The following is a 57671-nucleotide window of genomic DNA, read 5'->3' as shown; positions in this document are numbered from 1 at the left end:
TAACTTATACTTTTTCAAATTTGGCAGCAATACCTTAGCTAAAGATATAGTATCTATATAATTATTGTTAAAATCTATTCCTAGAGATTTTGTATTTTCTCTTATAAAACCAATATCAAATTCTGCATTATGCGCAACTAAAACACTATCTCCTACAAAATCAATAAATTTAGGTAAAATTTCATGTATTTTTTCTTTGTCTGTTACCATTTCATCTGTTATTCCTGTTAATTCTTGAACAGTTTTAGGAATTGGGATTTCTGGATTTATCAAAGCAGAAAAAGTATCTACTATTTGAAAGTTTCTTATTTTAACAGCACCTATTTCTGTTATTTTATCATTTTGATTTGACAAGCCTGTTGTTTCTATATCAAACACAACAAATGTCTGATCTAACGGTAAACTATTAGGCTTTTTGATTACAGGAGTAGTATCATTTACTATATAACCTTCAACTCCATAAATGACTTTTATTCCATACTTCTTAGATGCACTCATAGCCTCTGGAAAGGCTTGTACTACACCATGATCTGTTATTGCTATAGCTTTATGTCCCCACTTTGCTGCTCTTTCTATCAATTTAGAAGCAGAAACAACAGCATCCATAGCAGACATTTGAGTATGGGCATGAAGCTCTACCCTTTTTTCAATCTCTTTATCCATCTTTTCGTCTTTTATATCTATTTCTATGTCAGAAATATTTATTATCATCTCTTTCGAATAAGTATCAAATATAACATCTCCTCTTGTTTTTACAAATACCCCCTTTTTAATATTATTTATTATTTTTTCTTTATTGTTATCTCTCAGGAAAAGTTTACAGTTTATAGAACTTGTGTAATCTGTCATAGAAAATATTAAAAGATTTTTTCCACCCTTTATTTCTCTAATTTCAAAATCAAAGATCTCACCTTTCACACATACTTTTCCTATATCTGGGTGAAGATTGTTTATTTTTTCTATGTCATCTTTTATCTCTTTACCATAAATTACAGTATCAGAATCATCTTTGTTTTTGTCTTCGTTTTGTACTTTTTTATCTATTTCTTCATTATTTACATCTTCATTTTTAATTGATAATTTGTCTAGCATAATTTCTATCTCTTCTTGCTGCTTTTTTATATATTCATCTATGTTTATTTCTTCTTTTTTATCTAGTATAAATTTTACACTTATATCTATTCCTAATTCTTCATTAATAGCGTTTTTTATACAATACATAGCATTCTTATGTATAAGTCTTTCATATAACATCTTATCTTCTATATGGATATATAAAATATCGTTATAAATATTCCAAGTTATATCTTCACATGCAAAACAACTTGATGGAACTAAAGTAGTAATTATATATAAAATGTTATCCCAATATTTTTTTAGACTTTCATGATTACTTTCATTTTCTTCAATAACATATCTCATTTTTATTTTTATTTTGTTGAAATATCTCAAGCTTTCCGTAATTTCTTTTTCTAATTGTGTTATAGTTTTATAACTTAATATATGTTTTGAGTTGAGATATATATTGATATCCTTATTTTCTTTAAAATATACTATCCTTTCTATAAAAATATTGTTTGAATCAATATTTGTGTTTTTTATACCAAGTTTTTGTAAGTATTCTGCTAAACTTTTCATAAACTTAGCCCCCAAAAGATATATTTTAATATCAAATTATAAAATTCTAGGTAATTACCTAGAATTTTATAATTTCATCTATTAATTCTTTTACCATATTTTCGGCTTTTATTTTTCTAACAATTGCTCCCTTTCTAAAAAATAAGCCTTCGTTCTTACCGCCTGCAATTCCTATATCAGCTTCTCTAGCTTCTCCAGGGCCATTAACTGAACATCCCATTATTGCAACAGTCATATTTTTATCTATATTTTCTACACGCTCCTCAACTTTAGATACAATATCAATTAAATCTATATTACATCTTCCACAAGTTGGACATGATATTATTTGTATACCTTGTTTCTTAATGCCTAGACATTTGAGAATTTCTCTTGCTATTAATATCTCTTCTTTAGGATCCCCTGTCAAAGAAACTCGTATAGTATCTCCTATACCATTTATAAGTAAATACCCAATACCTATTGATGATTTAACTGTACCCTTTTTAACACTACCAGCCTCAGTTATTCCTATATGAAGAGGATAGTTTACTTTTTGTGACATGATTTCATATGCTTTTATAGTTGTGTATATATCACTCGATTTCAATGATATAACTATATTATCAAAGTCCATACTTTCTAATAAGTTTACATGTCTTAATGCGCTCTCTACTAATGCCTGTGGTGTAGGTCTTCCATATTTTTGAATAAGATCCTTCTCTAAAGATCCTCCATTTACTCCAACTCTAATTTTTATTTTTCTGTTCTTCGCTTTTTTTACTATCTCTCTTACCCTATCTAAACTCCCTATATTTCCAGGGTTTATTCTTAGTCCATCTATTCCCTGATTTATTGCTTCTAAAGCTAACCTGTAATCATAATGTATATCTGCAATTAATGGTATATTTATACTTCTTTTTATTTCTCCTAATTTCTGTGCTGCTTCCATATCTGGAACTGCAACTCTTATTATGTCACATCCTATTTCTTCTAATTCCTTTATTTGTTTTACGGTACTATATACATCTTTTGTATCTGTATTTGTCATAGATTGTATAGTTATAGGGTTGTTACCCCCAATTTTTATATTTCCACAGATAACTTCTTTAGTTAACTTCTTCAAAATATCACCTTCTATTTGATTATTCTTAAGATATCTTTGTATGTTATAAATATAGTTAAGGCCATTAATAAAGCAAATCCTATTAAATGAACAGTATTTTCCCTCTCAGGACTTATTTTTTTACCTCTTATTCCTTCTACAATCAAAAACAAAATTCTACTTCCATCTAAAGCTGGAATTGGAAGCAAGTTTAAAAGTCCTAGATTAATACTTATTATTGAAGCTAAGTAGATTACATTTAACATTCCTACTTGAGCAGCTTGCCCTACCAAATTCAATATACCTACAGGTCCAGTTACTTCTGTAGCCGATGCTTTTCCTGTTATAGTTCTAAATAAGAAATTTAACATATCACTTAATATATAATAAACCCTATATACTGAATATTTGAATGATAATAAAATATTTCTTTCTTGTTTAGGAAGTATTCCTATAATTATTCTTCCTTCTTCCTGTACAGGTTTAACAATATATGTGTATAAACTCTTATCTCTTTCAACTTTTATATTTATTTGTTTGCCTTCAGAAAAGTTAATTTCTTTAACAACATCATCCCAAGTTTTAACTTTACTATTATTTATTTCAACTATTCTATCTCCAGGCATTATGCCAGCCTGTTGAGCAGGAAGATTTTGTATTGTATCTTTTACAATAGTGGTTGGTATACCAGTATTTATAAAAATAATCATAAATAAAATCACTGCTAATACAAAATTCATGACAGGTCCTGCTAAAATTATACTTATTCGTTCAAGCACTGATTTATTGCTAAAACTCTTAGGGTCATCGGATGATTCCTCTTCTCCTTCCATCCTTACGTATCCCCCTAAAGGTAATGCTCTTATAGTGTACTCCGTTTCATAACCTCTATAACTAAATAATTTCGGTCCCATTCCTATAGCAAATTCGTATACTTTTACACCAACCATCTTAGCAATAGCAAAGTGTCCTAACTCATGAAAAAAAACTATCACTCCAAAAACTAAAAAAGATACAAGTATATTCATTTCTTCACCTTCCTATTTTATACTTTTTGTAACAAAATCTCTAGTCCATTCATCTATTTGTAGAATTTCTTCAAGTGTTGGTTCTTTAATAAATTCATGTTTTTCCATTGCTACTTCTATGTATTTAGGTATGTCGTAAAAACCTATACTTTCCCTTAGAAATTCACTCACTAAAACCTCATTAGCTGCATTCAATACTGTTGGATAAGTTCCATCTAAATGTATAGCTTCATATGCTAATCTTAAACACGGGAAAGTATCCATATCTGGCTCTTCGAATGTAAGTGTAGCTACTTTAGCTAAGTTTAATCTTTCAAAATTATTAGATATTCTACACGGATATCCCAAAGCATATTGTATAGGAAGCTTCATATCTGGGTTCCCTAGTTGAGCTATAACTGACCCATCAATGAATTCAACCATAGAGTGTATTATGCTCTGTGGATGTACCAAAACTTTTATATTTTCTACATTTATATCAAACAGCCATTTAGCCTCTATAATTTCTAATCCCTTGTTCATTAAAGTTGATGAGTCTATAGTTATCTTGCTGCCCATGTTCCAATTTGGATGTTTTAGTGCCTCAGATTTTGTTACATTTATAAGTTCATTTTTTTTCTTTCCTCTAAATGGCCCTCCTGAAGCTGTAAGAATTATATTTTCTACATTTTTTATATCTTCTCCATTTAAACACTGAAATATAGCTGAATGTTCGCTGTCAACTGGTATTATTTTAGAATTGTATTTTTTCGATTCTGACATTACTAGTTTACCACCAGTAACTAAAGTTTCTTTATTTGCTAAAGCTATCGTTTTTCTAGATTTAATAGCTTCAATTGTAGGTATTAACCCTATCATTCCTACTAATGCTGTTAACACAATATCTACTTCTTCCATTGAACTTATATATTTTAATCCATCCATACCATGAAGAACTTCAATTTGAGTATTTTGTAACATATTCTTCAATTTTATTGCTTCGTTTTCTTCATAAACCACTACTACTTTAGGCCTGAACTCTTGAATTTGCTCTAAAAGCATATTAATATTGGACTTTACAGCTAACGCAGTAACATTAAACTTATCCTTATTCTCTCTTATTACATCTAAAGTTTGTATTCCTATAGATCCTGTAGAACCTAGTATAGATATATTTTTCATATTTTCACCCTTTCTCACTAATACTAATAGCTTCAGATATATCTGAAGCTATTTTATAAATATTGAAACATAATGATATACAACAGGTGCTGTGAATATAATGCTATCAAATCTATCTAATATACCTCCGTGACCAGGTATTAATTTTCCATAATCTTTAATGTTTACGAATCTTTTCACACTTGAAGCGAATAGATCTCCTACTTGAGCGAATATACTTCCCATAAATCCTATTATAACCATATCTAAAACATTTTGATTAGTTAAATAACCAAATATAACACATGAAATTATGCTTCCTATTATCCCGCCTATGCTTCCTTCTACTGTTTTTTTAGGACTTACTTTTGGTATCAATTTGTGTTTTCCGAAAAAATACCCACTAAAATAAGCAAAAGTATCCGTCATCCATGCTATTATAAATATCAACCATATAAAATCCCCTTGTATCCCATCTTTAATAAGTACTATATGACTCATAAAATAGGGGATATATATTATACCTAAAAGTGTGATTGCTATATCTATAACATTATATTTTTCAGAAAATAATAATATACTAGATATAAAAAACAACAAAAGAATAAGTGCATTTATGTAGTTTATGCCAACTCTAAATACAAAAAATAAAAAAAATACAGCTGAGGTTATATACCCAAGACATGTTACTACATTTATTCCCTTTAATCTAAATGCTAGATAAAACTCTCTAAACCCTATTACCGAAACAACGAAAACTCCTATATAAAGGGGGAGTCCTCCATTAATCAATACGTAAAATAGAATTGGAAGTAATGCTAGTGATGATAATATTCTTTTAACCATACAAAATATACCCCCTATTAAACGGATCCAAATCTTCTTTCTCTATTCTGATAGTCTAATATAGCTTCGTGTAAATGATTCTTCTTAAAGTCAGGCCAGAACACATTTGTAAAATATAATTCTGTATATGCAATTTCCCATAATAGAAAATTACTTATTCTGTACTCACCACTAGTTCTTATAAGAATATCTGGATCTGGTAAATCTTTTGTAGTTAAGTATTTTTTTAAAAAATCTTGATCTATATCATTAATGGTAAACTTTTTCTCATCATAATCTCTCAAAATATCAATAATAGCATGCTTTATATCATTTCTGCTTCCATAATTTAAAGCCAATGAAAGAACTAATCCCGTATTATTTTTGGTAATTTCTATTGATTCATTCAATTTTTCTAATGCTACTTTAGGTAAATAAGATATATCCCCAATAGCATTTAATCTTACATTGTTTTCATGTAACTGCTTTACTTCTTTTTTTAAGTATTCTACTAGCAACGTCATTAATGCATTGACTTCTTCAGTAGGTCTTTTCCAATTTTCTGTAGAGAAAGCGTATAAAGTTAAATATTTAACTCCTAATCTACTACACTCTTGAACAATTTCTCTTATTGTTTCTACTCCTGCCTTATGCCCAAAAGTTCTAGGCATAAATCTTTTTTTAGCCCATCTTCCATTACCATCCATTATAATAGCTATATGTCTAGGAATATTACTAATATCAATTTGAATATTTGTATTATTCATACCAATCCTCCGTATATAATTATATTTTTCCATCCCTTATGATAGAGGGATGGAAAAATATGTAACAGTCAAGTATGCCTTATTATTATTAATTTCTATATTTACTACTCTAGGTACTTTTAAAATATCTGTATCTTTATATCCTACTGTTTCTATAATTTCAAATTCAATATTATTATCTTTTAATATTTTTTTAGCTTGACTAAGCTCAGTGCCTAAAATTTTTTCTAGGTCCACACTAAACCTCCATAATTTCTTTACTTTTCTTTTCCAACATTTCATCTACAAGTTTAATGTGTTTATCTGTTATTTTTTGTACTTCATCTTGAGCTTTCTTTAAATCGTCTTCAGTTAACTCTCCATCTTTTTGCATTTTTTTTAGTTTATCATTAGCATCTCTTCTTTCGTTTCTTAGTGCTACTTTTGCACTTTCGCCTGTTTTATTTACTACTTTTAGAAGGTCTTTTCTTCTTTCTTCTGTAAGCTGAGGTATTACTATTCTTATAACTTTACCATCATTTGTAGGATTGAAACCTAAATCTGCATTTTGTATAGCCTTTTCTATATTATTTAAGGCTGACATATCCCATGGTTGAACAATTAATGTTCTAGGTTCCGGAGCAGATACCGTAGCTAACTGTTTTAATGGAGTTGCTGATCCATAGTAATCTACAACTACTCTATCTAACATAGTAGGATTAGCTCTTCCAGCTCTTATTACACTTAATTCTTCTTTAAGTACTGATATAGTCTTTTGCATTTTTTCTTCTAAAGCTTTGTGTACTTCCAATTTCATATCTTATTCCTCCTCCACACAGGTTCCTATATTTTCTCCAAGAACTATATCTACTATATTTCTTGGATTATCTAATCCAAATACTCTTATAGGTATTTTATTATCCATGCATAAAGATGTTGCTGTAGAATCCATAACTTTCAATCCTCTTTTTAAAACTTCCATATATGAAAGTTTATCAAATTTTATAGCATTTGGATTTACTTTTGGATCACTATCATAAACCCCATCTACCTTTTTAGCAAGCAATATAACTTGCGCTTCTATCTCTGCAGCTCTTAAAGCAGCTGCAGTATCTGTAGAAAAATATGGATTTCCTGTTCCAGAAGCAAATATAACTACTCTTCCTTTATCTAAGTGACGTATAGCTTTTCTTCTTATGTAAGGTTCTGCAATTTGTCTCATTTCAATAGCTGTCTGAACTCTAGTTAAAACACCTAAATTTTCTAATGCATCTTGCATAGCAAGAGAATTTATAACTGTTGCAAGCATACCCATATAATCTGCTGTACTTCTATCCATTCCCTCGCTAGATCTTCCTCTCCAGAAATTTCCTCCACCTACTACTATTGCTACTTCTACTCCTAAATTATGTAACTCCTTTATAGATAATGCTATCTGATTTACAATATCATTATCTATTCCAAATCCTTTTTCTCCTGCTAAAGCCTCTCCACTTAATTTTAACAACACGCGCTTATATACTGGTTGTCTCATAAAAAAGGTCCTCCATTCATATTTTCAAAAAAGAGAACACTACAGTGTTCTCTTTTTTCTTTTAACTAGTTCTTAAGTTGCTTAGCAACTTCCTCTGCAAAGTTTTCTTCTTTCTTTTCTATTCCTTCTCCAACCTCGAATCTTACAACGTCAGATATATTTATAGAAACACCTAATTTGTTTTCATATTCTTTAACAAGTTGTCCTACAGTAATGTCTGGATTTTTAACAAAAGACTGATCTAGTAAGCATACTTCTTTTAGTTGCTTATTTAATCTTCCCATAACCATTTTCTCAACTATATCAGCAGGTTTTCCTTCATTTAATGCTTGTTGCATTAGTATTTCTTTTTCATGAGCTATGTATTCTTGATCAACATCTTTTTGAGATATATACTTAGGATTCATAGCAGCTACTTGCATAGCTATATCTTTTCCTAAAGATATAACTTCTTGTGATTCACTTGAAGTTTCTAATTTAACAAGAACCCCAATTTTTCCTCCACCATGAACATAACCTGCTACCTGTCCATCGTTTATTTCAAATTTCTCAAATCTTCTTATATTCATGTTTTCTCCAATTGTTGCTATCTTAGAATTTAAAACTTCTTTTACTGTAGAATCAGTATCTAAATATTTTTCTTCTAATAATTGCTCAACATCTTGAGCTTGAGAGTTTAAAACTATTTGAGTAACATCTTGAACAAAAGATTTGAATTCATCATTTTTAGCAACGAAGTCAGTTTCAGAATTTATCTCTGTTATAGCAGCAACTTTATTGTCATTTGATATAGCTATAGAAACTAGTCCTTCTGCAGCTATTCTATCAGATTTTTTAGCAGCTTTAGCTAGTCCTTTTTCTCTTAATATGTCAACAGCTCTATTTAAGTCACCTCCTGCTTCTTCTAGTGCTTTTTTACAATCCATCATTCCTGCACCTGTTTTTTCTCTTAGTTCTTTTACCATTGCAGCTGTAATTGCCATACCATCGCCTCCATACATATTATTAAAGGTAAGGGACTATCCCTTACCATATATTATTCTTCTACTACTACTTCTTCTTGTTCGTCTTGAACTCCTTGCTTTCCTTCTAATATTGCATTACCAATAGTAGAAGTAATAAGCTTAACAGCTCTTATCGCGTCATCATTTCCTGGAATTGGATAGTCAACTTCTTCTGGATCGCAATTCGTATCAACTATTGCTATAACTGGTATACCTAACTTGTGAGCTTCCTTTATAGCTATTCTTTCTTTTCTTGGATCTACAACAAATAAAGCTCCTGGTAATTCTTCCATTTCTTTTATACCATTTAGGTATTTTTCTAATTTCTCTTTTTCATGTCTTAGTTTGATTACTTCTTTTTTAGGAAGAACATCAAAAGTACCATCTTCTTCCATTCTCTCTAATTCTCTTAATCTAGCAATTCTATTTTTTATAGTTTTGTGGTTAGTTAACATTCCTCCTAACCATCTTTCATTTACATAGAACATATTTGTTCTTTCAGCTTCTTCTTTTATAGCTTCTTGTGCTTGCTTTTTAGTTCCTACAAAAAGTATAGGTTTTCCGCTTTCAACTACTTCCTTAGTAAACTTGTAAGCTTCTTCAATTTTTTTAACAGTTTTTTGTAGATCGATGATGTAAATCCCATTTCTTTCAGTAAATATATACTGACTCATCTTAGGATTCCATCTTCTTGTTTGATGTCCAAAATGAACACCTGCTTCTAATAATTGTTTCATAGCTATTACTGACATTAAAAACACCTCCATGGTTTTTTCCTCCGCCCTGGTCATCTTCTTAAAATACCCTAAGGCACCATTTTAAGAATTCCAAAGCGTGTGTAATAATTTCACCTTTGATAGTATAGCACATGAAAATTCTATTTACAATATTTTTTAACTAATTAGTTAATATATGTATTATAGATTTCATACTCGAACCTTTTTTAATTTGTTTTTCGCCCACTTTTATTTTTCCATTTAACTGAAGTAAATTAAGCATAAGCTTAAAATCTTCTTTGTTGCTAATAAGTTCATTTTCGTATAAAATATCCACTACCCTATCAGAAGTATATCCAGTTTCAATTTTTATATTCACATATTCTTGATCATTATTTTGTTGTTCTTCTTTTTTAGAAATTTTATCTTTGTTTTCTTCTAAATTTTCATCTAGTTTTATTTCTTGTCTATTTACATCTTTATCATCTAGCTCGTTGCTTAAATTACCGTTATTAATAACTATATTTAACGTAGAACAAATCATCAGTCCCAAAGAAAAGCCCAATAAAAACAGAGAAAGTATAGCTTTTTTCAAGATTTTCCTCCTTTTTTTAGCTTTAACATTAAATCTATCTCTCTTATACTTTTATTTGTCCTTTTTGCTATTTCATGTTTTGAATAACCATTGTTTATTAAAGCTTGTATCCCATTATCATAATCAATCTTAGAAATCTCTTTTTGAGTTAAATTGTTTATTTTAGATTCAAATTCATCCATCTTTTTTATTAAAATTTTTATATGATCACCCGTTAAATCATTTTGACTAACTTTAGTATACTCTAGATACCTTATTAATACAAATATGCTTATTGTAAACATAATTAGTGATATAATTACAATGATGTAATTAATACTCATACAATCCTCCTAATTTAAGCTTTAGTGGTTATGCATGCATTATCTATATAGAACTGAGCAGCGCCTACATCTTCATATATATATTTAACATAAATTCCTATCTTTATCTTTGACCCAGAATATATCTTATCTTGAACTATGACTTTTCCTTGATTTAAGTTATTAATTTTTTCTTCTACAGCCTTTATTTCTTTATTTATTAGTTCTAAATTCTCTGAAAGCTGTTTATATAAAGATAAGCTTTTTACTAGAATTTGTTTTCTCTCCTCAGATATAAAGCTATTACCCATATTTTTCTTAAATAGATTAATTTTCTGTAACAAATCTTCCATATTTTTTTGTATATTTTGTTTTTCTTGAATATATGTATCTAATTTTAGTTTTAACTTAGGATCTGTTCCAACTTCGATGCTAGTTGCTGTTCCCATAGGTGATCCTATAACTTTAGCTAAAACTTCATTCTTAGCTTGTATTGATCCTCCTGCTATCATTCCCTTTTTTCCACTTACAGTTACATTATTTCCACTGGATATAACAGAATGTAAAATAAAATCTGTAACTATATCTCCTTCACATATTACCTTTGCATTTTCTATATATTTGCAAGTTAAATCTTTACCACAATAAATATTTGCTTTTTCGTTTCCCCTTATTCCACCTTTTACTATAAGATTTCCTTTTGATTTAATAATAGCTCCCTCAACAACTCCATTTATTTCTATATTTCCATCTGCTTGTACTAAAAAATTAGATTTAACATCACCATTTATTACTATATCTCCATTAAATCTAATATTACCTGTTGCTGCATCTACATTTGATGGTATATTTAAAACTGTATTTATTTCTATTTTACCATCTTTAAAATCAATTCTTCCATCTTCTGTACTTATAAGTTTAAATCCATCCTCGCTTATCTGTACATTTTTTCCTATCTTAAAATCAACATATTTTCCTACAGGAGCTTTAACTGTTTCTCCTAGCACATTTACACCGTCTATGCCGTTTTTAGGTGGAAACTTTTCTGCAAGGACAGTTCCCTTTTTTATGTTTTCTACATATCCCAATTCTTTAAAATCGATCGTTCCATCTTCTAGTGTTTTAGCTGTAGGTTTCGTATTTATATTAAAATAATATTTTATAAATCCATCTTCTCCTTTTATAGGATCTAAACCTTGTGCTATTTTTACAGGTGAATTGTACATCCTATGAGAAATCATTGTTTCTAGTAAATCTTCGTTTACTCCATATACTACATTATTTCTTTTTAAAAAATCAATTAACTGTTGCTTGTTTATTTGGATATCTTTACATTTTGTCTTTATTGTAAGATATGCTTGCATCATGTTGCCAAATAAACTTAGAACCAGCTCAAAATCTCCGTAATTTTCTTTTATTGTGTTACTTCCCCCTGATTTCATAAAAATCCCCCTTAAAAATTATATAATTTCAAGTTTAGATTTCAGTTTTAAAATGGTTTTACTTATTATCTGTGATATTCTAGATTCTGATATTTTAAGAATACTAGATATTTCTTTATAAGTTAATCCTTCATAATAATATAAATTTATTATTAGTTTTTCTCTATCAGTTAATTTTTCTAAGGCTTTTTTCAGTCTATCAATATCATCTTTTTTTAAGGTCGCTTCTTCTGGACTAGCAAAAATAGATTCATCTTTTATTTGTATTTTGAAATTTTCTTTTAATTCATCTTCTAAAGATACTATATTATATAAACTTGTTTCCTCTAATAGTTTTAAAACCTCTTCTTCTGTTTTGTTCATATCGTTTGCTATTTCTGAAATAGTTGGCTCTCTTCCTAGAGTCATTTCTAATTTGCTATATGTATCTTTTAGTATTTTTGATTTTTGTCTTATACTTCTTGGAACCCAATCTAGATTTCTTATTTCATCTATTATTGTTCCTCTTATTCTTACAGATGCATAAGTTTCGAATTTTATATTTTTATTTGGATCATATTTTTCTATAGCATCTATAAGACCTATTATTCCATAACCTATCAAATCATCGTATTCAATATTTGCACCATAATAATTATAAAGTCTTCCGCATATTACCTTGACCAACTCCAAGTACTTTAAAATTATCTCTTTTTTTATATCTGACTTTAAGTTTTCATCTTTTGTGTTTTTGTACTTATCCCATAACTCCTTGTAATCCATCTATTTCCTCCAAATCTCTATTCTTGCTCTTTGTTAAGATCTGCTAATTTTATTTCTTTAAACTCCTCATCTATCTGCTTTTCGTTATAACTTTCTTTTAAAATATCATTTATATCATCTTTAGTTGGAGGCAACGTAATATTTATTCTACTAGTTTTTACATAGTATTTAAAAATCATATTCAATAAATACATAAATGTGTTCACACAAAGAATTACTATAAAGGTTCTTTTAATAAACTCACTAAAACTTATTTTATTTATAAAAGAAACTATAAAAACTACTAAGAGTATAAAATAGTTAATTATTATTAATAAAGAAGTTTTCATATTTAAACACCTAAACTATATAACTTTCTTTTCTTTTCCTATAGCTTTTATCGTTAAGTCTCCAGTACTACAATCAAACTCTATTGTCCTACCATAGTTTCCTAATACATCCTCTGCAATTATTGGTATTCTAAGCTCTGATAGTACTTGTTTAACAGCCATAACGTTTCTTTTTCCTATGTTTAAGCTTTCATTAGCTGATGCAATTTTAAACATTTGGGCCCCACCAGCTATTTTAGCTATAAGTGAGCTTTTTGACCCTCCTGCATTTATAATATCATTTAACATATATTCTATAGCTGTATCTGCAAATTTAGCTTTATTAAGATTATTCCTTATTTCTTTACTAGATGGCAACATAATATGAGCCATACCCGCTATTTTTTTGAATTTATCGTAAATCACTATTCCTACACAAGAGCCTAAGCCTAGTGTTACAAGTATATCTCCATCTTTTCCTAATTTATAATCTGCCATTCCTACTTTAATACTATTCTTCATCAGTCAACACTCCTAGGCTCTTGAATAATATTTTGAAAGAATCTATATCAGGCATAAGGAAGAACTTAGCAGTTATCTCACTTCCTCCTTCACTTAATTTATTTTCTATTAGAATAATCTTGTCACTTATTGTTCCGTATTCTATTGCTGGCACACTCAATATAGAGCCTGCCATATCTATACTAACTGAAGGTACAGATATATTTATTTTTAAATTAGATAGAGAAGATACAGAGTTTATATAAGAACTCGATAATATATTTCCTATCTCTTGAAGAGCTGAAATTTCTAAATCATTATATTCAAAGTTTTCAACTGGTCTTTGAAATAAAATAGATAATAAATTATTACTCGATGTTATATCTAGTATTAGTAATATTGTTCCATTTATATCTCCATGAAAATTTAGGTATACTCCACAAACCACTAAATCTTCTCCACCTAAAATTTTAACAATTTGTTCTGTATCTAAAATTTCAACTGAAGGAACTTCCATTTCGATTTTTCTATTTATAAGTTCTGAAAGAGATGTAGCAGCATTGCCTGCACCTATGTTGCCTATTTCTTTAATTATATCTAAGTATAAACCCTTTATGTTTTCAACAGAAAATTTCATATTTAAAAGCTCTGAAGAATCTAAAAACTTCTTCTCATACACATTTAAGTGTACATTATGCAGAAGCTCTGCATAGCCTGAGCTTAGGCTGCGTATTCACCCCTTTCAAGTCCTATTTAACATCTAATATTTTATGTTCATCGATAAGTATAACTATTCTATCTTCTAGTTTTCCTATACCTTTTACAAATCCATCATTAAAATTATCATCAACAATATTGTAATCTATATTTTCTTCAGTTATTTCTTTAACTTCTGAAGCTGAGTCAACTATAAATCCAATAAGAATATCGTCTATTCTGTTTACAATTATTCTAGTATCATTAGTATACTCTCCTGATAAGAGGTTAAACCTGTCTTTTAAGTCTATAACAGGCACTATTTCTCCTCTTAAATTTATAACCCCTTTTACATATTTTTCTGTCTTTGGAACTCTAGTTATATTCATCATTCTTTCAATTGTTTGTACATATTCAATATTTATTCCGTAATATTCTTCTCCTAACCTAAAAACTACATATTGAGATTCATTATTTTTCAACTATACCACTCCCTTTGAAATAGAGAATTTGTATCTATTATTAATGCAACGCTTCCATTTCCTAATATAGTAGCTCCAGCTATAAAACTAAGTCCACTTAGATACTTACCTAACGATTTTATAACTATTTCTTGTTGTCCTATTAAGTTATCTACTATTAAGCCTAAATCCTTATCTCCCTTTTTCACTATTACTACTATTATTTCTTTAGAGTTATTTTCACTTTTTCTTTCAACATCTAGCACATTCCCTAGATTTATTAAAGGAAGTGTTTTTCCTCTATATAACACAATTTCCTTGCCTTCTACAATTCTTATATTATCTGTGCTTATGCTTGTTATTTCTTTTATATTATTTAAAGGTATAGCATACTTTTCATCTTCAACTGTTACAAGAAGGGCTTGAATTATAGCTAATGTCAACGGAAGTCTTATTATAAATTTGCTCCCTTTATTTTTTTCGCTTTCTATCTCTACTGTACCACCTAAGGCTTCTATCTTTGTTTTAACTACATCTAGCCCTACTCCTCTTCCTGATATATCTGAAATTTTATCTGCTGTACTAAAACCTGGCGCAAATATTAATTTTGCCGCCTCCTTATCATCCATTATTTCTGCTTGTTCCTTTGTTATTATATTTTTTTCTAAAGCTTTTTTCTTTATTTTTTCTATGTTAAGACCTGAACCATCATCACAAACTTCTATAACTACGTTATTTCCATCTGGATATGCTATAAGCTTTGTAGTTCCAACCTCACTTTTGCCAAGAGATTTTCTTACTTCAGGAGTTTCTATACCATGATCTATAGAGTTTCTAAGTAAATGTATTAAAGGATCGCCTATCTCATCTATAACAGTTCTGTCTACTTCTGTTTCTTCACCTTCCATTATTAGGTTTATTTCCTTGTTTAACTCTTTAGAAAGGTCTCTTACCATTCTAGGAAATCTATTAAATACTCTTTCAATCGGAACCATTCTTACCTTTGTTACTGCATCATGTAAACTTGTTGTTATTCTCTCTAAATATTCTATGGCCTCATTCATATTTTGGCCTTTAAGATCAGTATCTATGTCTTCTAGCCTTGTTTTAACTATTATAAGTTCGCTAACTAAATTCATTAAATTATCTAGCCTATCTATATCAACTCTTACAGTTTTTGAGGTTTTTCCTTTGCGCTGTTTAGACTCTGATTGATCATTCTTGCTTTCTATATTTTGCTCATTATTTTGTTGAATTTTATTTCCTGTGTTTACAGTTAGATTTTTTACTTGATCTAAATTTATACTGTCCTTATCAAAATCTTTTATAGTAACGTCTTTTATCTCTGATATTGCCAAAATCTTTTCCTTAAAATCTTCTTTTTTAAGCTTAGTTAAAGCTATTATATTAAAGTTATCACTGAAATTTTCATCTTCTATGTCTTCCGTAGACGGATTTGAATATATTATTTCTCCATTTTGTTCTACAGCTTTAAATACTAAAAACGCCCTTGCTGCTTTTAATATACAACTTTCTTCAAGTTTTACATTTATCTCGTAACAATTTATTCCCTGATCTTTAGCTTTTTGTGCTATAGATGTTACGTACTGAAAATCGTCTTGAAGTTGTGAAGAACTATCTTTTTCACTATCTGTAGTTTCTACATCATTTAGATTACACAAATTGTTTATTATGTTATCGATTGATCTATCACTTTCTTTTCCTTCAGCTTCTATGTTTTTAACAAACTCATCTAGTATATCTAATCCCTCAAACAATAAGTCTATTATAGCTGTCGTTATTTTTAGCTTTCCTGCTCTTATATCATCTAATACATTTTCCATTTTATGAGTAAGAGTTGCTATTTTTTCAAAACCCATAGTCGATGACATGCCTTTTAAGGTATGAGCTATTCTAAATATTTCATTTACAGTCTCTATTGAATGGTCTTCTTCAAGTTTTAATAAATTTCTATTTAAATTTTCAAGATGTTCTTTAGACTCATCTAAAAACATATCTAAGTATTGCTCTAAATCAAACACTATTTACACCCCCATTAAAGTATTGATTTCTTCACCTATGCTATCAAGTTTTAATACTTTATCTACAACTCCTAAATTAATAGCAACTTTAGGCATTCCAAAGACTACGCAAGTAGATTCATCTTCTGCGATAGTAATTACATTTTCTTTTTTCTTTATCTCTTTCATACCTAAAGCTCCATCTGACCCCATACCTGTCATTAAGACGCATATAGCCTTTTTAAAACTTATTTTTGATAACGAATATAACATAGAATCAACCGAAGGCTTATGGCCTGATACTTTTTCTCCATCATTTAGCTGAATTTTTATACATTTTCCACTTTGTACAAAATTTATATGTCTATCTCCTGGGGCTATATATGCAACTCCATTTCTTACTGTTTCACCATCTTGGGCTTCTTTTACTTGTATATTAGAAATTTGATTTAATCTGTTTGCTAACGATTTTGTAAATCCAGGTGGCATATGTTGAACTATAAATATAGGAGCATTTATATCCTTATTTATTTTAGGAATTACTTGTTGAAGAGCTCTTGGTCCTCCTGTTGATGTTCCTATAGCTACTATATTTTCAATTTTATCACAGCTATTAGAATTTATTTTTATTAAACTTTCCTTAGTCTTATAATCAAAACTAGTTTGATTTGAATTATATGGTCTAACTTTAACTTTAGCTGCTGTTTTTACCTTATCAATAATTAACTTTTTAATTTCATTACTGTTTATCTTGAATATATTAGAAGGTTTAGTTATAAAATCTACAGCCCCTATATCTAAAGCCTGTATAGTTAAGTCTGCTCCATCTTTTGTTAAACTACTCAGCATAACAACTGGCATTGGATTATTTTTCATTATTGATTTTAAAGCATCTATTCCATTCATTACAGGCATCTCTACATCTAAAGTAACTACATCTATATCTTTATTATTTGATATTTTGTCTAGAGCTTCTTTTCCATTTTTAGCTGTGTCTATAATATTTATTTCAGCATCTAAAGACAATATATCTATTATCATCTTACGAATAAATGCTGAATCGTCTACAACTAAAACATTTATTTTTCTCATTTACATCAACCCTTTTTTCATAAGTTTCCTCTGTTCTTTAAATATAAAACCTACTATCTCATTCCTTTCTTTATCTGTTATTTCTATAAAACTTAGTCCTATTTCAAACATATCAGGATTTTTCTCCCATATGCCACTTCTAACTACCTTGCTTTTAATATTGTAAATGTTATTTTCTATATTAATCTTACAAAATATAATGCTATTTTTAGATATAGTTTTGTTAGATAATAAGCTTATTCCTCCACCACTAATATCTTTTGTATATCCCCTTAGAATTAATTGTTTTTCCAAGTCATAAATATCTACAGGAAGCGAAATGTCTAGCCTAAAATAATTTCTTCTTTGTATTTTTTTTATATCAGATACTCTTTTTACGATAAGATATGGAACTGCTGATTTTCTTCTATCTTCAACTACAGCTTGAAATTTAAATACCCCCTTTGATTCTATTGTATAATACATCTCTATCTTTGCCCCTATACGTATGGGTACTAGTGTTGTATTTAGTATAGGAACAGAAATTATATATCTATTTTCCGGTAGTATCTCTAATACTTGACTCATTAAATTTTTATATGTATATTCTTCTGGTACCTCTATTTGAATTTTATGTCCTATTACTGGTTCCATAAAAATTACCCCCTACCACTTAAAAAAAAGTTAGATAGTTTCTTTATAAAAGAATTAAAAATTCCTTCACTTTTTTCAGTTCCCAAAATTTTATTACTTATTTCATCTATGTTGTTAGTTGCTGTGCTATTTGGAGCATTTATATAAAAAGGGATTTGGCTTTTAACTGACATTTGTACGTTTTTATCATTACATATATACCCAAGGTAACCTACATCAAAATTTAGAAATTTTTTGCTAGCTATTTTTATTTTCTCATACGCAAACAATGCTTCATTTTCATCTTCACATTTGTTTACAACTAAATTTATCTTTTTATTGCTATCTTCTCTTATAGCAACTTTTATAAGAGCATATCCATCTGTTACTGCTGTTGGTTCAGGAGTTATAACTACTATCACTTCATCAGATGCTGATAAGAATGACATAACGGATTTTGATATTCCAGCTCCTGTATCTATTAGTATAAAATCGGTTTTTTCTTTCAACAGATATATACTATTTAATATCTTATTTAACTCATTTAATGGTAAATCCACTACTTCACTTATTCCGGCTCCACCCGAAATAATTTGTATTCCTAATGGACCATCTACTATTACATCTTCTATATTTATATTATTTTTAGTTAGATCTAAAAGTCCTAATTTAGGAGTTATTCCTAATAGAATTTCTATATTAGCTAATCCTAAATCTGCATCTATTATTGTAACTTTATGACCTTTTTTTCTTAATGATAAAGCTAAGTTCAAAGTAAAATTAGATTTACCTACTCCTCCTTTACCACTACTTACACATATAACTCTTGGCTCTTTATCTTGTATATCACTTCGGAGTTGTTCAGCTTTATATGAATTCTTTTTTATTATAGCACTTCTAAGTTTTGAAGCTTGATCCATAAGCACTACCCTTTCAATAATTCATTAATATATTTTGATATGTCAAAGTGTTCTATATCATCAGGAACATTTTGACCAAATGTTGTATAAGCTATAGATTTGTTTGTTACAGATAAAATATCTAAAATAATCCCAAATCTAGATGTTTCATCAAGCTTTGTAACAATTATTTTATAATCTTCAACAAACGAATACTCTTTTATTATATCTTTTATATCGTCTATATTCCAATTAGCGTTTATAACTAGATATATATCTTTATTGTTAATTTCATTTAACATGTCTTTTAATTCTTGCATTTGCCTTTTATTTTTATGGCTTCTTCCTGCTGTATCTACGAATATCAAGTCTCTATTTTTGAGTCTTTCTAAAGATACTTTTATATCCTGTATATCATATACAACCTCTATTGGACAATTTAGTATTTCAGCGTAGACTTTTAATTGATCTACAGCTCCAATTCTATATGTATCAAGTGTTAAAAAAGCTATTTTTTTATCATTAATTAATACTGACTCTGAAGCAAGCTTTGCTAATGTAGTAGTTTTCCCTACTCCAGTAGGTCCTATAAAAATATTTATTTTATTTTGAAATTTGTGTGTATATGAACTAAATTTATTTATCACATACTTCTCAATTTTAGATTCTAAGCTAGTGTTTTTATTATCTGATATGTCTATTTCTGATAACATGCTTTCTATAAAGTGAGACGATACTCCTTTAGATCTTAATTTGTTATATACATCTTTTAGTTCTTCTTTTATATTTGTTTCATCATCAAAATTTATAGTCACTTTGTTACTTATTGTTCTAAGGTATGATTTTAATTCATTTATTTCTTTTTTTAGACTCGTTATATCATCTTTCGCAAAATGTTGTTTTGGCTCATAATGTTCCTCTATTTGTATATTTGCCTTAGGTTTTATAGCATAATCATTTGAAGTTTCGTTTTCTAAAGCAGCTAATACTTCTATCTGTTCTTTTTTAATAATTCCAAATAATTTACCTTTTTTTACTTTTTTTGTGTGAAGTATTACTGCTTTGTCTCCTAACTCTTTTTTTATAGTATTCATTACTTCTTGTATATTATCGCCGTAAAATTTTTTTATTTGCATTATTAAACGCTCACCATCCCTGCAGATTGTATTTTAACTTTAGGGTCTATTTCATTATACGACAAAACAACTATATCTTCGCTTATTTGATCTATAAATCTTTTTAAATATATTCTTACAACAGGAGATGTAAGAATTATTGGTTGATGTCCTATTGAAACAAGCTTTTCAACCTGCTTTAATATCTCATTTGCTAGTGTTTGAGATATATGTGGATCTAATGCTAGATATGTTCCTGTTTCAGTATTTTGTAAAGAATCTACAATTGTCTGTTCAAGTCCTTGATCTAAAGTTATAACTTTAGCTTCTTGTGTCGGTATAAATACTTTAGTTATTGTTCTAAATAAAGCTTGTCTTACATATTCTGTTAACATGTCAGTATCTTTAGTTAAAGCTGCATAGTCTGCTAGTGTCTCTATTATTGTAGGTAAATTCCTTATAGGTACTCCTTCTTTGAGTAAATTACATAATACCTTTTGAAGTTCTCCTAAAGATAATAAATTAGGTATAACTTCTTCTACTAATGCCGGATAATTTTCTTTTAAGTTATCAACTAGCATCTTAACTTCTTGTCTTCCTAAAAGTTCATGTGAAAATCTCTTTATTATTTCTGTTAAATGGGTTGATATTATCGATGGAGGGTCTACTACAGTATATCCTAATATTTCAGCTTTTTCTCTTTCTTTATCATCTATCCATTTTGCAGGTAATCCAAAAGCTGGTTCTATAGTATCAATTCCGCTAATTTCTCCTTCTGCATTTCCAGGATTCATTGCTAAGTAATGATCAAATAATATTTCTCCTCTTGCTATTTCTATACCCTTTATCTTTATTATATATTCATTTGCATCAAGCTGAATATTGTCTCTTAATCTTATCATAGGAACAATTATCCCCATTTCAAGAGCACATTGTCTTCTAATCATTACAAGCCTGTCAAACAAGTCTCCTCCTTGAGCCTTATCTGCAAGAGGAATTATCCCATATCCAAATTCTAATTCGATAGGATCAACCTGCAAAAGTGGTAAAACATTCTCAGGCTTTCTGATTTCCTCAATATCCACTTCTTTTTCTTGTGCTTCTTTTTCTTGTTCAGAAATATCTTTTTTAGATGCACTAATCATGTTATAGCCTAATACAGCGAATATTATAGACAGCATAAAATATGGAATGAATGGAAGTGGAGTTAAACCTAGAAAAAATAAAACTCCCGATACTATAAACATTGTTTTTGGCTGATTAAATAATTGCTTTATTACATCGCTACTTAAATTAGATTCAGAAGCAGCTCTTGTTACTACAATACCTGTTCCTGTAGAAATTAACAAAGCAGGAATTTGTGATACTAGACCATCACCTACTGTAAGCAATGTATATCTTGATATAGCTTCTTGAAGTGGCATTCCTTGAAATACCATTCCAACTACTAATCCTGCTGCTATATTTATAAGTGCAATTATTATACCTGCGATAGCATCTCCCTTTACAAACTTAGAAGCTCCATCCATAGCCCCATAAAAATCTGCTTCCATCTGTATTTTTTTTCTTCTTTCTCTAGCTTCTTTTTCATCTATTATTCCAGAATTTAAGTCAGCATCTATAGCCATTTGCTTACCTGGCATAGCATCAAGCGTAAATCTTGCTCCTACTTCTGAAACTCTCTCTGCACCTTTAGTAATAACCATAAACTGAATAATTACTATAATTATAAACACTATAAATCCAACTAATGCGTTTCCTCCCATTACGAAATTTCCAAACGCTTCAATAACATCTCCAGCACTTCCTTGACTTAATATATATCTAGTAGTTGTTATATTTAAAGCTAATCTAAACAAAGTTGTTACTAATAATAAAGAAGGAAACACTGAAAATTCTAAAGCCTCTTTAGTATATATAGAAATCAACAGTATTAAAAGAGAAATAGATATATTAAGGCTTAATAATAAATCTAACATAAAAAGAGGAACAGGTATAATTATCATCAAAATAATACCTATTATTCCAAGTGTAACTACAATATCTCGTGATCTCATCATTTCCTCCTATTTATTTCTTTTCAAAGAGTATACATAAGCGAGTATTTCTGCAATAGTTTCGTAAAGTTGTGGAGGTATCAAATCACCTATATCAATACTATTATATAGTTCTCTTGCTAAAGGTTTATTTTCTATTACAACTATTTCGTTTTCTTTAGCTATTTCCTTGATTTTTAAAGCTACTAAGTTTTTTCCTTTAGCTACAACATAAGGAGCATCATACATAGTTTCGTCATACCTTATAGCTACTGCATAATGAGTAGGATTTGTTATTATAACATCCGCCTTTGGAACATCTTGCATCATTCTGCTCATAGCCATCTGTCTTTGTTTTTGCTTAATCTTAGATTTTATCTGAGGATCTCCCTCTGTTTGTTTGAATTCTTCTTTTATTTCTTTTTTAGACATTTTTAAGTTTTTTTCATATTCATACCACTGATATAGATAATCAAAAAAAGACATCAATATTAATATGCATGCTAGTATAATACCAAGATTTATTGATAGACTATACAAGGTATATGAAAATTGAAACTTATTAAGATTTATTTGATTTAATATTATATTTAGGTTCCTTTTTAAATAAATATACGAAACAAATCCTAGTACAACTAATTTTAGAAAAGATTTTAAAAATTCAACTAAAGATCTTATAGAAAATAGCCTTTTGAAACCTTCAATAGGATTTAATCTGTTAAATTTAAATTTTAGATTTTCAGTTGTGAATAAGTTTCCAACTTGAATATATGCACCTAAAAATGATCCTATAAAATTTATAAAAATTATTATAAAAACTCCTTTTAAAATATAATATAGTATATATACTCCTATCCTATATCCTTGAGCTGTATCGAAATTAGAATACATAAAATTTTTTTGAAAAAATATTAAACTTTCATATATAGAAACAAATACATATTTTCCAAACAACTTAAGCCCTACAAGAGATAAAAGTAAAGTAAACGATGTTGTTACTTCCCTACTTTGAAGAACTTGTCCTTTTTTCCTAGCCTCTTGTCTTTTTCGTGGTGTTGCTTTTTCTGTTTTCTCTTCTGAGAAAAGTTGTAGATTTATTTTTATATTCATAAAATCATCCCTAAAGTATTCTTATAATTTTATAAATAAATTCATACATATTTGTAAATATCCTATCTCCCATAGCTACCATGTATGGAAATGAAACAGACATTATAGATAATCCTATAACTATCTTTAAAGGCATCCCTACTATAAATACATTCATTTGTGGCATAGTTCTTGCAAGTATTCCCAATATTAAATTAACTAAAAATATAGATATCATAACAATTATAGAAATCTTAATAGCTGATACAAACATATAATCCAGCAATTGTACAATAAATACAAATAAATTATTGTTTATATTTATTAAGCTATTTACAGGAAAAATATAAAAGCTATCTACCAGAGCTTTTATTAAATAATGATGTCCATTTAGTAACATAAACACTACTGTTAATATTGTATATATAAAATTTCCTGTGATAGGAACCTGAGAACCATACTGAGGATCTATAACATTTGCCATGCTAAATCCTAAATCTAAATCTAAAAAAGCTCCTGCTATGTAAAATATTGAAAATATCATATATGCTATAAATCCTATAACAAAACCTATTAATATTTCTTTTATACCTAGGAACATTATATTGAAAAAAGAATATTCCGAAACATTCCCCATATTAACATATGGCAATATGATATATGAAACTATTAAACAAAATCCTAATTTAAAAATATTCGGAAGGTTATTCCTTCCGAATATAGGGGAGACTACAAATAATCCTATGCATCGCGCAAAAATTAGCATATATAAATTCAAATAGCTTAGTATATCAACAAGTACCTTACTCATTTATATCATCCTATTTAATAAATTTATCTATATTTAAGAATAGATTTTTAGTAAAATTTGTTGCTGTTGATATCATCCAATGTCCAAATATTACAAGAGATAAAAACACTACTATTATCTTAGGAACAAATGCAAGCGTAGCTTCTTGTATTTGAGTAGTAGCTTGAAATATACTTACTAAAAGCCCAACTATAAGACTTAAAATTAATACTGGTGCTGATAGCAAAAGTATCATAGTTAGAGCCTGTTGCCCTAGATGTACAACAGAATTTACATCCATTTTTTCACTTCCTTTACTTAAATCCTACGACTATAGATCTAACTATTAAATTCCAGCCATCTATTAGTATAAAAAGTAGGATTTTAAATGGCAATGATATCATTGCTGGAGGCAACATAATCATTCCCATTGACATTAAAGTACTAGCTACTACCATATCTATTATGATAAAAGGAATAAATAATATAAACCCTATCTGAAAACCTGTTTTAAGTTCACTTATTAAAAATGCAGGTATTAATACTCTATTAGGGATATCTTCTAAACTTTGAGGCTTTGTTTCTGTTTTGCTCAATTCTAAAAATAAAGATATATCACTTTCTCTTGTTTGTTTAAACATAAAATTTCTAAGCGGTATCATAGCAGTATCAAATGCTTCTTCTTGAGTTATTTTTTCATCAAAATAAGGCTTTAAAGAGTTTTCATAAATTTCACTACCAACAGGCGCCATTATGAAAAAAGTTAAGAATATAGCTAGCCCTATTAAAACTTGAGTTGGTGGATTTTGTTGAGTTGCTAAAGCATTTCTTAAAAAAGATAATACTATAATTACTCTTGTAAATGATGTCATCATTATTATTATAGTTGGTAATAAAGAAAGTACAGTAAGTAAAAGTATTATCTCTATTGTACTACTTAAATTTTTAGGGTCGTTTGTACCGCTTATTTGCAGCGATATATTAGGTACTTGCTGTCCAAAAGACAGGCTCGTACTTATAAATGTAAGTACTATAGCTAAAAATATTCCTATTTTAGCTTTTTTCATTAGTATCATCCTCGATAATTAATCTATCTATAGTAGAAAAGCAGTTTTGAGATACTCCTATTATGTATTCATATTTTTTATAATTTACTAATATTATCTCTTTGTCTTTGCCTAAATAAAATCTTTCTACTATTTTTATTTTTTTGTTTTTCATTATATCATTATTCTTTTTTATCAAATATTTTGATGTTAAATTGATAAAATAAATCACTAAAATAAAAATACATAAGTAAGATATTATTCTAAAAATAATATATAAAGTATTCATAAATACCTATCCTAACACTTTTTTTACTGCTTCTAAAACTCTATCAGCTTGGAATGGCTTCACAATAAAGTCTTTAGCTCCAGATTGTATAGCTTCTATTACCATTGCTTGTTGCCCCATTGCTGAGCACATAATTATATTTGCATTTGGATCTATTTTTTTTATTTCTTTAACAGCTTGAATACCATCCATTTCTGGCATAGTTATATCCATCATTGTTAAAGCTGGTCTTAATTCCTTGTACTTTTCTACAGCTTTAAGACCATTTTCTGCTTCTCCAACTACCTCATAGCCATTTTTAGTTAAAATGTCCTTGATCATCATTCTCATAAAAGCAGCATCATCAACTAGTAGTATTCCCTTTGACATTTTTATAATTCCTCCTCTTTATTTCAAAATTATTATATAGATCTTAATCTTTTTTCTGGTTTTATAATATCAGTTATTCTTATTCCATAGTTTTCATCTATAACTACAACTTCTCCCTTTGCAATTTTCTTTCCATTGACCAATATATCTAATGGTTCTCCAACTAATTTGTCAAGTTCTATAACTGTTCCAGGAGCAAACTGTAGTATTTCATCTATAGATTTTTTAGTTCTTCCTAACTCAACTGTAACTTTTAGAAAAACATCTTTTATTAAAGAAATATTCTCTGGTATACTTGAAGATTGCGTACTTGGCGTATCAAAACTTTCAAACTTTACAGGTTGAACATTTATATTACTTTGAGGTTTTTGTTGTTTTGCTTCAAAAGACTTATCTAAATCTATGCTTATATCTTCACTTAAAGAGCTACTTAAATTATTATATTGATTATTTTCTTCTACTAAATTTGACACAGAAGTAGAAGATTCTCCATACAACATATTATTAACTAAATTTTTAGCAAAGTCAATAGGCAGAAGCTGCATTATATTACTATCTATCAAATTACCTATTTTCATTTCAAAAGATACTCTAACAATTTTTTCATTTCTTTTTATATATTCTAGTTCTATATTTTCATCTCCTAAATTATATTTAAACACATTTGGAGGAGATATATCTATTTTTTTAGATATCATCTCAGATATGGAGGTTGAAGATGAACCTACCATTTGATTCATAGCTTCACTTATCGCACTTAAATGTATATCATCAAGTTCTGAAGGTAAATTTGTAACTCCATCTCCGCCCATCATTAAAGATGTTATTATCTTTACATCTTCTTCTTTTAATATGAGTAGGTTTGTTCCTGTTAATCCTTCCTTATAATTAACTTGTACAGCAACAAACGGAAGTGAATATTGCTTAGCCATATCATCTATAGTAACAATATCTACTTTAGGTGTAGTTATATTAACTCTTTGATATAAAAGTGTAGATAAGGTTGTCGCCGCTGTACCCATACTTATATTGCCGATTTCTCCTAGTGCATCTTTTTCAATATCGCTAAGAATATCATCATCAGAAGAACTCATGTTCATAGTGCCTTTTAAAAGAGCATCTATTTCTTCTTGCGACAAGAAATCATTCATCATACTCATCATCATCCTTTTCAATTACTTTTGTAATCTTTACTGATAATTTATTTTTTATAGTTCCTGGTTTACCTAAGTATTTAACTCTATCCTCAACTGCTATTTCTATCTCATCATGAATCGTTTTGTCTAACGTTATAACATCTCCTTCTTGAAGATTTATAAAATCTTCAAGCGTTATATTTGCTTCTCCAACGATACATTTTATGTTTAATGTAGCTTTTTTTACTCTTTTTTCTATGATATTTTTTTCTTCATCAGTAGATTTTTTGCTGATGGTTGAAAACCAATATTTTGTACTTAGCTTTGGCAGTACAGGTTCTAACACTATGTGAGGAATACAGATATTTATTAACCCTTCTGTTTCTCCAATAGTAGCTCTAAATGTTATTAATGCTACTGTTTCATTATACGATGCTATCTGTGCAAACTGTGAATTTGTCTCTATTTTATCTACAGTAGGGGTTAGCTCTATTACATTTTCCCATGGATCTATAAAATATTTTACTATTTGTCTTATAATTTTGTTTAGTAAAGTTATTTCGATTTCTGTAAACGCTCTAATTTCACCTGTATAACTTCCAATTCCTCCAAGAATTCTATCTATTATAGAAAATGAAAGTTGGCTTGAAATTTCAAAAATAATTTGGCCTGGCAATGGATTAAAATCAATTATAGCTAATAATGCAGGATTTGATATAGAATTACTAAACTCGTAATAAGAAATTTCCTCTACAGATAATACTTCAATTTGAGTTTTTGTTCTTAGATATCCAGATAAAAATGTATTTAAAGCTCTAGCAAAATTTTCATGAATCATATTAAGTGTGCGCAATTGGTCGTTAGCAAGCTTTTTCGGACTTTTAAAGTCATACTTTTTGACTTTCTTTTCCTTAGTTTCTTGCTCAATCTCTTTTACGCTTACTTCTCCTGTATTTAAAGCCTGCAGCAGAGCATCTATTTCTTCTTGAGATAATATTTCAGACAATCACGCCACCTACCTTTACTGCACTATATAATTTGTAAAATATATATTAGTTATAGATTCCGTATTCATTAATCTAGATAATTCTTTTATAAGTTGCATTTTAAATTTCTCTACGCCCTCTGTTTTAACCATTTCGCTAGGATCTTGTGAAATTATTGTTCTCAAAACTAAATCTCTTAACAAAATATTGCTTTCTGCTAATTTTTTCGGAAGATTTTTATCAGTAGTTTCAATAGTTATATTTCCTTTAAAGTAATTATTATTATTTCCTATATTTGTGGAAAACTCTCCTGCATCATATATATATGTTTTTATATTCTTTTCTGTGTTTTGATGATTATTGAAAACAGTAAAATATAAAACAGCACCTAATGTCCCAAGAGATAATATGAATGCTACTATAGAAAATATTACTACTTTTTTTGTATTCATTGCCTTCCCCCTAATCTATATCTTTAATCACTTCAGATCTTAGTATTAATATGTCAACTCTTCTGTTTTTAGCCTTGTTCTCTGGTGAGTCGTTAGGAGCTACAGGATGATATTCACTATACCCAGAAGCAGATATTCTCCTAGGATTAATTCCTGTTTCTTCTATCAAAAACCTTACTACATTACTAGATCTTGAAACTGATAATTCCCAATTTGAAGGATATTTTGAGTTTCTTATAGGTACATTATCTGTATGCCCCTCAATTCTTATGAATTTTTCTCTAAATTCTTCTTTATTCAAAAGTCTTGAGATATAAGTTAGTGTTTCTTTTGACTTATCTTTTAAATCTGCCTTTCCTGAATCAAACAAGACATTATCCTTAAACCTTAGAAGAATTCCTGAATTTCCATTTATAACTGAAACATCATCCGCTAGTCCATTTTCATCTAAATATTGTCTAATTTCATGTTCTAACTTCTTGAAATCTTCTATTTCTCTTGTTTGTTTTGTATTTTTATCTTTTAAAGATCCATCTTTTATATAATTTTCACTATCTATAGTTTTTCCGCCATCTAATAGCCCTAGCGATCCTTGAAATGACATTATTATAGCCTCAAACTTTTGCGCATCTATAGTCGAATAGGAAAATAATAAAACAAAGAAACATAAAAGCAACGTAACCATGTCCCCATATGTGTTCATCCATTCTGGAGCACCTTTTTTAATGTCTTCTTGTTTTTTTTTTCTACGCATTTTCTTCTACTCTCCCTTCAGGAGATTTTCTCATAGCAGGAGATAAGAATGCCTTTAATTTTTCTTCAATTATTCTAGGATTTTCTCCTGCTTGAATCGAAAGAAGACCTTCAACAATTATTTCTTTTTCTAAAAGTTCATCTCTACTTTTAACTTTTAATTTATTAGCTATCGGTAAGAATATTAAATTTGCTAATAAAGATCCGTAAAACGTCGTAATCAGTGCCACCGCCATAGCTGGCCCTATGGTTGATGGGTCATCTAATTTTCTTAACATATTTATAAGACCTATTAAGGTTCCAACCATACCAAATGCAGGTGCAAAAGATCCCATTGTTTCGAATAAGCCTTGTCCTACTTTATGTCTTTCTTCTATGAATGACAATTCTGTTTCTAATAAATTTCTAACTAATTCTGGATCAGTTCCATCAACTATAAGAACTATCCCTTTTTTCATAAATTCATCTTCCATTTCATTTGCTAATTCTTCAAGGGCCAATAATCCTTCTTTTCTAGCTTTATTTGCAAGGTCTATTATGCTCTGTATTATATCTGATGATTGACCTTTTCTAGTTTGGAATGCTTTTTTTACTATTTTACCAGATTCTAATACTTTTGGGAGAGGATAAGCAACAAAAGTTGCTGCTATTGTCCCTCCCATAACTATCATCATAGATGCAGGATCTAAAAATGTTAGTATGCTACCATTACTTAATATTCCTATAGCGATTAATATAAATCCAGAGGCTATTCCTATGAGTGTTCCTAAGTCCAATTACTACACCTCTTTTCATTTGCTTATAATCTTTATATTTATGTCTTTTTTAAATTCTTTTACTTTTTTTATTATTGTGTCTATATCCTCTTTTACTACATACTTTTTTCCGGTAGTCAATGTTATAACCGTGTCGGGAGTTTTTTCTATTATTTCTATAAGATCACAATTTACAACGAATTCATCTTTATTAAGTCGTGTCAATTTTATCATAATTTCACCTTATTATCTCTTAAGATTTACTAATTCTTCTAACATCTGATCTGTTGTTGTTATAACTCTAGAGTTTGCCTGAAATCCTCTTTGTGTTGTAATCATATTTGTAAACTCTCTTCCTAGGTCTACATTTGACATTTCTAAAGTTCCTGGGTTAAGGTCTGCAAAACCATTTGTTGACGGAAATCCTATAACTGCAAGCCCAGAGTTTCTAGTGCTTATAAACATGTTAGATTGCATTTTTTGAAGACCTGCTGGGTTTGTAAAGTTTGCTAGTGCAACTCTTCCTAAAACCCTTCTTTGTCCATTGTCAAAATTTCCTATAATCTCTCCATTAGGAGCTATGGCAAAGTCTGTTAACGATCCTTGTTTGTATCCTTTTATATAAGTTGCTGCAGCAGTTGAAGTGCTAGCAAATTGTGTTAGATTGCTTAAATTTATATCAAATACAAGTTCATCAGCTCCAGCTGTTAATTCTTTTCCTATTTTGAAAGTCATTTTTCCGTCGCCTTTAACTAAACCTTTTTCATCGAATTTTATTTCAAATCCACCTGCTTGTAAAGCCCCACTTGCATCTTTAGTCCCATACATAAATCCATTAGCACCCTCATTTTCAACAGGATTTCCATCTGTACCTAATGTTATAGATTGTACTTTATTTCTATACATATTTCCATCTGGGTGAAGATAAAAAGCCTCTACATTCCAAGTGGTTTCTGGAGGATCAGTTGAAACTTCTTTTTTTATGAATACTAATTTTATTCTATGAACATTACCAAAATCATCAAATACTTCCATAGTAGTTTCTCTTCCTATACTTTGTTTATATTCATCTTCTGGAATATATAAAACCTTACCTTTTGATATAGTTAGATCTTTTCTATAAACCGAACCACTGTTTCCTATATTTACCACATCTCCTGTAGGTTGTGCTAGACTATTTAAGTTCCCTGAAAATATAACTACATCTTCTTCAGGATTATTAGGAGTTGGTTTTGTAGCTTGAGGTGGATAAACTATAGACTTATCTATTCTTAGTGCTTCAATATTACTTTTAAGATAACCACTTTCATCTGCCATATATCCTAATACTTTATATCCATCTTGAGTTACTAAATTTCCATTAACATCAATACTAAAGTTACCTGCTCTTGTATAATATCTATTTAAATAATTTGGATCATCAGAAACTATAAAAAAACCTTCGCCATTTATCATAAGATCAGTAGGGCTATCTGTTCTTTCACTAGCTCCTCTAGTATGTATAATGTCAACAGCTGCGACATCAGTACCTAACCCTACTTGCATAGGATTAGTTCCCCCTCTACCATCTTGAGCTGCTCCAGCACCTTTTATAGTTTGGTTAAATGTTTCTTTAAATGTTACTCTTGAACCCTTGTAAGCTACGGTATTAACATTTGCTATATTATTTCCTATAACATCCATTTTAAGCTGATGTGCTCTTAAACTTGAAATTGCTGAATACATAGATCTCATCATAAAAAATTCCCCCTTTTATAAGCTTATTACATTATCTTTCAAACTCTCATCTTTTAATGATCTTATTTCCTCTATAAGTTCTTCTATTTTGCTAGTTAAATACATATTGTCATATGCTAGGTCATTATTTAGCTTTCTTATTTCATTTACTATTTGCTCATAATCTTTATTTGTTGAGAAAATTTCTCCTAAAGATTTAATTTCACTTATTAATTCTCTTTGACCTTTTTCCATAACAGAACTTAAGTTTTGAATTTGTTCTAAACTACTAAATTGAGCCATCTGAGCTATAAATTCTTTATCTTCCATAGGTCTTAGTGGATCCTGATATTTTAACTGAGTAATTAGTAAATTTAAAAATTCATTTTTCCCAAGACTATTTTTTCTGCTTTTATCATCTTGCTGATAATAATTTTGCGAAACTCCTGATACATTAATATTCATAGTTTCTCCTCCTACCCTAAATAATTAAAGTTGTCATCTATCTCTAAATAAGGGTTTTTTTCTGTTTTTTCTTCTATTTCTGAAAGTATTCTTTCTTTATTTATTCTCTTGTTATAAGAAGTTGCTTTTAATATGTTCATATGTCTATTAAAATCTTCTCTTTGACTATCTACAGAAACGCTTAAGCTTTGAATATTTATTCCTTTGTCTATTAGGCTATCTTTTAATTCTTCAATATTAAGCTCTATAAAAGATCTGACTTCTTCATTTTGAGTAATGAGCCTTGCTGTTAATATACCTTTTTCTAAAACAACCTTAACAATTAGCTTTCCTAATGATTCTGGCTCTAATTTTATTTCTATACTTGAGGTATTATCGCTTATATTTAGTTTTATTTTATTGGATATTTGATCGATTAAATTTTTATGTTCTATGGTTTTTGTGCTATTTATAGTATCCGTTTTTTTAATATGTGATGTATAAGTAAAAGTTTTATGACTTTCAGCTAAACTTATGTTTTGGTCTATTTCATCGTTATCGTATTTAGTAACTTCAAAATTAGACTCTTTGAGTGTTTTTTTATCTAAAAAAATATTTAATTTATTATTTTCAAGATTTTCATCTTGAATTTTATGAACTTGTTGATTTTGTTCTAACTCAATGCTGTTTGAATCGAGCTTTAAGGCATCATTTATTTGAACAGTTTTCTTGTAGAATTTAATGTTATCATCTAGTTGAACATATTCCTTTTTTTCAATTTTTTCTAGTATTTGTCTAAGTTCTATTTGGTCAAATTTTTCATTTTCTGAAACATTTAAATCATGTTTATTATCGTTATCTAAACTAAGTGGATTAAAAAACTGTTTAAACATGCTATAAATCAATTCTTCATATGGAGTTGAAAATTTTTCTGTATCTTTTGTCATTTTCTCATCACTTTTTTCAAATAATACTGATTTTTCTAATTGTTCTTTTATACTTTCATATATTTGAACGAATTCTTCTTTTATATCTAACTCTTTGCTAGAGTAAGTGTTGTCTTTCATGTTTGTATTTGCTAAATTTGAAGTTGGAGATACTATATTATTCAAATTATCCCTCCTAATCAGCTTTAGGTAGTCCTATTTTTATACTTATATAAGCTGCTTTTTCTGTTTCTAATTGAGAAATTACTGCAGATAAAAGTCTTGGCTTTAGTCTTTTTAGCACTTCAATTATCATATCTTCTTGTGTTATTATAAAAGATTTATTTTCAGAAACCTTATATTCCTTATAGGAGTTTTGTCCTCTATCAGTCATTTTTATGGTTAAATCAGCTATTTCCTTTGGACTTAACTTCTCATACGCTTTTACTAGTTTTTCTAAATCAGTTTTGTATTCATCTAAAACCTTTAAGGCCTTATGAACTGTTTCAGAAAAACCTGAGATATTTTCTCTTTTTCTTTTTAGTTCCTCTAAATTATTTATCTCGAGTAAAATTTCTTTTACAAAATCTTTTTCTTCAAATTCGTTTAATATCTTAGCTGCACTCAAATAATCCATAAAAGTTAATATATATGCAATATCTTGTGTAGAATATTTTGATTTGTCCTCAAGCTGTTTAGCAGCTTCTTGTGCCTTTTTATTTATTAGTGTTCTTGATATGGTTTCATTTTTTCTTAGATATTCTTCATGCAGCGACTGTTGTTTTTTTATAGAATCATAAATATTTCTTGATATATTATCACTTATTGAGGATGATATATTTTCATCCATGTAATATAAAACCTTAGATGCAAAGTCTACATTAAACTCTTCTATTATTTTAGCTGCTTGTTCAAAGTCTATATTTAAATTTAATATATCTTCTTCTAATTTATTTATCGTACCAACAAGCCCTAATTTTGAATAATATTTTGAAATTTGATTGTAAAAATTGCTCTTTTCTTCATACATCTGATCTATCTCGCGCTGAAGCAAGTCTTTCCTTGCCTCTCTTTGCCTGATTTTATCCATCAATGTATTTGTATAGTTTAGATTTAATTGCCTCATATATCCTACTATACTATCAAAAAGTTTTCTATCTTCTTTTTTTAGCAATATTAGTTTGTCAATTACTCTATCTTCTTCTAAAGATAAGTAGTATCTTGCAAGTGTTCTTTTTCTTTCTAATCGCTCTTGTTTTGTCGGTATTGATTCAAATTGCTTCCCTATAACTGGAAAATCCTTTAAAATGGCATTTACTTTGTCGCTTATTGTTTCGCTCGAAAAATATAATATAATGATTGCAAAAATAGGTACTAATAATCCTATTATTATTGGTTTGAATATTTTACTTGGTTTATTTTTTTCTTCATTAGCTTCAGTTTTTTTCATAAAATCCTCCTAGTTACTCGCTATTGTTTTGAAGGTAACTATTTGATCTATAAACTTATCTTCTTCTTTCTTTTCATATTCTTTAAATTTTTGTAAATCTCTTTCTTTGAGCTTTTCTAAAGCTTTTTTTTCTTTTGCTAACTGGCTATATTCTTTCATCTTTTCTTTCAATCTTTCTTCTAATAAAAATATCGCTTCTTTTACTTTGCAAATTTTGATATCTATAGATGTAACTAAATTCTCTTCAAACCTTAAAAGACTTATAGGTATTCCTTCCTGCATAGTCTGAGTTAACTCGTACTTTTTATATTCACGTACTCTTATTAAATTCTCTAGCTCTCTATTAAGGTTTTGTATATCTATGTTAATAGAATTTATTTCTGCTTTTTTGCTCTCTTCCATTTTTTCTTTTATATCTAATACTTTCTGAAGTTTAAATTTATATTTCAACTAGAACACCTCTATTCGTCTAAGATGTTTAACAATTGTTTTACAACTTGTTCGTATTCAAATTTTTCATGAGTTTCTTGCCTTAAGAAAGAGTTTATCTGATCTATTTTTTTGATAGAGTAATCTATTTTAGGATTAGATCCTTTAACATATGCTCCTATGTTAATTAAGTCCTCAGCTTCTTTGTAAACAGCTAGTACATCTTTGAGTTTTTGAGATGCTCTTAAGTGATCTTTATCTACTATATTTGCCATAACCCTACTTACACTAGATAAAACTTCAATAGCAGGATAATGGTTTTTGTTTGCTAACTCTCTTGATAAAACAATATGTCCATCTAAAATTCCTCTTACTGTATCAGCTATTGGCTCATTTAGATCATCACCATCTACTAATACTGTATAAAGTCCTGTAATAGACCCTTTATCAGAGTTTCCTGCTCTTTCTAAAAGTTTTGGCAAAGTAGCAAACACAGACGGAGTATATCCTTTTGAAACTGGAGGCTCTCCTACCGCAAGTCCAACTTCCCTTTGTGCCATTGAAAACCTAGTTAAAGAATCCATCATTAACATAACATCTTTACCTTTATCTCTAAAATATTCTGCTATGGCAGTTGCAAGCAGTGCTCCTTTCATTCTAACTAAAGGTGGTTGATCGGACGTAGCTACTACTAAAACCGATCTTTTTAAACCTTCTTCTTTTAAGTCATTTTCTATAAATTCTCTTACTTCTCTTCCTCTTTCACCAATTAAAGCTATGACATTTATATCAGCTTTAGTATTTCTAGCAATCATTCCAAGAAGTGTGGATTTCCCTACTCCAGAACCTGCAAATATACCTATTCTTTGTCCCTTTCCACATGTCAATAATGCATCTATGCATTTAATTCCAAGCGAAAGCGGCTGTGTAATCTTTTTTCTATTTAATGGGTTAGGAGGCTGGTTCATTACTGGATATGTTGTATTTAAATCTATATTGCCTAAATTATCAATACTATTACCCAATCCGTCTAAAACTCTTCCTAGTAACTGTTCACCAACCCTTACCTCTAAACTTTTACCTGTTGCCACTACTTTACTTCCAGGGCCTATTCCTTCCATTTCTCCTAATGGCATTAAAAGAACTTTGTCTTCTTTAAATCCAACAACTTCAGATAAAATAGGTTTATCTGTTTTTATTGGATATATAATGCATATTTCTCCTAATTTTGCGGCTGGTCCTTTAGATTCTATAGTCAACCCAACGACTTGAGAAATTCTTCCCGTGTACTGAATTAAACTCAACTCATTTATTTTATTTAAATATTTGTCTAGTGATATAGTTTTCATGGATTAATCATCACCTTGAAGTAATTTAAAAAGTTCCTCTTTTAGAGTTTCTATCTGCTTATCTATACTCGGATTTACCATTCCAGAGTCTGTATCTATAACAATTCCACCTTTTTGGAGTGTTTCATCTAATCTTACATTTATTTCATCTATACAGTCATTCATTGCTAATATCTTGTTCTTAGATGAATCTACTTTGTTAAAGTCATATTTATTTACTCTTATATTTATCTTTGTAGCAAAAGTTAATTTGTCAAGAGCTTCTTTTAGTACATTTAAAATTATCTCATCATCTTGATCTACCTTTACTTTTATTATTTTTTCTACTGACTTAGCTACCAAGTTTATTATATCTTTTTCTAAGTTATTTATCTGATCTTTTTTCCAATTGTGCACAGATCTTTTTATCTGCATTGCTTCGTCTATAAGTTGTTCATACTTTTGTATACTTTCTTTATACCCTTGCTCATAACCTTTTTTTCTTTCCTGATGTAGTATTTCCTGAGCCTGTGCTTTTGCTTTATCAATTATTTTTTTATACTCATCTTTAGCTCTTTGAATAATAGATTTTTCTTGTTCATGAGCATCTTTCTTCATGTTGTCTATTTCAAGAGCTAGTTTTTCTTTTAGCTTTAGCATGTCGTCTATTTCTTTAGAGACGGTTTTATAAGCATCACTTTGACAAGAGTTATTTGTTTTTGTTTCTGTTTTTATTATTTTCTCATCAGAAAGTTTGACTTGATTTGATTTTATAACTCTATACAATTAGTTCATCTCCTCCGCCTCTTGAAATTACTATTTCTCCTGCTTCTTCTAGTCTTCTTATTACATTTACTATCTTTTGTTGGGCTTCTTCTACATCTCTTAATCTTACAGGGCCCATAAATTCCATGTCCTCTTTTATCATTTCAGCTAAACGTTTAGACATATTAGCAAATATAACATCAGCTACTTCTTGAGTAGATCCTTTAAGAGCTATAGCAAGATCCTTATTGTCAATTTCTCTTATAAATCTTTGAATAGATACATTATCAAGAGTAATAATATCTTCAAATACAAACATTCTTTTCTTGATATCTTCTGCAAGTTCAGGATCTGAAATTTCTAGATTTTCCATAATATTTTTCTCTGTTCCTCTATCAACAGCATTTAGTATATCTACTATCGATTGAACTCCTCCCGCCATTGTATAATCCTGAGTAACAAGGCTTGATAATTTCTTTTCTAATACTAACTCAACTTCTTTTATTACTTCTGGGTAAGTTCTATCCATAGTAGCAATTCTTTTTGCTACTTCTGCCTGTTTTTCCTGAGGTAAGCTAGATAATATCTGTCCAGCCTTTTGAGAATCAAGATACGATAAAACCAATGCTATTGTCTGAGGATGCTCGTTTTGGATAAAGTTTATTATTTGAGCAGCATCTGCTTTTCTTGCAAAGTCAAAAGGTTTAACTTGCAGTGATGCTGTAAGTCTGTTCATTATTTCTAGTGCTTTTTCTGCTCCTAAAGCTTTCTCTAAAACTTCTTTTGCATAACTTACTCCACCTTCAGAAATAAATTCCTGAGCTAAGCATACTTCATAAAATTCTTCCATTACTTTTTCTTTTATAGAAGAATCTACTTTTTTCATATTTGCAATCTCTAATGTAATTTCTTCTATTTCTTCTTCTGATAAATACTTAAATAATTTTGCAGAATACTCAGGTCCTAAAGTTATTAGGAGTATGGCTGCCTTTTGTTTTCCTGTTAAATTGGACTTACTTGCTTTTTTCATACATATCCCCCTTAGTCTTCATCTAGCCAACTTTTTAGTAGCTGAGATACTATTTCTGGGTTTTTATTTATAAAACTTTCAACACTCTTTTTATATCCTGATTCTTTAATATCTAACTCTAAATCTTCTACTTTCTCTTCAGGGATCTGAATTTGAATTTGTTCTTTCTTGATATCTTTTCTATTTTTCTTAGTAAAGTATAAAATTAACGCACCTATAGGTATAATTAAAAGCACAACTAACATAACCATAACCCATAAAGGTAGTGATCCTTCTTTTGAACTTGAAGCGTTGTTTAAAGCTTCTTGAATATTATTGTTGAAAGACTGAGCATATATATTAACAGATTTTGTTTGTAAACCAGTAGCACTTGATATTAATTGTTCTATTTGTTGTCTATTTTCTTCAGTAAGCTCATTTCCTTCTAGCACATCTTTATTTAATATTACAGCTACAGTTATATCTCTTACTTCACCTTTAGCTTTCTCAACTTTTCTTATAACTTCATTTAGTTCATAATTTACTATTTTATTAGATTTATAATAAGATGAATTATTGTCGTCAGTTTCTACATATTGAGTAATTTCTTCTGTATTAGTATCAGTACCTGGAACCCCTTGAGCAGAATTATCAGATACTGTCTCTATATTTTCTTCCATACTTCTTATAAGACCATTTTCTTCTCCCTCTATAGGTGTTTTAAATTCTCTACTTTCCATTATATCTGTATCAAAATTTAAAGTGACACTTGCCATAACAGATACATTCCCGTATCCAAACACAGACGATAAAAATTCTGTTAAGTTTTTTTCTATATCGCTTTTAACTTCATTTTGTAATTCTATTTGAGTTGTAGATGTTAGCAAGTTGTTGTCTTTGTTTGAATTATTTAATACTCTTCCTTTTGAATCATGTATGGTAACATTCTCTTTATTTAGTCCTTCTACAGAGTTTGAGACTAATACAGCTATACCATCTACACTAATCTGATCTATATTGTCTGCCTCTATAAATACAGATGCTTTTGCTTCTTGCCTATTTTCTGAAAGTATAAATTCTGTTCTTCTTGGTATACTAAGAGTAACTATAGCTTTTTTAACCCCTGGTATTTCTTGTATTATTGAAGCTAAATGATTTTGAAGAGCATAATTATACGCCTTTTGTTTTTCATCTTCACTCATAAACATAGTATTTTTATTTATTATATCTTCGTAAGAAAATTTAGCTGCTGGCACTCCCTTTGTAGCTAAATCTATCTTTATTTTATTAACATCTTTTTTAGGAACAAGTATAGTTCCTTGGTCTTTTATTTTGTATTGAACCCTTAGATCATCTAAGTTCTTTACTATTTCACCAGTTTCTTTTAGATCTAAATCTTTATAAAGGATTACATACTCTGGTCTTGATATATACAGTATAATTCCTGTTGTTAAAAACAATGTTAAAACTGCAGTAATTATCATAATTTTCTTTTGCCTGTTATCATAACTAGAAAAAAATTTAGACAGTTGCTCTTTAACATTCTGAAAATAATTCCCCATTTATACACCTCTTTTCAATTAGGCATACCATCTATATTTGCATTCTCATAATTTCTTTATACGCTTCTATTACTTTGTTTTTAACTTCCACAAAAGCCTGTATTGCTATATCTGCTTTTTGAGTTGCTATAGTTAGATCATGAATGTTTTCAATCTCACCTGTTATGAATTTTTCATTTAATTTGTCTGCTTGTTTTTCCATAGCACTCACTTTATAAAGTGAGTTTTTTAAAAAATCTCCAAAAGAAATATTTTTTTCTGACTGTGTATTAAGTTTATCACCTAATTTTCCGATATTAAATATAGCCTTATTTACATTGTTTACATTCATAATCTATACTCTCCCTTATTTCCCAATTTCTAAAGCTTTCATCATCATGCTTTTTGTAGAATTTAAAGCCGTCACATTTGCTTCGTATGCTCTTGTTGAAGATATCATATTTACCATTTCTGTAACTATGTCTACATTTGGCATAAGAACATATCCTTCTTTATCTGCATCTGGATGTCCTGGATCATAAATCCTTTTATAGGGGCTATTATCATCTTTAACAGATGAAACCTCTACTCCGCTAACATTTAGCGCTTTATTTAAATGACTTTTAAATGAATTTTTTTCACTTTCTTTTAAAACAACTACTTGCCTTCTGTAAGGTGTTCCGTTCGCTGTTTTTGTAGTGTTTACATTCGCTATATTTTTAGATATTATATCCATTCTAAATCTTTCGGCAGTAAGGGCTGATGCACTTATATTTATTGCTCTAAATAAAGACATTTTTATCTTCTCCCTTCAGTTATTGCATATTTTATTCTTCTAAAGCTATTACTTATTTGCTGGGCAACAGTATTGTAAGCTATGCTATTTTTTGAAAGTTCTGCCATTTCTACGTCTATGTCTACATTGTTTCCATCTAATCTTGTCTTTGTATTTTTATCAGTATAAATTTTAAATTCACCTGAATTTTTTCCTATTTCTATGTGTTTTTCATTTGTAATATATCCTCTTTGAGTTTGATAACGTGTAAGAATTTGGTTAAATTTTATATCTTTTCTTTTATAGTTAGGGGTATTTGCATTTGCTATATTGTTAGATAATAATTGATTTCTTTTTGAATACATATCTAATGCTTTTGAAAGCAAATTTATATTTTTATTTATATTCATTTTTTCATTCCTTTCCTTCGACAAAATTCATGTAGTTATTTTATCATACAATTCGCTTTATTACAATTTATTACAAAACTTTATGTCTAAAGACCTAATTTTTCATTATATACCATAATATTCTAGATAACTTTTATCTGACTCCTTGGTATTTTACAAAATTTTTTTACTAAATTCCATAATATTCTACAAAATTTTCACTAAATCTAATAAAAAAGAAGGTCTAAAGACCTTCTAAGTGTTTTTATTTAATTTTGAAAGATAAGCAGCTATACCTGCTGTTATAGGTATTGTAAGTATAAGTCCTATACTGCCTGATAATGCCCTTACTATTTCAGTTGCTATTACATCTAAGTTGATAACTTTAACAAAAGATGTGTTATAGGCCATAAACAATATCAAAAGAGGTATAGAGCTCCCTGTGTAAGCTAATATTAGAGTATTTGCCATTGTACCCATTATATCTTTACCTACATTCATTCCTGCTGAAAACAATTCATATGAAGTTAGTTTTTTATTAGCGTTACTTATTTCTTCTATAGATGAAGCAATAGACATACTTACATCCATTATAGCTCCTAGGGCCCCAAGTAAAATACCAGCAAATAACAATCCTCTAAAATCAAAGTATTCTTTAACATACGCTAGCATCATAGCTTCCTCACTAGATAAACCTGTAAGCTTAATCTTTGTTCCTACGTAATACGATATAAAACCTGCTACCATTATTCCTAATAGTGTTCCTAATATAGCTGATAAACTTTTTTTAGATATTCCTGAAATAATTGTTATAGTAAGTACTACTATAACATATGAAGTTAGTATTGTTACAAAAATAGGATTATATCCTTTTAAGATAAAAGGAAGTAATATTTTATATATACATCCTATAGTTATGAAGAGAGTTATTATTGTTTTTATACCTTTAAATCTCCCTATGAATACTAATAACAATATAAATACTAAGGTTAAATAATATATGTATTCATCTCTTGCATAATCAGTTATATACGCTTGTATATTACCGTTTTCGTCTTCATTTATATCTATTAGTACCTTATCTCCTTTTTCTACATTGATATCATAAGCTGGATTTCCTGAGAAGTTATTTTTAACTTCTATTGTAGTATTTTTATATTTACCATTAATTATTTTAACTTTTACATTTTGACTTGTTATAAAAATATCATCCTTTTGACTCTCTACTACTTCTACATCTAAAACCACAGCTTTATATATGTTGCTATGTGCATAACTAGTTAAACTTGTCAAAATGATAAGCAAAAATATAAATACTATTTTTTTCACCATAGCCCCTCCAAATCTAATTATAATTTAAAATTAATTATACCATTTGATAACTAATATTGCATATAACATAAAATTTTCAGAATATTATTTCCCTGGAAATCAATAAAGACTAGAGTTTTTTCTCTAGTCTTTATTACATATATAATCTTGTTCCTATTCTTCTATCATATTCAGACCATGTATTTTTCTCAGTAATATTCCTTATCTGCTCTATTTTGTTGAGATTTGCATCTACATAGTCTGCATAATGTACTATAAAAGACTCTTCTGTATTTGCAGCTTTAGGAGATCCATATTCTACTTTACCATGGTGTTGAATTATACATGCAAGTATTCTATTTTTGAACTCATCACTATATAAACTCGGATTGCTTTTAAAAGCTTCTTCTATCATCATACTTCCAATTACTATATGTCCCTTTAAATCTCCTTCAAGAGTTGTTGTAAACGGACCTTGTGTATTATACTCTATAATTTTACCTATATCATGAAGTTTTGAGGCTAATATAGCGATTTCTTTATATCTTATGTCATACCTGTAAGATAAAGTTTTTGCTAAGTACATAACATTTAGTGTATGTTCTGCTAAACCTCCTATATAATTGTGATGTTGCCTCAATCCAGCTATGCCACTTTTGAACTTTTCTACAAAAGATTCATTCCCAAAGAAATAATTATCTAAACATTTAGCTTCTTCACTTTTGAACTCTTGTTTAGATATTAAATCTATTTCATCCATTATTTTATCTATTGATTTATTTACAACCGGTAAATATTCTTTTATTTCAAACTTATCTATCCTTGTAAAATCACTAATCTTTAGTATCTCTTCCTTTACTGCATTTACCTTAAGTATATCACCTACTTTTACAGTCTCTTTATTAGGCATTACTGCTTTTATATCTCCTGTTTTATCTCCTAAAAAAGCAACTATTTCATCCTTATCTTCAATCACTATTTTCATAACCATAAAAGTAGATACAAATTCGCTTCCTTCTTGTATGTCTTTTATAAAAATTTTTTGCATATTAAATCACCAACTCTTGATCAGTCTCCATCTAGAACATAGGAAGATTGTCTAAATTATCACTTTTATCTTGATTAGGATTACTTCTTAAAAACTCTCTTCCATTTTTAGCTTGTCCGACATTTACTCCATCAATCGATCCACTCTTAACCATCTTTATAGCTTCATCGACACAATAAATACTTCCATTATCTAACATAACATCAGTTATATCTCCATCTGAGTTTTTTCTAACCTTTACTATTTTCATAATATCCCTCCTTTTAATAATATTATTAGTAATATTTAGCTTAATATTCAATTTTTATAAACAAAGTCTTCCTTAAAATTATAAAAACCACCTTCAACAGGTGGTTTTTATGCCCTAGTTTTGTTTATAGACAGGATGGATTTCGAACTGTCTTTTTTAGTTTTTATCCAAATATATTTTCTTTATATTTTTCTAAAGTTTTCATCAAAGGATATCCTATTCCGTAGCAAGCTATCAATTGTCCTATAGATACCCATAGCATTGCCATGAATAAAGGTATTGAATAAAGATAATTGAGTATAAATCCTATAATTATCCCATTTATTATAACTGGTGGTAATGGTACAAGTATTTTTTTGTTTGCTTTATAAGATAATATGGCAGCTAAAAGAGTTGCCAAACTTCCAAATACTATATCTATCATACCCTGTCCACCATAGATATTAGCTATTATACATCCTACAAACAATCCTGGAATAGCCGCAGGTGTAAAATAAGGAAGTACTGTAAGTGCTTCTGAAACCCTAACTTGGATTTCACCATAACTTATAGGTGCAAGTATTATAGTTATAGTTGCATATATAGCAGCTATCAACGCTGCTTGTACTAAATATTTATTTTTTTTCATAGTTTAACCCCTCTCTTAAATATAAAGTGTGATGTGTTCTAGGGCATTTAAAAAATATCATTAATATCTAAACTTGTCAACATTAAATTAGTCGGCATAATGCCGACTAATTAATTAAATGATTTCCAAAACTGACCATTTACATCTATTAAATCAATTATATCTTCATATGGTATTTCAAACTGAATAAATCCAGCAGCATAAGGTCCTATTTCATAAGGTAAAAAATAAATATATAATGATTTTTCATCTATATAAAATAACGTATCAGGATTTATTTCTACAAATACTTCAGGAAACACATACGAGTACTCTTCATCGTTTTCTATTTTTTCTCTTATTATTCGACTTATTTCTTCTAAATACTCGCTATCTTTCTTAAAAAGATCTCCCATTTTGTGGATATTTCCATTTTCTAGGTTTATGTGCACATAAATTTTATTTGGCATTCCATGAGCTGCTCCAAAATAATATTCATAAGAGTATAAATTTAAAACTAATAGGTTTTTTCTAAAAAAATGCACATAAAAATCTCCCGTATACACATATTCAAGCTGAGTATCTTTACTTATTTCTTTTACGTTAGAAAGATTTTTTAATTTTTCATTTACATAATCTTGGTTATTTTCCATTCCACTTATTTGAGGATAATAAACTAAATAATCTTTATTTGGTTTAAATTTTTCTTGTATTACTTTATATTTACTGTTAAGTAATAAAGTTTCATTTTCTTTATACACAACTTTACTATTTTTGTCTAAATAAAAAGTTCTTAAATCTATATCTGCTCTAATTAAATTTGGATAAAGATATAATCTTCCTTTTCCTTTTACTATAGGTAAATCACTTTTAATAACTCCATTATAGTCTACGAAAACCGTACTCTCTCCATCATAAACGCTAGCAATACCTTCTTTATATTCATATATTTCATAATAAATAAAATCCGTAATAATGTTTCCATTCATATCAGCTATTGCATATACAGATCCTAAAAAAGGATTGTTTTCATCAATACTTATCCCTAATGCTAACCTATTTCTATCTAATATTTTTATGTCGTTATACTTAGGTTCTATTATAAAATCCCCTTTTTTATCTATAACCCCATACCTATTTGTATAATCCTCAGAAATATCTACTATAGCTCTATCAAACTCAAAAGATTTAGCAAAAGTATACTTAGGTGGTATTATAACATTTCCACTTTCATCAATATATCCAAACTTACTATCTATATCTGGCCTAAAAACTAAAAGGTTATTTCTTATTTCTCCTACAAAGTAATATCTGTAAGTATTAATTATATCCCCATCAATTCCTATTAGGTAATATAGATTATCATCAACATTTACAACTGCTTTATCTTCTCTAAAATCAGTTGCATCTTTATATTTAGCAGGTATTACCTCATTTCCATACAGATCTAAATAACCATAAAGGTACCCTTCTCTAAATAAGGCCCTATTGTTACTAAACGCTGATATATAGCTATAATCTTTTTGAGTAATTTCAATACCATCTGTATCTATTATTCTAAACGAAGAATCCTTTACTACTATTGCTCTTTTTTCTCTAAATTCATCTATAAAATTATACCTAGGATAAACAACATAATTTCCGTACATATCTATAACTCCATACAAATTTTCTTTAACAACTATGGCTATGTTTTCTTTAAAAGCTTGTGCATAATCGTACATAGCTTCGATTACAAAATTACCATCCTCATTTATATAACCCCATTTTCTTCCTGATATACTAAATATACTAGCTGGATATAGTTTATTAACGTATTCTAACTTTGAGTCGCTTAACATTAATAAACTACTTAAGCTTTTTTCTTTCCACTTGACAATAATTTTGTCATCTAAAATACCTGCATAATCTAGTTTTTCATATTTCCCATCTAAAGTAGATACTATTTTCCAGTCTTTATTAATATTTTTTAATAAAGAAATATATACATTTTCATGGAGTTTATAAAATACAACTATTTCTATGTTTTTGTCTTTATCAAAATCAGATATCAAAATAGCTGGCTTATTGTGATAATTGTGCATCCTCAATATTTTAGAAGAAGGTGGCAAAAATCTTTTAATAATATCCTTAGAATACAAATTATTGATCATATACTATACACTTCCTTGTTTTATATTTTCAGATTATATTATATTAATCCACCTTCTCATTTGTTCTTTTTATAAAGCTTTCTTTATATCTTCTATAATCATTTGAACTGTTATTTTACCATTAAATTCATTAATCTCTGGTGTAAAAATTATGTCTATAACATCAGGAGACCCTAGCTCTTTATATTTTTGTGCTAAAGAAAATCCTATTCCATTTAAAAATATACTATCTTTATGAGCAGACAGTTTTAAATGTGTATTGTTAGATCCACATTCTTTTGTAAAATTTTTATTAACATTAATATTTTTCATCAAGAATAAAGGCTTAGGATTTCCTATCCCGTATGGTTCAAGTTTTGATAATTGATTTATTAAATCTATATTAAGTTCATTCGACATCATTGTAGTAATAACATCAATCTTAGGAATAAATATATAAGGATCTTTTTGTTTTATTTCTTTTGCTCTTTTGTTTAATCTTTCTCTTAACTCATTTAAATTTTCTTCTTCTATGGAAAATCCACATGCCATTTCATGTCCACCAAATCCTATAAATAGATCTGATACTTTCTTTAGCTCTTCATATATATTTATTCCTTTAATACTTCTTCCACTTCCCTTTAAATAACCTTCGCTTCCTTTACTAACTACAAGGGTTGGTTTATAGAATATATCTTTTATTCTACCTGCTACAATACCTATTACTCCTTCAGATATATCATCTGATCTTACAACTAAAAAATCATCATCAAGATATTTGTCTTCTACTAACCTTTTACAATTTTCTTCTCCTTTTTCTTGAACTTTCTGTCTTTGAATATTGAGGTTATATAGTATATCTGCAAGATATTTAGCTTTGTCTTTATCAGTTTCCATAAGAAGTTTTACGCCAAGTTTTGCATCTTCAATTCTTCCAGCTGCATTAAAACAAGGTCCTATTATATATCCTATTCTTCCTGAATTTATACATTTGTCTTTAAGTCCTGCTTTTTCTATTAATGTAGATAAACCTAGTCTTTTACTGTTATTTATCATTTTTAGTCCATATTTTACGAATGTTCTATTTTCATCAATTAAAGGAACCATATCAGATATAGTCGCTAAGGTTACAAGGTCTAGAGATTTTCTTAATATATCGCCAGGTAAATTGTTAAGTCTTATTTTTAAAGCTTGGGCTAGTTTAAATGCAACTGCACATCCACAAAGTTCTTTAAATGGATAGTTATCATTATTTTGTTTTGGATTTATAACAATTGTTTCAGGAAGTTTATCTGGCGGATTATGGTGGTCTGTAATTATTATATCCATACCTATTTTTATAGCATATTCAACCTCATCAAACGAACTTACTCCATTATCAACAGTTATGATTAAATCTGCTTTCATTGTATCCTTTATATATGCTATAGCTTCTTTGTTTAGTCCATATCCTTCAGAAAATCTATTAGGTATATAATAATCTATATTGTTAGTTAAGTTTCGTAAAAATTCTACTAAAAGTGTAGTTCCTGTAACTCCATCGACATCATAATCACCAAATACTACAATTTTGCTTTTTCTTTCTATATGGTATATTATTTTTTCTACTGCTTTGTCCATATTTAGCATTAAATACGGATTATATGTTCTTTGAGGTTTATCAGATAGAAATTCTTCTATGTCTTTTTTTTCGTATATTCCTTTATAAGAAAGTATAGCCTCTATCAAAGACATATTTTCTATTCTTTCCATTTTTACATCCCATATCTTTTCCATTGTATCCTCCATAATCTAAGCTAGAATTTAAACACAATAAATTATAACATATTTTATCTTTATGACTATTCGTAAGAAGGTATATTTGTACTTTAAGCGAAAATATTATTATAGGGAGGTGAATAAAGTGATTATTACTACTACGAATGTATTAGAAAATAAAAGAATCAAAGAATATAGAGGAATTGTATTTGGTGAAGTTATAACAGGTATAAATATAGTAAAAGATTTTATGGCTGGACTTTCGGACATATTTGGTGGAAGATCTAAATCTTATGAAAATGAATTAGTAAAGGCTAGAGAAGAGGCTTTAGATGAGATGAAAAAAAGAGCAAAGTCTATTGGAGCTAATGCTGTTATTGGTGTTGACTTTGATTATGAAGTATTAGGTCAAAACTCAAGCATGATGTTAGTAACTGTATCAGGCACTGCTGTTGTAATAGAATAACAAAAGGAGGAACTGTATGAATCAATTTGATAAACTATTGAATGAATATTCCAAACTAATATTATCTATAGGTATTAATATACAAAAAAATCAAATTCTTGCTATAACCTCTCCTATTGAGTGTGCATATTTTACAAAACTTTTAGTAAAACATGCCTACAATTTAGGAGCTAAAGACGTTCATATAGAATGGATTGATGATGAATTAACTTTGATAAAATATATGAATGCTCCAAAAGAAGCTTTTGAAACTTTTCCTAACTGGAAGGTAAATACTTATGAGGAATTAGCTAAAGAAGGAGCTGCATTTTTATCTATATCAGGATCTAATCCTGAACTTTTGAAAAATGTTAATCCCGACCTAGTTGCTTTATCTAACAAAGTTAGATCTAAAGCTCTTAAAAATTATAGAGAGTATTTAATGGGAAATAATGTTCCTTGGTGTGTTGTATGTGCTCCAACAAAAGATTGGGCTTGTAAAGTTTATCCTGATCTAGAGAACGAAAAGGCTGTTGAAAAACTTTGGGATAGTATATTTAAAATAACAAGAACAAACTTAGAAAATCCTGTTGAAACTTGGAAAAATCATTTAGATGATTTAAAAAATAAAACTGATTATCTAAACTCAAAAAAGTTTAAAAGACTTCACTTCAAAGGAGATGGTACCGATCTTGTTATAGAGCTTCCAAGTAAACATATATGGACCGGTGGTGGTGAATACACTAAAAACGGAACATATTTTGTTGCTAATATTCCAACAGAAGAAATATTTACTCTTCCATCTAAAAAAGGTGTTAATGGAGTAGTAAAAAGTACTAAACCTCTTAACTATAGTGGGAACTTAATAGATAATTTTACCTTAACATTTAAAGATGGTAAAATAATAGATTTTACTGCTGAAAAAGGATATGAAACTCTTAAAAAATTGATAGAGACAGATGAAGGTTCTTGTTATTTAGGGGAAGTTGCTCTAGTACCTCACAACAGTCCTATTTCAAATTTAAATACTATATTTTACAATACATTGTTTGATGAAAATGCATCATGTCACCTAGCATTTGGTATGGCATATCCTATTTGTCTTGAAGACGGAAATAATATGTCTGAGCAAGAGTTAATAGATGCTGGAGCTAATACCTCACTTGTTCATGTAGATTTTATGATCGGATCTGAAAACCTTGATATAATAGGATATACAGATGAAAACGAACAAGTTCAAATATTTAAAAATGGAAATTGGGCTTTAAAATAATAATTTCTTATGAAAAAGTCTTTTGTTGAAAATTTTCAACAAAAGACTTTTTTACACAATATATAAGTTGATATTGAAGGAACTTGTATACTATCTAGTATTTTGCAAGGTGGTTTATTTATATAAACATTTTTTTCATCTGCTATTATGAACCATTCTCCTTTTTTAGGAAGTTTGATAGACACTCTTTCTTTATTAGCATTATGAACTATAAATATATATTTGTAATCTCCATTATATTTAGACGTTAGTGTATAGACTACAGTGTTTGCAGGAGAATCGATAAATTTTAGTGCTTCTCTTACCTGATTTGCATTTTCTAACATCATAACTTTCTGGCTTTTTCTAAAATGAATCAAGTTTTTTATATATTCTAAAGTGTTATGATATTTATATTTATTTTCCCAATTTATTTTATTTACATCATCACCTAAGTTGTATGTGTTATGATGTCCTTTTTTACTTCTTAATATCTCACTTCCTGAATGAATAAAAGGAACGCCTTGAGATGTAAGTATTATGGATAAAGCTAATCTATTCATTTTTTCTATTTCTTCTTCATTCATCCCATCGCTAGTTAACTTTATTTTGTCAAATAAAGTTAAATTATCATGAGAACTTACATAGTTTATACTTTCTACAGGATCGTTACAAAATCCATATATCTCTTTGTCATAAAATATACTTCCTGAAATGCCTTTTTTAATTTGTTTTTCAAATCCAAATCCACCATTTATAAATCCTTTTATATATCCGTCATTGTCTCCTTTTATGGCATCTCTAAAGTCATCATTAAATACTGCTATTTTAGTTCCTTTTTGTTTTCCTTTTAAAAATCTTTTATTATAATCAAGAGTACTCTCCCCTGCTGTCCAAGGCTCACCATATATCAAAACATTAGGGTTAATTTGTCTTAATTCTTTTTCTATTTCTTTCATCGTTTCTATATCTATAAGTCCCATTAAATCAAATCTAAATCCATCTATTTTATATTCACTAACCCAAAACTTAAGAGAGTCTATAATAAATTTTCTTACCATTTTCTTTTCTGTAGCTACTTCATTTCCACATCCTGAGCCATTTGAGTAACTTCCGTCTTTATTTAATCTATAATAGTACTTAGGAACCAATATATCAAATGGTGAAGTTTCTGTTTTATAAGTGTGATTATACACAACATCCATAACTACCCTTATGTCTTTTTCATGTAAAGATTTTATCATTTGCTTTAACTCCTTAATTCTAACGCAACCATCATATGGATCTGTTGCATAAGATCCTTCAGGAACATTATATAAACAAGGATCATACCCCCAGTTGTATTGACCTTCTATAGTTTCATCTATACTTTCAAAATCAAATATAGGAAGTATGTGCAGATGTGTTATTCCTAAATCTTGTAAATACTCCAACACAGCACTTTCAGTAAAAGCTAAATATTTGCCCCTATTTTTTATAGGTATATTTTTATCAACTGTAAAATCCCTTATATGAACTTCGTATATTATAGCTTGGCTTTGTTTTATAGGTTTTGGCAATTTATGTGTATCCCACCCATTAGGATTAGTAGAGCTAAAATCCAAAATCATGCCTTTTCTTCCATTCGCAGTAGCTCCTTTTGTATATGGATCTACAACTAGTTTTTGAACATTATCTATAGTAATTTTATAGTTGTAATACTTATTTTTATAATCTCCATAAAGCTTAATCTCCCATATTCCATTTTCACGCTTTTTCATGTTATATTCTTTTCCTGAAATATCGTGATAGCTTTCATACAAAACAAGCATCATATTTTCAGCAACAGGAGACCACACCTTAAAACTAGTATACTCTTTATTATAAATAGCCCCTAAATCACTACCTTCATAATAATAGTCCAATATTATCCCCTCTTTATAAATGATATGCTTTCACCTATCGACAGCTCACATTCCATATTTCTTTAGCATATTCATATATAGTATTATCACTAGAAAATATACCTGAATGTGCTATATTTACAACTGCCATTTCTAACCATTTATCTTTATTTTTGTATAATTTATCTATTTTATTTTGGGCATTTATATAAGAATTGAAATCTTTAAGAATAAAATACTGGTCATTATTTTTAATAATTGAGCTATATAGAGGTTCAAATTCCAAATGGTCTTGTGTTAAAAATCCATTTACGAGACTATCTAACACTTTTTTAACTCTTAAATCGTTATTATAAATATCTAAACAGTTATATGATCCTTGAAGGTCATAAAATTCCTTTGCTCTAATTCCAAATAAAACTATATTGTCTTCTCCTACTGCCTTTGCTATTTCTATATTTGCACCATCTAAAGTTGCTATAGTTATAGCTCCATTCATCATAAATTTCATATTTCCAGTTCCTGATGCTTCTTTTGTAGTTGTAGATATCTGTTCACTTACATCACAAGCTGGTATTATCTTTTCAGCAAGACTAACACTATAATCTTCCATAAACACAACTTTTATTTTGTCTTTTACTCTTTTATCGTTGTTTATTTTATCTGCAACAGTATTTATTAGTTTTATTATCTTCTTGGCCATGAAATAACCAGGAGCTGCTTTCCCCGAAAATATGAATGTTCTTGGATGTATGTCTAAATTAGGATTTTCTAAAATAGTATTGTACAAATGAATAACATTAAATATATTTAAAGTCTGTCTTTTATATTCGTGTATTCTTTTTATCTGAACATCAAATATAGAATCCGGATCTATATTAATTGAATTTTTTCTACTTATAAGTTTACTAAGATTGAGCTTGTTGTTTCTTTTTACAAGATCTAATTTTTCTTTTATATATGAGTCTTTCTTGAATTTAGCTAGATCAACAAGTCTTATAGGATCACATATCCATTCTGTTCCTATTGTTTGACTTATAAGATCTGCTAAAAGAGGATTACACTTTAACAACCATCTTCTATGAGCTATCCCATTTGTCTTGTTGTTGAATTTGTTTGGATAAATTATATAAAAGTCTTTAAGTTCCTTTTTCTTCAAAATTTCAGTGTGAAGCTGTGCTACTCCATTCACGCTGTGACTTCCTATTATAGACAAATTAGCCATTTTTATATTATTATCACTTATTATAGATGTATTTTTAGTATTCTTTATCTCTTGCCTAAATCTTCTATCTATTTCTTCTATTATCATAAATATTCTAGGAAGAAGTTTTTTAAATAAATTTATATCCCACTTTTCCAACGCTTCAGACATTATTGTATGATTTGTATAAGATATTGTATTTTTAGTTATTTCCCAAGCTTGATCCCATCCTAACCCTTCTTCATCTATAAGTATTCTCATAAGTTCTGGAATAGCTAAGGATGGATGTGTATCATTTATATGAATTGCTATATGCTTATGGAATTGAGTTAAATCCTTACCAAGCTTTTTATATTGATTTACTATACTTTTAACTCCTGCACAAACTAGGAAATATTCTTGCTTTAATCTTAGTAATTTTCCTTTTTCATGGCTATCATCTGGATATAATGTGTTACATATAGCCTCTGCGTTTAGCTTGTTTTCAACTGCACGATGATACTCTCCTCTTGAAAACATATGGTAATCAAATTCATCTTCAGCCTTAACACTCCACAATCTTAAAGTATTTACTTTATTATTTTTGTATCCGACTATAGGAACATCGTATGGTATAGCCAAAACAGATTCATAATCTTGATGAATAAAAACTAATTTATTATCTTTATATTCCATTTTAACATTTCCATAAAATTTTACCCTTATAGCTTCATCCTGCCTTTTTACTTCCCAAGGATTTTCTTTTTCGAGCCAATAATCTGGATGTTCTATTTGATATCCATTTACTATTTTCTGCTTGAAAAATCCATAGTTATATCGTATACCTATTCCATGTCCTGGGACATCTATACTAGCCATAGAATCTAAAAAACATGCAGCAAGTCTTCCTAATCCACCGTTTCCAAGTCCCATATCATCTTCAAATTCCTCTAATTCATTTAAGCTTATATTAAGCTCTTTGAGAGCATTTTCACAAATATCTTTTATTCCAAGATTTATCAAATTGCTAACTAGGAGTTTTCCCATTAAAAATTCCATAGAAAAATAATATACTTGCTTTTCACTATTTTCTTCATAAATTTCGTTAGTTTTCACCCAATTTTCAAATATATATTCCCTTATTAAGTTACATAACGCTAAATATTTATCTAAAGTTGTTGCATTACATAAACTCTTTCCTCTGGTTATTTTAAGAGATCTTATATAACTTTGTTTAAACTCATTTTCTATAATATTCATAAATTCCCCCCTCTTGTAAGATTTTCATATAATTTTTTATATTCTAATGCTGACTGTGTCCAACTGTAATCTTTAGTCATGGCATTATTTACTATTGTATTCCATCTATTCTTGTCATTATAAACTGATATAGCTTCTTGAATTATATAGAGCATATCATGAGCATTATAGTTATCAAATACAAATCCATTTCCATTGTAATTATTATAATGAGTTATGGTATCCTTTAATCCTCCTGTATTTCTAACTATAGGTATAGTTCCATACCTTAAAGCAATTAATTGAGAAAGTCCACAAGGCTCAAATTTAGAAGGCATAAGCAACATATCAGATCCTGCATATATTCTATGAGCTAGTGTATTGTCAAATAAATTATTTACAGATAATTTACCTTTATACCTAGTTTGATATTCACTTAAAATATGTTCATATTTTGCATCTCCAGTTCCTAGTATTATCATTTGAATATCATTTGATAGTATTTCGTCTAAAACGTGTATAACCAAATCGAGACCTTTCATTTCATCAAGTCTTGTAACCATACTTATAACTGGACATTGTCTTTTATCAAGACCTACTTGTTCTTGTAGGAATAGTTTATTTTCGTATTTTTTATTTATACAATTTATATCGTAATTTACAAATATATTCTTATCAGTTAAAGGATTATAAACGTCATAATCTATTCCATTTAATATGCCGTATAATTTTTCTTTTCTGTATCTTAATAATCCATCTAATTTTTCTCCAAAGTATGGATATTGAATTTCTTGTGAATAACTAGGACTTACTGTAGTTACTACATCAGAAAAGTTTATTCCACCTTTCATGAAATTTATAGCACCATAAAACTCTATAGCATCTTGATTATAATATTCCATACCAAGATTTAATAAATCTCCTAATATTTCTGGTGGAAATATACCTTGATATTTTAAATTGTGTATAGTAAACATAGTCTTTATATCATAGTATCTAGGGTTTTGGTTGTAATGAGCCTTTAAAAATACAGGTATCATCCCTGTATGCCAATCATTACAGTGAATTATATCAGGTTTAAAATCTATATGATCTATCATTTCTAAAACTGCTCTATTATAAAAACTGAATCTTTCTGCATCATCATAAAATCCGTAATATCCCCCTTCTCTTTTGAAATAATATTCATTATCTATAAAATAATAAGGCACTCCTTCGTTTTCTAAATATTCAATACCACAATACTGCATCCTCCATCCAACTTGTACATATATAGATTTAATCAACTTCATATTTGATTTATATCTTTCAGGTATAGCATTATATTTCGGAAGTACAACCCTTACATCTATTCCCTTTTTTCTAAGTTCCTTTGGTAGTGAATAAGCAACATCTCCAAGCCCCCCAGTTTTCACAAAAGGAAAACCTTCAGATGCAACATAAAGTAATTTTAACATTTAAATCCCCCTCATCTTTACAGTTCATAGTCTTTACCGATAACTAATGGCTTTTTCATATCTCCTCTGAGTAGTTTATTCTTAGTTATGATTACATTTTTATCAAGGATAGCATTTTCAATGTAGACACCTTCATCTATATTACACTTAGCCATTATAACACTATCTTTTATAACTGCTCCCTTTCCTATTTTTACGCCTCTTCCTATTATGCTGTTTTCAACAGTTCCCTCTATAATACATCCATTGGCTATTATAGAGTTTTTTATAACAGCATCATCTTTGTATTTAGCAGGAGCTCCATCTTTTATCTTTGTATATATATTTCCATGTCTGTAAAACAATTCTTTGTACTGGTCATAGTTAAGCATTTCCATATTTGTCTTATAGTAATTCTCAGTTGTATTTATACATGATAAATATCCTGAAAATTTAAATGCATTCACATTTAGATTACTTATATTGTGATATATGGCATTTTTTAGGTAATTGTAATTTCCACTTGATATGCTGTCTTCTATTATTTTTAAAAGAAGATCTTTTTTCATTATGTATATTTCCATTGATAAATTTGTTTTTTCTTTTCTTCCTAGATTAACCCCTATACCTTTTACCTTTCCATCTTCATCAATACTTAAAACATCACAACTTAAAAACTTATCATCACTATTGTCTACCTCTTTATAAACTATAGTCATATCTACATTACTTTCTTTGTGGTATCTTATAGCCTCTTTCAAATTTATATTACAAATCATATAACTTCTAGATAAAACTACATATTCTTGTCTACTTGTTTTTATGTAATCTAAATTATTTTTAAAATTATCCAAATCACCTTTATGTAAAACTCTTTGATTTGTACTAAATTCAGAATTGAATACAAATAATCCATCTATTTTTCTATCTAAATCCCATTCTTTTCCAGAACCTAAATGTTCTCTTAACGATCTAGATTTTCCATGGGTAAATATAGCTATATTGTTTATACCTGCATTTACCATATTAGATAATATAAAATCTATAACTCTGTATCTTCCAGATATAGGTATACTAGCTATAGGCCTATTTTTTGTAAGTTCTCCTATAAGTTCTTCACTTTCACTTAAGTTAATTATTCCCATTGTATCCATCATAGTAAAATCCCCCTTTATAATTCATCTGTAACTATACTTATTTCATTTTTACTTTCAATAGTTCTTCCTTCTTTTACTCTTACATTACTCATAACTATACCTTTTTTTATTATTACATTATCTTCTATAAAAGCTCCTGGCATTATAACTGATTGTATGATCTTTGAATTTTTACCTATGTGCACTCCAGGAAACAATATGCTATTTTCAACTTCTCCATGAATTATACATCCTTCATTTAATAAAGATGATTTAACCGATCCTGTTGAACTAACATAATGCGGTGGATTAACAGGATTATTAGAATATATTTTCCAACTTGAATCGTATAAATCTAACTTATTATCTTCCTTTAATAAATCCATATTAGCTTCCCAGTAACTTTGTATTGTTCCTACATCTTTCCAATACCCATCAAATACATATGTATAAAGGTCTACACCTTGAGATAACATCTTTGGTATTATATTTTTTCCAAAGTCATTACTTGAATCTTTATCTTTTTCATCATCTATTAGATATTCCCTTAAAACACTCCAGTTGAATATATATATTCCCATAGAAGCTAGATTACTTTTTGGATTTTTAGGTTTTTCTTCAAATTCAATTATTTTTCCTTCTTCATTTATATTCATAATTCCAAATCTACTAGCTTCTTCAAATGGAACCTGAATAACAGCTATTGTTGCTTGAGCATTGTTTTTCTTATGCTGTTTTAGCATTAGTGAATAGTTCATTTTATATATGTGATCTCCTGATAAAATAAGTACATATTCAGGATCGTAAGAATCTATAAAATCCATATTTTCATATATAGCATTTGCAGTTCCTTTATACCATCTTCCTCCATCTTTTCCTGTGTATGGTTGTAAAATGCTAACTCCCCCATTTTTTCTGTCTAAATCCCATGAGCTTCCAATTCCAATATGATTATTTAATTCTAAAGGTTGATATTGAGTTAAAACACCTACAGTAT

At 28.7% G+C, this 57671-nt stretch carries 62 protein-coding genes (2 of these 62 running past the window's edge); 2 read left to right on the top strand and 60 right to left on the bottom strand.

Going from position 1 to position 57671, the window contains the following annotated elements; all coding sequences use genetic code 11:
- From JWYL7_RS04620 to recJ, 55 genes are all read right to left on the bottom strand, one after another.
- Positions 1–1638, bottom strand: the start of a protein-coding gene (locus JWYL7_RS04620; protein WP_066069623.1) for a PolC-type DNA polymerase III. It extends 2655 nt beyond the left edge of the window; 1638 of the gene's 4293 nt are visible here — the first part of the coding sequence; it begins with the start codon at positions 1636–1638; the stop codon falls past the left edge of the window.
- A gap of 58 nt (positions 1639–1696) precedes the next feature.
- The gene (ispG, locus tag JWYL7_RS04615; RefSeq protein WP_083528277.1) at positions 1697–2743 is read right to left on the bottom strand and encodes a flavodoxin-dependent (E)-4-hydroxy-3-methylbut-2-enyl-diphosphate synthase; all 1047 of its coding nucleotides are present in this window, start codon (positions 2741–2743) and stop codon (positions 1697–1699) included.
- Positions 2744–2754: 11 nt separating this feature from the next.
- Entirely contained in the window at positions 2755–3750 is a 996-nt protein-coding gene (gene rseP / locus JWYL7_RS04610) for an RIP metalloprotease RseP (protein ID WP_066069617.1), read from the bottom strand.
- A gap of 12 nt (positions 3751–3762) precedes the next feature.
- Entirely contained in the window at positions 3763–4911 is a 1149-nt protein-coding gene (locus tag JWYL7_RS04605) for a 1-deoxy-D-xylulose-5-phosphate reductoisomerase (RefSeq protein ID WP_066069612.1), read from the bottom strand.
- Positions 4912–4959: 48 nt separating this feature from the next.
- Complete coding sequence (locus tag JWYL7_RS04600; RefSeq protein ID WP_066069609.1) at positions 4960–5736, bottom strand: phosphatidate cytidylyltransferase; 777 nt, start codon at positions 5734–5736, stop codon at positions 4960–4962.
- A 17-nt stretch (positions 5737–5753) separates the two neighbouring features.
- Positions 5754–6482: an undecaprenyl pyrophosphate synthase gene (uppS, locus tag JWYL7_RS04595; RefSeq protein ID WP_066069606.1), complete on the bottom strand. Its 729-nt coding sequence runs from the start codon at positions 6480–6482 to the stop codon at positions 5754–5756.
- Between the two features lie 36 nt (positions 6483–6518).
- Complete coding sequence (locus JWYL7_RS04590) at positions 6519–6719, bottom strand: hypothetical protein (RefSeq protein WP_066069603.1); 201 nt, start codon at positions 6717–6719, stop codon at positions 6519–6521.
- A gap of 1 nt (position 6720) precedes the next feature.
- Entirely contained in the window at positions 6721–7278 is a 558-nt protein-coding gene (gene frr / locus JWYL7_RS04585; RefSeq protein WP_066069600.1) for a ribosome recycling factor, read from the bottom strand.
- A gap of 3 nt (positions 7279–7281) precedes the next feature.
- On the bottom strand, positions 7282–7995 hold the full coding sequence (gene pyrH / locus JWYL7_RS04580; protein ID WP_066069598.1) for a UMP kinase: 714 nt from the start codon (positions 7993–7995) through the stop codon (positions 7282–7284).
- A 65-nt stretch (positions 7996–8060) separates the two neighbouring features.
- A complete protein-coding gene (gene tsf, locus JWYL7_RS04575; RefSeq protein WP_066069596.1) occupies positions 8061–8978 on the bottom strand; it encodes a translation elongation factor Ts in 918 nt (305 codons plus the stop codon).
- A gap of 53 nt (positions 8979–9031) precedes the next feature.
- Positions 9032–9751 carry a 30S ribosomal protein S2 gene (rpsB, locus tag JWYL7_RS04570; RefSeq protein ID WP_066069593.1) on the bottom strand — a complete coding sequence of 240 codons (720 nt, stop codon included), beginning with the start codon at positions 9749–9751 and terminating at the stop codon, positions 9032–9034.
- Positions 9752–9896: 145 nt separating this feature from the next.
- Entirely contained in the window at positions 9897–10310 is a 414-nt protein-coding gene (locus JWYL7_RS04565; protein ID WP_066069590.1) for an endolytic transglycosylase MltG, read from the bottom strand.
- A complete protein-coding gene (locus tag JWYL7_RS04560; RefSeq protein WP_066069587.1) occupies positions 10307–10633 on the bottom strand; it encodes a hypothetical protein in 327 nt (108 codons plus the stop codon). The genes JWYL7_RS04565 and JWYL7_RS04560 overlap by 4 nt, the downstream gene beginning before the upstream one ends.
- A gap of 14 nt (positions 10634–10647) precedes the next feature.
- On the bottom strand, positions 10648–12054 hold the full coding sequence (locus JWYL7_RS04555) for a flagellar assembly protein A (protein WP_066069584.1): 1407 nt from the start codon (positions 12052–12054) through the stop codon (positions 10648–10650).
- 18 nt (positions 12055–12072) lie between these two features.
- A complete protein-coding gene (locus JWYL7_RS04550) occupies positions 12073–12816 on the bottom strand; it encodes a sigma-70 family RNA polymerase sigma factor (protein WP_066069582.1) in 744 nt (247 codons plus the stop codon).
- Positions 12817–12833: 17 nt separating this feature from the next.
- Positions 12834–13145 carry a hypothetical protein gene (locus JWYL7_RS04545; protein WP_066069579.1) on the bottom strand — a complete coding sequence of 104 codons (312 nt, stop codon included), beginning with the start codon at positions 13143–13145 and terminating at the stop codon, positions 12834–12836.
- A gap of 15 nt (positions 13146–13160) precedes the next feature.
- Positions 13161–13646, bottom strand: coding sequence for a chemotaxis protein CheD (locus JWYL7_RS04540; RefSeq protein WP_066069576.1), 486 nt, complete (start codon positions 13644–13646; stop codon positions 13161–13163).
- Positions 13636–14304 carry a chemotaxis protein CheC gene (locus tag JWYL7_RS04535; RefSeq protein WP_331722109.1) on the bottom strand — a complete coding sequence of 223 codons (669 nt, stop codon included), beginning with the start codon at positions 14302–14304 and terminating at the stop codon, positions 13636–13638. Before JWYL7_RS04535 ends, JWYL7_RS04540 begins: the two co-directional genes overlap by 11 nt.
- A gap of 70 nt (positions 14305–14374) precedes the next feature.
- Positions 14375–14803, bottom strand: coding sequence for a chemotaxis protein CheW (locus JWYL7_RS04530; protein WP_066069571.1), 429 nt, complete (start codon positions 14801–14803; stop codon positions 14375–14377).
- Positions 14800–16824, bottom strand: coding sequence for a chemotaxis protein CheA (locus tag JWYL7_RS04525; RefSeq protein ID WP_066069568.1), 2025 nt, complete (start codon positions 16822–16824; stop codon positions 14800–14802). Before JWYL7_RS04525 ends, JWYL7_RS04530 begins: the two co-directional genes overlap by 4 nt.
- Positions 16825–16827: 3 nt before the next feature.
- Entirely contained in the window at positions 16828–17895 is a 1068-nt protein-coding gene (locus JWYL7_RS04520) for a protein-glutamate methylesterase/protein-glutamine glutaminase (RefSeq protein ID WP_066069563.1), read from the bottom strand.
- Positions 17896–18528 carry a flagellar brake protein gene (locus JWYL7_RS04515; RefSeq protein ID WP_066069560.1) on the bottom strand — a complete coding sequence of 211 codons (633 nt, stop codon included), beginning with the start codon at positions 18526–18528 and terminating at the stop codon, positions 17896–17898.
- A gap of 5 nt (positions 18529–18533) precedes the next feature.
- Positions 18534–19427 (bottom strand): MinD/ParA family protein, encoded by an 894-nt coding sequence (locus JWYL7_RS04510; RefSeq protein WP_066069557.1) that lies wholly within the window; start codon positions 19425–19427, stop codon positions 18534–18536.
- A 5-nt stretch (positions 19428–19432) separates the two neighbouring features.
- A complete protein-coding gene (flhF, locus tag JWYL7_RS04505; RefSeq protein WP_066069555.1) occupies positions 19433–20542 on the bottom strand; it encodes a flagellar biosynthesis GTPase FlhF in 1110 nt (369 codons plus the stop codon).
- A gap of 2 nt (positions 20543–20544) precedes the next feature.
- Positions 20545–22578 carry a flagellar biosynthesis protein FlhA gene (gene flhA, locus JWYL7_RS04500; protein WP_066069553.1) on the bottom strand — a complete coding sequence of 678 codons (2034 nt, stop codon included), beginning with the start codon at positions 22576–22578 and terminating at the stop codon, positions 20545–20547.
- A 9-nt stretch (positions 22579–22587) separates the two neighbouring features.
- Complete coding sequence (gene flhB, locus JWYL7_RS04495) at positions 22588–23667, bottom strand: flagellar biosynthesis protein FlhB (protein WP_066069550.1); 1080 nt, start codon at positions 23665–23667, stop codon at positions 22588–22590.
- A 10-nt stretch (positions 23668–23677) separates the two neighbouring features.
- Positions 23678–24412, bottom strand: a complete 735-nt coding sequence (fliR, locus tag JWYL7_RS04490; RefSeq protein ID WP_331722137.1) for a flagellar biosynthetic protein FliR — start codon at positions 24410–24412, stop codon at positions 23678–23680.
- A gap of 55 nt (positions 24413–24467) precedes the next feature.
- Entirely contained in the window at positions 24468–24737 is a 270-nt protein-coding gene (fliQ, locus tag JWYL7_RS04485) for a flagellar biosynthesis protein FliQ (RefSeq protein ID WP_066069545.1), read from the bottom strand.
- A 13-nt stretch (positions 24738–24750) separates the two neighbouring features.
- Complete coding sequence (fliP, locus tag JWYL7_RS04480) at positions 24751–25503, bottom strand: flagellar type III secretion system pore protein FliP (RefSeq protein ID WP_083528276.1); 753 nt, start codon at positions 25501–25503, stop codon at positions 24751–24753.
- Entirely contained in the window at positions 25490–25771 is a 282-nt protein-coding gene (locus JWYL7_RS04475; protein ID WP_066069539.1) for a flagellar biosynthetic protein FliO, read from the bottom strand. The genes fliP and JWYL7_RS04475 overlap by 14 nt, the downstream gene beginning before the upstream one ends.
- 6 nt (positions 25772–25777) lie before the next feature.
- Positions 25778–26140 (bottom strand): response regulator, encoded by a 363-nt coding sequence (locus JWYL7_RS04470; protein WP_066069536.1) that lies wholly within the window; start codon positions 26138–26140, stop codon positions 25778–25780.
- Positions 26141–26172: 32 nt separating this feature from the next.
- Complete coding sequence (gene fliY, locus JWYL7_RS04465) at positions 26173–27291, bottom strand: flagellar motor switch phosphatase FliY (protein ID WP_066072353.1); 1119 nt, start codon at positions 27289–27291, stop codon at positions 26173–26175.
- The gene (fliM, locus tag JWYL7_RS04460; RefSeq protein WP_066069531.1) at positions 27284–28282 is read right to left on the bottom strand and encodes a flagellar motor switch protein FliM; all 999 of its coding nucleotides are present in this window, start codon (positions 28280–28282) and stop codon (positions 27284–27286) included. The genes fliY and fliM overlap by 8 nt, the downstream gene beginning before the upstream one ends.
- A gap of 15 nt (positions 28283–28297) precedes the next feature.
- Positions 28298–28714 carry a flagellar basal body-associated FliL family protein gene (locus JWYL7_RS04455; RefSeq protein WP_066069528.1) on the bottom strand — a complete coding sequence of 139 codons (417 nt, stop codon included), beginning with the start codon at positions 28712–28714 and terminating at the stop codon, positions 28298–28300.
- A gap of 10 nt (positions 28715–28724) precedes the next feature.
- Positions 28725–29468 (bottom strand): OmpA family protein, encoded by a 744-nt coding sequence (locus JWYL7_RS04450; protein WP_066069525.1) that lies wholly within the window; start codon positions 29466–29468, stop codon positions 28725–28727.
- The gene (locus tag JWYL7_RS04445; RefSeq protein WP_066069522.1) at positions 29461–30243 is read right to left on the bottom strand and encodes a flagellar motor protein; all 783 of its coding nucleotides are present in this window, start codon (positions 30241–30243) and stop codon (positions 29461–29463) included. The genes JWYL7_RS04450 and JWYL7_RS04445 overlap by 8 nt, the downstream gene beginning before the upstream one ends.
- Before the next feature lie 15 nt (positions 30244–30258).
- Positions 30259–30456 carry a flagellar FlbD family protein gene (locus JWYL7_RS04440; RefSeq protein ID WP_066069519.1) on the bottom strand — a complete coding sequence of 66 codons (198 nt, stop codon included), beginning with the start codon at positions 30454–30456 and terminating at the stop codon, positions 30259–30261.
- Between the two features lie 12 nt (positions 30457–30468).
- On the bottom strand, positions 30469–31959 hold the full coding sequence (locus tag JWYL7_RS04435) for a flagellar hook protein FlgE (RefSeq protein ID WP_066069515.1): 1491 nt from the start codon (positions 31957–31959) through the stop codon (positions 30469–30471).
- A gap of 15 nt (positions 31960–31974) precedes the next feature.
- A complete protein-coding gene (locus JWYL7_RS10775; RefSeq protein ID WP_149683706.1) occupies positions 31975–32403 on the bottom strand; it encodes a flagellar hook capping FlgD N-terminal domain-containing protein in 429 nt (142 codons plus the stop codon).
- Positions 32404–32414: 11 nt separating this feature from the next.
- The gene (locus JWYL7_RS04425) at positions 32415–33494 is read right to left on the bottom strand and encodes a flagellar hook-length control protein FliK (RefSeq protein ID WP_066069510.1); all 1080 of its coding nucleotides are present in this window, start codon (positions 33492–33494) and stop codon (positions 32415–32417) included.
- A 10-nt stretch (positions 33495–33504) separates the two neighbouring features.
- The gene (locus JWYL7_RS04420) at positions 33505–34758 is read right to left on the bottom strand and encodes a MotE family protein (protein ID WP_066069506.1); all 1254 of its coding nucleotides are present in this window, start codon (positions 34756–34758) and stop codon (positions 33505–33507) included.
- A 9-nt stretch (positions 34759–34767) separates the two neighbouring features.
- On the bottom strand, positions 34768–35208 hold the full coding sequence (fliJ, locus tag JWYL7_RS04415; RefSeq protein WP_066069503.1) for a flagellar export protein FliJ: 441 nt from the start codon (positions 35206–35208) through the stop codon (positions 34768–34770).
- An 11-nt stretch (positions 35209–35219) separates the two neighbouring features.
- Complete coding sequence (gene fliI / locus JWYL7_RS04410; protein ID WP_066069500.1) at positions 35220–36536, bottom strand: flagellar protein export ATPase FliI; 1317 nt, start codon at positions 36534–36536, stop codon at positions 35220–35222.
- Between the two features lie 3 nt (positions 36537–36539).
- A complete protein-coding gene (locus tag JWYL7_RS04405) occupies positions 36540–37301 on the bottom strand; it encodes a FliH/SctL family protein (protein ID WP_066069497.1) in 762 nt (253 codons plus the stop codon).
- Positions 37294–38310: a flagellar motor switch protein FliG gene (fliG, locus tag JWYL7_RS04400; protein WP_066069493.1), complete on the bottom strand. Its 1017-nt coding sequence runs from the start codon at positions 38308–38310 to the stop codon at positions 37294–37296. The genes JWYL7_RS04405 and fliG overlap by 8 nt, the downstream gene beginning before the upstream one ends.
- A gap of 11 nt (positions 38311–38321) precedes the next feature.
- Positions 38322–39851 (bottom strand): flagellar basal-body MS-ring/collar protein FliF, encoded by a 1530-nt coding sequence (gene fliF, locus JWYL7_RS04395; RefSeq protein WP_066069489.1) that lies wholly within the window; start codon positions 39849–39851, stop codon positions 38322–38324.
- 31 nt (positions 39852–39882) lie between these two features.
- On the bottom strand, positions 39883–40182 hold the full coding sequence (fliE, locus tag JWYL7_RS04390) for a flagellar hook-basal body complex protein FliE (protein WP_066069486.1): 300 nt from the start codon (positions 40180–40182) through the stop codon (positions 39883–39885).
- Between the two features lie 15 nt (positions 40183–40197).
- The gene (gene flgC, locus JWYL7_RS04385; protein ID WP_066069483.1) at positions 40198–40626 is read right to left on the bottom strand and encodes a flagellar basal body rod protein FlgC; all 429 of its coding nucleotides are present in this window, start codon (positions 40624–40626) and stop codon (positions 40198–40200) included.
- Between the two features lie 2 nt (positions 40627–40628).
- On the bottom strand, positions 40629–41015 hold the full coding sequence (gene flgB, locus JWYL7_RS04380) for a flagellar basal body rod protein FlgB (RefSeq protein WP_066069481.1): 387 nt from the start codon (positions 41013–41015) through the stop codon (positions 40629–40631).
- 234 nt (positions 41016–41249) lie between these two features.
- Positions 41250–42323 (bottom strand): YibE/F family protein, encoded by a 1074-nt coding sequence (locus JWYL7_RS04375; protein WP_066069478.1) that lies wholly within the window; start codon positions 42321–42323, stop codon positions 41250–41252.
- A 136-nt stretch (positions 42324–42459) separates the two neighbouring features.
- Positions 42460–43353: an HD domain-containing protein gene (locus tag JWYL7_RS04370; protein ID WP_066069475.1), complete on the bottom strand. Its 894-nt coding sequence runs from the start codon at positions 43351–43353 to the stop codon at positions 42460–42462.
- Between the two features lie 31 nt (positions 43354–43384).
- Positions 43385–43603, bottom strand: coding sequence for a DUF3892 domain-containing protein (locus tag JWYL7_RS04365; protein ID WP_066069472.1), 219 nt, complete (start codon positions 43601–43603; stop codon positions 43385–43387).
- Positions 43604–43766: 163 nt separating this feature from the next.
- Positions 43767–44231 (bottom strand): QueT transporter family protein, encoded by a 465-nt coding sequence (locus JWYL7_RS04360; RefSeq protein WP_066069469.1) that lies wholly within the window; start codon positions 44229–44231, stop codon positions 43767–43769.
- Positions 44232–44341: 110 nt separating this feature from the next.
- Positions 44342–46363: a WG repeat-containing protein gene (locus JWYL7_RS04355; RefSeq protein WP_066069466.1), complete on the bottom strand. Its 2022-nt coding sequence runs from the start codon at positions 46361–46363 to the stop codon at positions 44342–44344.
- A 69-nt stretch (positions 46364–46432) separates the two neighbouring features.
- Complete coding sequence (gene recJ / locus JWYL7_RS04350) at positions 46433–48118, bottom strand: single-stranded-DNA-specific exonuclease RecJ (protein ID WP_066069463.1); 1686 nt, start codon at positions 48116–48118, stop codon at positions 46433–46435.
- A gap of 127 nt (positions 48119–48245) precedes the next feature.
- On the opposite strand from recJ, the gene JWYL7_RS04345 reads away from it, so the two are divergent.
- Together JWYL7_RS04345 and JWYL7_RS04340 are read left to right on the top strand one after the other, a co-directional pair.
- Entirely contained in the window at positions 48246–48566 is a 321-nt protein-coding gene (locus JWYL7_RS04345) for a YbjQ family protein (RefSeq protein WP_066069458.1), read from the top strand.
- 16 nt (positions 48567–48582) lie between these two features.
- Positions 48583–49818 (top strand): aminopeptidase, encoded by a 1236-nt coding sequence (locus JWYL7_RS04340; protein ID WP_066069455.1) that lies wholly within the window; start codon positions 48583–48585, stop codon positions 49816–49818.
- Positions 49819–49853: 35 nt separating this feature from the next.
- On the opposite strand, the gene pulA is transcribed toward JWYL7_RS04340, so the two are convergent.
- The 5 genes in view from pulA to JWYL7_RS04315 are tightly spaced (at most 34 nt apart) and all read right to left on the bottom strand, a layout consistent with a single transcriptional unit that may run on beyond the window.
- The gene (gene pulA, locus JWYL7_RS04335) at positions 49854–51701 is read right to left on the bottom strand and encodes a type I pullulanase (protein ID WP_066069453.1); all 1848 of its coding nucleotides are present in this window, start codon (positions 51699–51701) and stop codon (positions 49854–49856) included.
- A gap of 34 nt (positions 51702–51735) precedes the next feature.
- Positions 51736–54123, bottom strand: coding sequence for a glycogen/starch/alpha-glucan phosphorylase (locus tag JWYL7_RS04330; RefSeq protein WP_066069449.1), 2388 nt, complete (start codon positions 54121–54123; stop codon positions 51736–51738).
- Positions 54120–55559 carry a glycogen synthase GlgA gene (glgA, locus tag JWYL7_RS04325; protein WP_066069446.1) on the bottom strand — a complete coding sequence of 480 codons (1440 nt, stop codon included), beginning with the start codon at positions 55557–55559 and terminating at the stop codon, positions 54120–54122. Before glgA ends, JWYL7_RS04330 begins: the two co-directional genes overlap by 4 nt.
- A gap of 17 nt (positions 55560–55576) precedes the next feature.
- Complete coding sequence (glgD, locus tag JWYL7_RS04320; protein WP_066069443.1) at positions 55577–56695, bottom strand: glucose-1-phosphate adenylyltransferase subunit GlgD; 1119 nt, start codon at positions 56693–56695, stop codon at positions 55577–55579.
- Between the two features lie 14 nt (positions 56696–56709).
- Positions 56710–57671, bottom strand: partial view of a glucose-1-phosphate adenylyltransferase gene (locus JWYL7_RS04315; protein ID WP_066069440.1) — the 3' portion only. Its footprint extends 163 nt past the window's final position; 962 of the gene's 1125 nt are visible here — the last part of the coding sequence; its start codon lies beyond the right edge, outside the window — the gene reads right to left on this strand; it ends in the stop codon at positions 56710–56712.

This window comes from Alkalithermobacter thermoalcaliphilus JW-YL-7 = DSM 7308, assembly GCA_001584565.1.
Taxonomy (GTDB): Bacteria; Bacillota; Clostridia; order Peptostreptococcales; family Peptostreptococcaceae; genus Alkalithermobacter; species Alkalithermobacter thermoalcaliphilus.
Note: the sequence above shows the minus strand (reverse complement) of the source record. Positions and strands in the feature narration are given on the sequence as shown.

What these genes read in the sequence shown, in the direction of transcription:
- fliG (WP_066069493.1), bottom strand. Translation starts at nt 38,310, where the DNA reads ATGAAAAAAGCAAGTAAGTCCAATTTAACAGGAAAACAAAAGGCAGCC.
- fliF (WP_066069489.1), bottom strand. Translation starts at nt 39,851, where the DNA reads ATGGGGAATTATTTTCAGAATGTTAAAGAGCAACTGTCTAAATTTTTT.
- flgC (WP_066069483.1), bottom strand. Translation starts at nt 40,626, where the DNA reads ATGTCTTTATTTAGAGCAATAAATATAAGTGCATCAGCCCTTACTGCC.
- glgD (WP_066069443.1), bottom strand. Translation starts at nt 56,695, where the DNA reads ATGATGGATACAATGGGAATAATTAACTTAAGTGAAAGTGAAGAACTT.
- pyrH (WP_066069598.1), bottom strand. Translation starts at nt 7,995, where the DNA reads ATGAGACAACCAGTATATAAGCGCGTGTTGTTAAAATTAAGTGGAGAG.
- flhA (WP_066069553.1), bottom strand. Translation starts at nt 22,578, where the DNA reads ATGAGATCACGAGATATTGTAGTTACACTTGGAATAATAGGTATTATT.
- tsf (WP_066069596.1), bottom strand. Translation starts at nt 8,978, where the DNA reads ATGGCAATTACAGCTGCAATGGTAAAAGAACTAAGAGAAAAAACAGGT.
- JWYL7_RS04600 (WP_066069609.1), bottom strand. Translation starts at nt 5,736, where the DNA reads ATGGTTAAAAGAATATTATCATCACTAGCATTACTTCCAATTCTATTT.
- recJ (WP_066069463.1), bottom strand. Translation starts at nt 48,118, where the DNA reads ATGGAAAAGATATGGGATGTAAAAATGGAAAGAATAGAAAATATGTCT.
- JWYL7_RS04520 (WP_066069563.1), bottom strand. Translation starts at nt 17,895, where the DNA reads ATGAGAAAAATAAATGTTTTAGTTGTAGACGATTCAGCATTTATTCGT.
- rpsB (WP_066069593.1), bottom strand. Translation starts at nt 9,751, where the DNA reads ATGTCAGTAATAGCTATGAAACAATTATTAGAAGCAGGTGTTCATTTT.
- frr (WP_066069600.1), bottom strand. Translation starts at nt 7,278, where the DNA reads ATGAAATTGGAAGTACACAAAGCTTTAGAAGAAAAAATGCAAAAGACT.
- JWYL7_RS04340 (WP_066069455.1), top strand. Translation starts at nt 48,583, where the DNA reads ATGAATCAATTTGATAAACTATTGAATGAATATTCCAAACTAATATTA.
- JWYL7_RS04550 (WP_066069582.1), bottom strand. Translation starts at nt 12,816, where the DNA reads ATGGATTACAAGGAGTTATGGGATAAGTACAAAAACACAAAAGATGAA.
- JWYL7_RS04510 (WP_066069557.1), bottom strand. Translation starts at nt 19,427, where the DNA reads ATGGATCAAGCTTCAAAACTTAGAAGTGCTATAATAAAAAAGAATTCA.
- JWYL7_RS04555 (WP_066069584.1), bottom strand. Translation starts at nt 12,054, where the DNA reads ATGAAATCAGGGGGAAGTAACACAATAAAAGAAAATTACGGAGATTTT.
- JWYL7_RS04560 (WP_066069587.1), bottom strand. Translation starts at nt 10,633, where the DNA reads ATGAGTATTAATTACATCATTGTAATTATATCACTAATTATGTTTACA.
- JWYL7_RS04470 (WP_066069536.1), bottom strand. Translation starts at nt 26,140, where the DNA reads ATGTCAAAGGGAATACTACTAGTTGATGATGCTGCTTTTATGAGAATG.
- JWYL7_RS04475 (WP_066069539.1), bottom strand. Translation starts at nt 25,771, where the DNA reads ATGAATACTTTATATATTATTTTTAGAATAATATCTTACTTATGTATT.
- JWYL7_RS04515 (WP_066069560.1), bottom strand. Translation starts at nt 18,528, where the DNA reads ATGGAACCAGTAATAGGACATAAAATTCAAATAGAGGTACCAGAAGAA.
- rseP (WP_066069617.1), bottom strand. Translation starts at nt 3,750, where the DNA reads ATGAATATACTTGTATCTTTTTTAGTTTTTGGAGTGATAGTTTTTTTT.
- JWYL7_RS04365 (WP_066069472.1), bottom strand. Translation starts at nt 43,603, where the DNA reads ATGAAAATAGTAAAGGTTAGAAAAAACTCAGATGGAGATATAACTGAT.
- fliY (WP_066072353.1), bottom strand. Translation starts at nt 27,291, where the DNA reads ATGAATGATTTCTTGTCGCAAGAAGAAATAGATGCTCTTTTAAAAGGC.
- flhF (WP_066069555.1), bottom strand. Translation starts at nt 20,542, where the DNA reads ATGCAAATAAAAAAATTTTACGGCGATAATATACAAGAAGTAATGAAT.
- fliR (WP_331722137.1), bottom strand. Translation starts at nt 24,412, where the DNA reads ATGCTAATTTTTGCGCGATGCATAGGATTATTTGTAGTCTCCCCTATA.
- uppS (WP_066069606.1), bottom strand. Translation starts at nt 6,482, where the DNA reads ATGAATAATACAAATATTCAAATTGATATTAGTAATATTCCTAGACAT.
- JWYL7_RS04355 (WP_066069466.1), bottom strand. Translation starts at nt 46,363, where the DNA reads ATGATCAATAATTTGTATTCTAAGGATATTATTAAAAGATTTTTGCCA.
- JWYL7_RS04455 (WP_066069528.1), bottom strand. Translation starts at nt 28,714, where the DNA reads ATGAATACAAAAAAAGTAGTAATATTTTCTATAGTAGCATTCATATTA.
- JWYL7_RS04330 (WP_066069449.1), bottom strand. Translation starts at nt 54,123, where the DNA reads ATGAATATTATAGAAAATGAGTTTAAACAAAGTTATATAAGATCTCTT.
- JWYL7_RS04420 (WP_066069506.1), bottom strand. Translation starts at nt 34,758, where the DNA reads ATGAAAAAAACTGAAGCTAATGAAGAAAAAAATAAACCAAGTAAAATA.
- fliP (WP_083528276.1), bottom strand. Translation starts at nt 25,503, where the DNA reads ATGAAAAAAGCTAAAATAGGAATATTTTTAGCTATAGTACTTACATTT.
- flgB (WP_066069481.1), bottom strand. Translation starts at nt 41,015, where the DNA reads ATGAATATAAATAAAAATATAAATTTGCTTTCAAAAGCATTAGATATG.
- JWYL7_RS04605 (WP_066069612.1), bottom strand. Translation starts at nt 4,911, where the DNA reads ATGAAAAATATATCTATACTAGGTTCTACAGGATCTATAGGAATACAA.
- JWYL7_RS04370 (WP_066069475.1), bottom strand. Translation starts at nt 43,353, where the DNA reads ATGCAAAAAATTTTTATAAAAGACATACAAGAAGGAAGCGAATTTGTA.
- JWYL7_RS04360 (WP_066069469.1), bottom strand. Translation starts at nt 44,231, where the DNA reads ATGAAAAAAAATAAATATTTAGTACAAGCAGCGTTGATAGCTGCTATA.
- JWYL7_RS04545 (WP_066069579.1), bottom strand. Translation starts at nt 13,145, where the DNA reads ATGAAAACTTCTTTATTAATAATAATTAACTATTTTATACTCTTAGTA.
- JWYL7_RS04435 (WP_066069515.1), bottom strand. Translation starts at nt 31,959, where the DNA reads ATGATGAGATCTATGTATTCAGCAATTTCAAGTTTAAGAGCACATCAG.
- fliI (WP_066069500.1), bottom strand. Translation starts at nt 36,536, where the DNA reads ATGAAAACTATATCACTAGACAAATATTTAAATAAAATAAATGAGTTG.
- JWYL7_RS04440 (WP_066069519.1), bottom strand. Translation starts at nt 30,456, where the DNA reads ATGATAAAATTGACACGACTTAATAAAGATGAATTCGTTGTAAATTGT.
- JWYL7_RS04540 (WP_066069576.1), bottom strand. Translation starts at nt 13,646, where the DNA reads ATGAAGAATAGTATTAAAGTAGGAATGGCAGATTATAAATTAGGAAAA.
- glgA (WP_066069446.1), bottom strand. Translation starts at nt 55,559, where the DNA reads ATGTTAAAATTACTTTATGTTGCATCTGAAGGTTTTCCTTTTGTGAAA.
- fliQ (WP_066069545.1), bottom strand. Translation starts at nt 24,737, where the DNA reads ATGGATGTAAATTCTGTTGTACATCTAGGGCAACAGGCTCTAACTATG.
- fliE (WP_066069486.1), bottom strand. Translation starts at nt 40,182, where the DNA reads ATGAATGTAAACAATGTAAATAAGGCTATATTTAATATCGGAAAATTA.
- JWYL7_RS04450 (WP_066069525.1), bottom strand. Translation starts at nt 29,468, where the DNA reads ATGCGTAGAAAAAAAAAACAAGAAGACATTAAAAAAGGTGCTCCAGAA.
- JWYL7_RS10775 (WP_149683706.1), bottom strand. Translation starts at nt 32,403, where the DNA reads ATGAATATTAATGTATCAGGAGTTTCGCAAAATTATTATCAGCAAGAT.
- flhB (WP_066069550.1), bottom strand. Translation starts at nt 23,667, where the DNA reads ATGAATATAAAAATAAATCTACAACTTTTCTCAGAAGAGAAAACAGAA.